Source organism: Streptomyces sp. NPDC058620 (assembly GCF_042717135.1).
Classification (GTDB): Bacteria; Actinomycetota; Actinomycetes; order Streptomycetales; family Streptomycetaceae; genus Streptomyces.
In genome coordinates, this window is sequence record NZ_JBHXQO010000047.1 from 1 (window position 1) to 46,557 (window position 46,557).

The 46,557-nt window shown below is 70.8% G+C and carries 45 protein-coding genes; 17 read left to right on the top strand and 28 right to left on the bottom strand.

The window, feature by feature from the left end:
- Positions 1 to 79: 79 nt before the first annotated feature.
- From ACFWSK_RS29590 to ACFWSK_RS29640, 11 genes are all read right to left on the bottom strand, one after another.
- Positions 80 to 1,357 carry a thymidine phosphorylase gene (locus ACFWSK_RS29590; RefSeq protein ID WP_383792667.1) on the bottom strand — a complete coding sequence of 426 codons (1,278 nt, stop codon included), beginning with the start codon at positions 1,355 to 1,357 and terminating at the stop codon, positions 80 to 82.
- Between the two features lie 123 nt (positions 1,358 to 1,480).
- Positions 1,481 to 1,879 (bottom strand): cytidine deaminase, encoded by a 399-nt coding sequence (locus ACFWSK_RS29595; protein WP_383792671.1) that lies wholly within the window; start codon positions 1,877 to 1,879, stop codon positions 1,481 to 1,483.
- Positions 1,876 to 3,165 (bottom strand): ABC transporter permease, encoded by a 1,290-nt coding sequence (locus ACFWSK_RS29600; protein WP_383792674.1) that lies wholly within the window; start codon positions 3,163 to 3,165, stop codon positions 1,876 to 1,878. Before ACFWSK_RS29600 ends, ACFWSK_RS29595 begins: the two co-directional genes overlap by 4 nt.
- Entirely contained in the window at positions 3,162 to 4,274 is a 1,113-nt protein-coding gene (locus tag ACFWSK_RS29605; protein WP_383792676.1) for an ABC transporter permease, read from the bottom strand. Before ACFWSK_RS29605 ends, ACFWSK_RS29600 begins: the two co-directional genes overlap by 4 nt.
- Positions 4,271 to 5,893 carry an ABC transporter ATP-binding protein gene (locus ACFWSK_RS29610; protein WP_383792776.1) on the bottom strand — a complete coding sequence of 541 codons (1,623 nt, stop codon included), beginning with the start codon at positions 5,891 to 5,893 and terminating at the stop codon, positions 4,271 to 4,273. Before ACFWSK_RS29610 ends, ACFWSK_RS29605 begins: the two co-directional genes overlap by 4 nt.
- A 253-nt stretch (positions 5,894 to 6,146) precedes the next feature.
- Positions 6,147 to 7,187, bottom strand: a complete 1,041-nt coding sequence (locus ACFWSK_RS29615; protein ID WP_383792679.1) for a BMP family protein — start codon at positions 7,185 to 7,187, stop codon at positions 6,147 to 6,149.
- A 138-nt stretch (positions 7,188 to 7,325) separates the two neighbouring features.
- A complete protein-coding gene (locus ACFWSK_RS29620; RefSeq protein WP_383792779.1) occupies positions 7,326 to 8,570 on the bottom strand; it encodes an amidohydrolase in 1,245 nt (414 codons plus the stop codon).
- Positions 8,571 to 8,754: 184 nt separating this feature from the next.
- The gene (locus ACFWSK_RS29625; RefSeq protein ID WP_383792681.1) at positions 8,755 to 9,813 is read right to left on the bottom strand and encodes a hypothetical protein; all 1,059 of its coding nucleotides are present in this window, start codon (positions 9,811 to 9,813) and stop codon (positions 8,755 to 8,757) included.
- A 10-nt stretch (positions 9,814 to 9,823) separates the two neighbouring features.
- Positions 9,824 to 10,753, bottom strand: a complete 930-nt coding sequence (locus tag ACFWSK_RS29630; protein ID WP_383792684.1) for an N-acetylneuraminate synthase family protein — start codon at positions 10,751 to 10,753, stop codon at positions 9,824 to 9,826.
- Positions 10,754 to 10,766: 13 nt separating this feature from the next.
- A complete protein-coding gene (locus tag ACFWSK_RS29635) occupies positions 10,767 to 12,017 on the bottom strand; it encodes a cytidylyltransferase domain-containing protein (RefSeq protein WP_383792688.1) in 1,251 nt (416 codons plus the stop codon).
- A 110-nt stretch (positions 12,018 to 12,127) separates the two neighbouring features.
- A complete protein-coding gene (locus ACFWSK_RS29640) occupies positions 12,128 to 13,516 on the bottom strand; it encodes a DUF6716 putative glycosyltransferase (protein ID WP_383792690.1) in 1,389 nt (462 codons plus the stop codon).
- Between the two features lie 219 nt (positions 13,517 to 13,735).
- Between ACFWSK_RS29640 and ACFWSK_RS29645 the strand changes: the two genes are divergently transcribed.
- Together ACFWSK_RS29645 and ACFWSK_RS29650 are read left to right on the top strand one after the other, a co-directional pair.
- Entirely contained in the window at positions 13,736 to 14,716 is a 981-nt protein-coding gene (locus ACFWSK_RS29645; RefSeq protein WP_383792693.1) for a glycosyltransferase family 2 protein, read from the top strand.
- Entirely contained in the window at positions 14,713 to 16,020 is a 1,308-nt protein-coding gene (locus ACFWSK_RS29650; protein WP_383792696.1) for a polysialyltransferase family glycosyltransferase, read from the top strand. Before ACFWSK_RS29645 ends, ACFWSK_RS29650 begins: the two co-directional genes overlap by 4 nt.
- A gap of 57 nt (positions 16,021 to 16,077) precedes the next feature.
- On the opposite strand, the gene ACFWSK_RS29655 is transcribed toward ACFWSK_RS29650, so the two are convergent.
- Genes ACFWSK_RS29655 through ACFWSK_RS29665 form a run of 3 tightly spaced genes read right to left on the bottom strand, consistent with a single transcriptional unit; the run spans position 16,078 to position 19,481 of the window.
- A complete protein-coding gene (locus ACFWSK_RS29655) occupies positions 16,078 to 17,160 on the bottom strand; it encodes an acyltransferase (protein ID WP_383792699.1) in 1,083 nt (360 codons plus the stop codon).
- Positions 17,161 to 17,168: 8 nt separating this feature from the next.
- Complete coding sequence (locus ACFWSK_RS29660) at positions 17,169 to 18,512, bottom strand: polysialyltransferase family glycosyltransferase (RefSeq protein ID WP_383792702.1); 1,344 nt, start codon at positions 18,510 to 18,512, stop codon at positions 17,169 to 17,171.
- Positions 18,513 to 18,515: 3 nt separating this feature from the next.
- On the bottom strand, positions 18,516 to 19,481 hold the full coding sequence (locus ACFWSK_RS29665; protein ID WP_383792706.1) for a glycosyltransferase family 2 protein: 966 nt from the start codon (positions 19,479 to 19,481) through the stop codon (positions 18,516 to 18,518).
- Between the two features lie 178 nt (positions 19,482 to 19,659).
- Between ACFWSK_RS29665 and ACFWSK_RS29670 the strand changes: the two genes are divergently transcribed.
- On the top strand, positions 19,660 to 20,118 hold the full coding sequence (locus ACFWSK_RS29670; protein WP_383792709.1) for a MarR family winged helix-turn-helix transcriptional regulator: 459 nt from the start codon (positions 19,660 to 19,662) through the stop codon (positions 20,116 to 20,118).
- Between the two features lie 24 nt (positions 20,119 to 20,142).
- Here the strand turns inward: ACFWSK_RS29670 and leuE are convergent, their stop codons facing one another.
- Both leuE and ACFWSK_RS29680 read right to left on the bottom strand, forming a co-directional pair.
- Positions 20,143 to 20,808 (bottom strand): leucine efflux protein LeuE, encoded by a 666-nt coding sequence (leuE, locus tag ACFWSK_RS29675; RefSeq protein ID WP_383792711.1) that lies wholly within the window; start codon positions 20,806 to 20,808, stop codon positions 20,143 to 20,145.
- Between the two features lie 77 nt (positions 20,809 to 20,885).
- Positions 20,886 to 22,466, bottom strand: coding sequence for a methylmalonyl-CoA mutase (locus tag ACFWSK_RS29680; protein WP_383792714.1), 1,581 nt, complete (start codon positions 22,464 to 22,466; stop codon positions 20,886 to 20,888).
- 223 nt (positions 22,467 to 22,689) lie between these two features.
- Between ACFWSK_RS29680 and ACFWSK_RS29685 the strand changes: the two genes are divergently transcribed.
- Positions 22,690 to 23,619, top strand: coding sequence for a L,D-transpeptidase family protein (locus ACFWSK_RS29685; RefSeq protein ID WP_383792716.1), 930 nt, complete (start codon positions 22,690 to 22,692; stop codon positions 23,617 to 23,619).
- A gap of 207 nt (positions 23,620 to 23,826) precedes the next feature.
- On the opposite strand, the gene ACFWSK_RS29690 is transcribed toward ACFWSK_RS29685, so the two are convergent.
- From ACFWSK_RS29690 to ACFWSK_RS29710, 5 genes are all read right to left on the bottom strand, one after another.
- A complete protein-coding gene (locus tag ACFWSK_RS29690) occupies positions 23,827 to 25,023 on the bottom strand; it encodes a hypothetical protein (RefSeq protein WP_383792719.1) in 1,197 nt (398 codons plus the stop codon).
- Positions 25,023 to 25,790, bottom strand: a complete 768-nt coding sequence (locus ACFWSK_RS29695) for an RNA polymerase sigma factor (protein WP_383792782.1) — start codon at positions 25,788 to 25,790, stop codon at positions 25,023 to 25,025. The genes ACFWSK_RS29690 and ACFWSK_RS29695 overlap by 1 nt, the downstream gene beginning before the upstream one ends.
- Before the next feature lie 604 nt (positions 25,791 to 26,394).
- Positions 26,395 to 26,649, bottom strand: coding sequence for a Txe/YoeB family addiction module toxin (locus tag ACFWSK_RS29700; protein WP_383792721.1), 255 nt, complete (start codon positions 26,647 to 26,649; stop codon positions 26,395 to 26,397).
- Positions 26,646 to 26,927 (bottom strand): type II toxin-antitoxin system Phd/YefM family antitoxin, encoded by a 282-nt coding sequence (locus ACFWSK_RS29705; protein ID WP_383792724.1) that lies wholly within the window; start codon positions 26,925 to 26,927, stop codon positions 26,646 to 26,648. Before ACFWSK_RS29705 ends, ACFWSK_RS29700 begins: the two co-directional genes overlap by 4 nt.
- A gap of 464 nt (positions 26,928 to 27,391) precedes the next feature.
- A complete protein-coding gene (locus tag ACFWSK_RS29710) occupies positions 27,392 to 28,810 on the bottom strand; it encodes an ATP-binding protein (RefSeq protein ID WP_383792727.1) in 1,419 nt (472 codons plus the stop codon).
- A 130-nt stretch (positions 28,811 to 28,940) separates the two neighbouring features.
- Here ACFWSK_RS29710 and ACFWSK_RS29715 point away from each other — a divergent pair, with 130 nt between their 5' ends.
- Positions 28,941 to 29,090: a CGNR zinc finger domain-containing protein gene (locus tag ACFWSK_RS29715; RefSeq protein WP_383792785.1), complete on the top strand. Its 150-nt coding sequence runs from the start codon at positions 28,941 to 28,943 to the stop codon at positions 29,088 to 29,090.
- Between the two features lie 122 nt (positions 29,091 to 29,212).
- On the opposite strand, the gene ACFWSK_RS29720 is transcribed toward ACFWSK_RS29715, so the two are convergent.
- From ACFWSK_RS29720 to ACFWSK_RS29730, 3 genes are all read right to left on the bottom strand, one after another.
- On the bottom strand, positions 29,213 to 30,019 hold the full coding sequence (locus tag ACFWSK_RS29720) for a hypothetical protein (protein WP_383792729.1): 807 nt from the start codon (positions 30,017 to 30,019) through the stop codon (positions 29,213 to 29,215).
- Positions 30,016 to 30,642, bottom strand: coding sequence for an RNA polymerase sigma factor (locus ACFWSK_RS29725; RefSeq protein ID WP_383792787.1), 627 nt, complete (start codon positions 30,640 to 30,642; stop codon positions 30,016 to 30,018). The genes ACFWSK_RS29720 and ACFWSK_RS29725 overlap by 4 nt, the downstream gene beginning before the upstream one ends.
- A 131-nt stretch (positions 30,643 to 30,773) precedes the next feature.
- On the bottom strand, positions 30,774 to 31,214 hold the full coding sequence (locus tag ACFWSK_RS29730; RefSeq protein ID WP_383792732.1) for a hypothetical protein: 441 nt from the start codon (positions 31,212 to 31,214) through the stop codon (positions 30,774 to 30,776).
- Between the two features lie 85 nt (positions 31,215 to 31,299).
- Between ACFWSK_RS29730 and ACFWSK_RS29735 the strand changes: the two genes are divergently transcribed.
- On the top strand, positions 31,300 to 31,491 hold the full coding sequence (locus tag ACFWSK_RS29735; RefSeq protein WP_383792735.1) for a hypothetical protein: 192 nt from the start codon (positions 31,300 to 31,302) through the stop codon (positions 31,489 to 31,491).
- Between the two features lie 88 nt (positions 31,492 to 31,579).
- Positions 31,580 to 34,327: an FG-GAP-like repeat-containing protein gene (locus ACFWSK_RS29740; RefSeq protein ID WP_383792738.1), complete on the top strand. Its 2,748-nt coding sequence runs from the start codon at positions 31,580 to 31,582 to the stop codon at positions 34,325 to 34,327.
- A 106-nt stretch (positions 34,328 to 34,433) separates the two neighbouring features.
- Here ACFWSK_RS29740 and ACFWSK_RS29745 read toward each other — a convergent pair whose 3' ends face one another.
- The 3 genes from ACFWSK_RS29745 to ACFWSK_RS29755 all read right to left on the bottom strand — a co-directional run bounded on the left by ACFWSK_RS29745 (position 34,434) and on the right by ACFWSK_RS29755 (position 37,702).
- Complete coding sequence (locus ACFWSK_RS29745) at positions 34,434 to 35,039, bottom strand: hypothetical protein (protein ID WP_383792741.1); 606 nt, start codon at positions 35,037 to 35,039, stop codon at positions 34,434 to 34,436.
- 134 nt (positions 35,040 to 35,173) lie between these two features.
- Positions 35,174 to 35,968 carry a DUF4328 domain-containing protein gene (locus ACFWSK_RS29750; protein ID WP_383792743.1) on the bottom strand — a complete coding sequence of 265 codons (795 nt, stop codon included), beginning with the start codon at positions 35,966 to 35,968 and terminating at the stop codon, positions 35,174 to 35,176.
- A 129-nt stretch (positions 35,969 to 36,097) separates the two neighbouring features.
- A complete protein-coding gene (locus ACFWSK_RS29755) occupies positions 36,098 to 37,702 on the bottom strand; it encodes a glycoside hydrolase family 20 protein (protein WP_383792746.1) in 1,605 nt (534 codons plus the stop codon).
- Between the two features lie 387 nt (positions 37,703 to 38,089).
- Between ACFWSK_RS29755 and ACFWSK_RS29760 the strand changes: the two genes are divergently transcribed.
- The 6 genes from ACFWSK_RS29760 to ACFWSK_RS29785 all read left to right on the top strand — a co-directional run bounded on the left by ACFWSK_RS29760 (position 38,090) and on the right by ACFWSK_RS29785 (position 42,927).
- Positions 38,090 to 38,620, top strand: coding sequence for a 2-oxo-4-hydroxy-4-carboxy-5-ureidoimidazoline decarboxylase (locus tag ACFWSK_RS29760; protein ID WP_383792748.1), 531 nt, complete (start codon positions 38,090 to 38,092; stop codon positions 38,618 to 38,620).
- 166 nt (positions 38,621 to 38,786) lie between these two features.
- Positions 38,787 to 39,167 carry a succinate dehydrogenase, cytochrome b556 subunit gene (gene sdhC / locus ACFWSK_RS29765; protein WP_383792751.1) on the top strand — a complete coding sequence of 127 codons (381 nt, stop codon included), beginning with the start codon at positions 38,787 to 38,789 and terminating at the stop codon, positions 39,165 to 39,167.
- Between the two features lie 5 nt (positions 39,168 to 39,172).
- Positions 39,173 to 39,649, top strand: coding sequence for a succinate dehydrogenase hydrophobic membrane anchor subunit (locus tag ACFWSK_RS29770; protein ID WP_383792754.1), 477 nt, complete (start codon positions 39,173 to 39,175; stop codon positions 39,647 to 39,649).
- A 29-nt stretch (positions 39,650 to 39,678) separates the two neighbouring features.
- Positions 39,679 to 41,433 (top strand): succinate dehydrogenase flavoprotein subunit, encoded by a 1,755-nt coding sequence (gene sdhA, locus ACFWSK_RS29775; RefSeq protein ID WP_383792757.1) that lies wholly within the window; start codon positions 39,679 to 39,681, stop codon positions 41,431 to 41,433.
- Complete coding sequence (locus ACFWSK_RS29780; RefSeq protein WP_383792760.1) at positions 41,433 to 42,209, top strand: succinate dehydrogenase iron-sulfur subunit; 777 nt, start codon at positions 41,433 to 41,435, stop codon at positions 42,207 to 42,209. The genes sdhA and ACFWSK_RS29780 overlap by 1 nt, the downstream gene beginning before the upstream one ends.
- 139 nt (positions 42,210 to 42,348) lie before the next feature.
- Complete coding sequence (locus ACFWSK_RS29785; protein WP_383792763.1) at positions 42,349 to 42,927, top strand: hypothetical protein; 579 nt, start codon at positions 42,349 to 42,351, stop codon at positions 42,925 to 42,927.
- 12 nt (positions 42,928 to 42,939) lie between these two features.
- On the opposite strand, the gene ACFWSK_RS29790 is transcribed toward ACFWSK_RS29785, so the two are convergent.
- Positions 42,940 to 43,434, bottom strand: a complete 495-nt coding sequence (locus ACFWSK_RS29790; RefSeq protein WP_383792766.1) for a MarR family winged helix-turn-helix transcriptional regulator — start codon at positions 43,432 to 43,434, stop codon at positions 42,940 to 42,942.
- Between the two features lie 87 nt (positions 43,435 to 43,521).
- On the opposite strand from ACFWSK_RS29790, the gene ACFWSK_RS29795 reads away from it, so the two are divergent.
- From ACFWSK_RS29795 to ACFWSK_RS29810, 4 genes are all read left to right on the top strand, one after another.
- The gene (locus tag ACFWSK_RS29795) at positions 43,522 to 44,754 is read left to right on the top strand and encodes an MFS transporter (RefSeq protein ID WP_383792768.1); all 1,233 of its coding nucleotides are present in this window, start codon (positions 43,522 to 43,524) and stop codon (positions 44,752 to 44,754) included.
- A gap of 80 nt (positions 44,755 to 44,834) precedes the next feature.
- A complete protein-coding gene (locus ACFWSK_RS29800; RefSeq protein WP_383792771.1) occupies positions 44,835 to 45,269 on the top strand; it encodes a hypothetical protein in 435 nt (144 codons plus the stop codon).
- Positions 45,270 to 45,272: 3 nt separating this feature from the next.
- Positions 45,273 to 45,707, top strand: a complete 435-nt coding sequence (locus ACFWSK_RS29805) for a thiol-disulfide oxidoreductase DCC family protein (RefSeq protein ID WP_383792773.1) — start codon at positions 45,273 to 45,275, stop codon at positions 45,705 to 45,707.
- A gap of 49 nt (positions 45,708 to 45,756) precedes the next feature.
- Positions 45,757 to 46,488, top strand: a complete 732-nt coding sequence (locus ACFWSK_RS29810; RefSeq protein ID WP_383792790.1) for a TetR family transcriptional regulator — start codon at positions 45,757 to 45,759, stop codon at positions 46,486 to 46,488.
- Positions 46,489 to 46,557: the final 69 nt, after the last annotated feature.

Genomic DNA, 46,557 nt, shown 5'->3' on the forward strand with positions numbered 1-46,557 from the left:
AAGTAGGACCGCCCACCGCATGACTGCGGCCCGCCCGGACGATCTCCTCGTCCGGGCGGGCCGTTCGCGTGCTGCGCCGTTACGCGATGCGCTCGCGTACCACCGGGGTCGGAGTGAACTCCGTGCCGGCGGGGGCGATGTCGTAGGAGCCGGGCAGCGCCTTCAGGGCGTACTCGAACTTCTCCGGGGTGTCCGTGTGCAGCGTCAGCAGGGGCTGGCCCGCCGTGACGCTGTCGCCGGGCTTGGCGTGCATCTCGACGCCGGCGCCCGCCTGCACCGGGTCCTCCTTGCGGGCGCGGCCCGCGCCGAGGCGCCAGGCGGCGACGCCGATGTCGTAGGCGTCGAGGCGGGTCAGTACGCCGGAGGAGCGCGCGGTCACCACGTGCTGCTCGCGGGCGACCGGCAGCTTCGCGTCCGGGTCGCCGCCCTGGGCGGAGATCATGCGGCGCCAGACGTCCATCGCGGAGCCGTCGGCGAGGGCCTTCTCCGGGTCGGCGTCCTTGAGGCCCGCGGCGTCGAGCATTTCCCGGGCGAGGGCGAGAGTCAGGTCGATGACGTCCTGGGGGCCGCCGCCCGCCAGGACCTCGACGGATTCCCGTACCTCCATGGCGTTGCCCGCGGTCAGTCCGAGCGGGGTCGCCATGTCGGTGAGCAGGGCGACGGTCCGTACGCCGCTGTCGGTGCCCAGCGCGACCATGGTGGAGGCCAGTTCGCGGGCGTCCTCGATGGTCTTCATGAAGGCGCCGGAGCCGACCTTGACGTCCAGGACCAGCGCGCCGGTGCCCTCGGCGATCTTCTTCGACATGATCGAGCTGGCGATGAGCGGGATCGCCTCGACGGTCCCGGTGACGTCGCGGAGCGCGTACAGCTTCTTGTCGGCGGGGGCGAGACCGTCACCGGCCGCGCAGATCACCGCGCCGGTGCCCTCCAGGACGCTCAGCATCTCCTCGTTGGAGAGGTGCGCGCGCCAGCCGGGGATGGACTCCAGCTTGTCGAGGGTGCCGCCGGTGTGGCCGAGCCCGCGGCCGCTGAGCTGCGGCACGGCCGCGCCGCAGGCCGCGACGAGCGGGGCCAGCGGCAGCGTGATCTTGTCGCCGACACCACCGGTGGAGTGCTTGTCGGTGGTGGGGCGGGAGAGCGCGGCGAAGTTCATCCGCTCGCCGGAGGCGATCATCGCGGCGGTCCAGCGGGCGATCTCGGTGCGGTTCATGCCGTTCAGCAGAATCGCCATGGCCAGCGCGGACATCTGCTCGTCGGCGACCTCGCCGCGGGTGTACGCGTCGATGACCCAGTCGATCTGTTCGGGTGTCAGCTCGCCGCGGTCCCGCTTGGTGCGGATGACGGAGATGGCGTCCATGGGCGGGGAGTCCTTCCGGCCGGATACGTACGCAGGAGTCCGATTGACTCTACGCGCATAGAGGTTTGATCGAACACCGGGCGGACCCGGAACGGGCCCGCCCGGTGCGCAAGAAGTCAGGCTCTAGGCCAGGTGCTGGGGGCCGAACGCCTGCGGCAGCATCTCGTCCAGCGTGCGGAGACCGTCCGGGGTCTCCAGGAGGAGCTCCGGTCCGCCGAACTCGTACAGCAGCTGCCTGCACCTGCCGCACGGGACCAGGATCGCGCCCGTCCCGTCCACGCAGGTGAAGTGGGTCAGCCGGCCGCCACCGGTGGCGTGCAGCTGGGAGACCAGTCCGCACTCGGCGCACAGCCCGATGCCGTACGAGGCGTTCTCGACGTTGCAGCCGACGACCGTACGGCCGTCGTCGACGCGGGCCGCGACGCCGACCGGGTAACCCGAGTACGGCGCGTACGCACGGGACATGGCGTCCCGGGCGGCCGCGCGCAGGGCCTCCCAGTCGACGTCCGCGGCGGCCGTCACTTGCCCTGGCCCTTGCGGTAGCGCATGCCGTCAGCCTTGGGCATGCGCAGCCGCTGCGCGGAGAGCGAGAGCACCAGGAGCGTGACGATGTACGGCGTGGCGCTCACGAACTCGGTCGGCACGGTGTCCGTGGTGAGGTACCAGAGCAGCACGACGGCGGCGATCGCGGCGCTGATCACGCCCGGCACATAGCTCTTGCGGTAGAGCTTCCAGGCCGCGAGGCCCGCCAGCATGACCACCAGGAGCAGCAGCAGTGCGTGGACGGACTCGCCGCCGTTGCGCAGCTGGAGCGCGTCGGCGAAGCCGAACAGGCCGGCACCCATGGCGAGCCCGCCGGGCCGCCAGTTACCGAAGATCATCGCGGCGAGACCGATGTAGCCGCGGCCGCCGGTCTGGCCCTCGTTGTAGATGTGCGAGGTGACCAGCGACAGGAACGCTCCGCCGAGTCCGGCGAGGCCGCCGGAGGCGATCACCGCGACGTACTTGTAGAAGTACACGTTGACGCCGAGCGATTCCGCGGCGATCGGGTTCTCGCCGCAGGAGCGCAGGCGCAGACCGAACGAGGTCTTCCACAGGACGAAGAACGTGGCGATGAACAGCACCACGGCGACCAGCGTCAGCAGCGACACGTTGGTGACCAGGCCGCCGAGGATGCCGGCCACGTCGGAGACGAAGAACCAGTGGTGCGTCTCGACCGAGTGCAGCCAGTCCGAGATGCCCGGGACCGTCACCGTCGTGATCTCCTCGGCCGGAGGCGACTGCTTGGGGCTGCCGCCCTTCGCCGCGGCCTCACCGGAGTTGAACCAGAGCTTGGCGAAGTAGGTGGTGAAACCCAGCGCCAGGATGTTGATGGCGATACCGGAGATGATGTGGTCGACGCCGAAGGTGACGGTGGCGAAGGCGTGCAGCAGCCCGCCGACCATGCCGCCGACGACACCGGCGAGCACACCGAGCCACGGGTCGGTCTGCCATCCGGCCCAGGCACCGAAGAAGGTGCCGAGGATCATCATTCCCTCAAGGCCGATGTTGACCACACCGGCCCGCTCGGACCAGAGGCCGCCGAGACCGGCGAGGCCGATCGGCACGGCCATCGCGAGGGCGGCACTGATCTGGCCCGCCGACGTGACGTCCTGGGCGCCGGTGATGGCACGCACCGCGGACAGCGCGAGCAGCGCGCCCGCGATGATCAGGAGGATGACGGGGAACGAGAAGCGCGTGCGCCCGCCCTTGCCACCGGAAACCTTGGGGGCTGCGGGCGGCGGGGTGGAAGTCGCCGTGGCGGTCACGCCGACACCTCCTGCTGGTCGGAGTTACGGGCCTGTGCGGCGAGTTCCGCGCCGACCTTGCTCTGCTGGCGCTTGAGGCCGTAGCGGCGGACGACTTCGTAGGCGATGACGACGCACAGGACGATGACGCCCTGGATGACGCCGACGATCTCCTTGTCGTACCCCTCGAACTCGAGCTTTCCGGTGCCGCGTTCGAGGAAGGCCCACAGGAGCGCACCGAGGGCGATGCCGACCGGGTTGTTACGGCCGAGCAGTGCGATGGCGATACCGGTGAAGCCGATGCCGACCGGGAAGTCGCCGCTGTACTCGAAACTGTCGTTGAGCAGTGTCGGCATGCCGATCAGGCCGGCCATCGCGCCGGAGATGAGCATCGACGTGACGACCATCTTCTTCACGTCGACACCGCTGGCCTCGGCGGCCGAGCCGGACTGGCCGACGGTACGCAGGTCGAAGCCGAACCGGGTGCGCGAGAGCGCGAACCAGTAGGCGACGCCCGCGACGACCGCGACCACGATGAAGCCCCAGACGGGGGTGGGGGTGGTCGGGAACTCGAAGAAGTGCGAGGACTCCGGGATCGGAGTGGTCGAGATCTTCGTGCCGGCCTCGTCGAGGTGACCGAGCCGGCCCTGCTGGAGCAGATAGCCGATGATCGCCGTCGCGATGGCGTTCAGCATGATCGTCGAGACGACCTCGCTGACACCCCGGGTGACCTTGAGGACACCGGCGATACCGGCCCACATCGCGCCGACGATCATCGCGGTGAGGATGATCAGCGGGATCTGGAGGGCGCCCGGCAGGGTCAGCGCGCCGCCGAGGGCGGCGGCGAAGAAGGCGGCGAGGCGGTACTGGCCGTCGACACCGATGTTGAACAGGTTCATCCGGAATCCGATGGCGACCGCGAGACCCGCGAGGTAGTAGGTCGTGCCCTTGTTCAGGATGTAGACCTGGCTGTCCGCCTTCAGTCCGTACTCGAACATGATGCCGAAGGCGTTGAACGGTTCCTTGCCCGTCGCGGCCAGGACCAGCGCGGTCACCAGGAACGCGACCACGATCGCGAGCAGCGGGGCCGCGATCCCCAGGAGCAGCCGCTCCTTGTCGAACTTCTTCATCGGTCCTCTCCCCCGTCGGGGTCGTTCACGGCGCGGGTGTCGTCCGCACCGGGTGCGGCGGGTGTGCCGTCCCCGGCCGGGGCTTCCAGGTGACCGCTCGCCGCGCCCGTCATGGCGGAGCCGAGCTCCTCGGGGGTGATCGTCGCCGGGTCGGCGTCGGCGACCAGACGGCCGCGGTACATCACGCGCAGGGTGTCGGAGAGCCCGATCAGCTCGTCGAGGTCGGCGGAGATGAGCAGCACCGCCAGGCCCTCACGGCGCGCTTCGCGGATCTGGTCCCAGATCTGCACCTGCGCGCCGACGTCCACACCACGGGTGGGGTGGGCGGCGATCAGCAGCTTGGGGCTGTGGCTCATCTCGCGGCCGACGATCAGCTTCTGCTGGTTGCCGCCGGAGAGGGAGGCCGCGGTGACCTCGATGCCGGGCGTACGGACGTCGTACTCGCGCACGATCCGCTCGGTGTCGGCGCGGGCCGCCTTCAGGTCGAGGAAGGCGCCCTTGCTGTTGGGGCGTTCGGTGACGTGGCCGAGGATGCGGTTCTCCCACAGGGGGGCCTCCAGGAGCAGACCGTGCCGGTGGCGGTCCTCGGGGATGACGGCCATGCCGTCCTCGCGGCGCTTGCGGGTGGGGACGCGGGAGATGTCCGCACCGTCCAGCGTGAGGGCGCCGGTGTCGAGGGTGCGCATGCCCATGATGGCGTCGACCAGTTCGGACTGGCCGTTGCCCTCGACGCCCGCGATGCCCAGCACCTCACCCTTGTGGATGGTGAAGGAGACGCCGTCGAGCACGGCGCGCACCACCCCGTCCGGGTCGGTGGCGGTCAGCCGCAGATCGTCGACGGTCAGCATGGGTACGTCGGTGACCGTGGACTCGCGGGTCTCCGGCGACGGCAGCTCGCTGCCGACCATCAGCTCGGCGAGCTGCTTGGTCGTGGTGTGCGCCGGGTCGGCGGTGCCCACTGTCGTACCGCGCCTGATGACCGTGATCTCGTCGGCCACGGAGAGCACCTCGCCCAGCTTGTGCGAGATGAAGATGACGGTGAGGCCCTCGGCCTTGAGCTCGCGGAGGTTGTCGAACAGGGCGTCGACCTCCTGAGGTACGAGGACGGCGGTCGGCTCGTCGAGGATCAGCGTGCGCGCGCCGCGGTAGAGGACCTTGAGGATCTCCACACGCTGGCGGTCGGCGACCCCGAGGTCCTCGACCATGGCGTCCGGGCGGACCCCGAGGCCGTACGCGTCGGAGATCTCCTTGATCTTGGCGCGGGCCCGGTCCCCGATGCCGTGCAGCTTCTCGGAGCCGAGTACGACGTTCTCGAGGACGGTCAGGTAGTCGGCGAGCATGAAGTGCTGGTGCACCATGCCGATGCCGCGGTCGATGGCGTCACCGGGGTTGCTGAACGAGACCTGCTCGCCGTCCACCGCGATGGTGCCCTCGTCCGGCTTCTGCATGCCGTACAGGATCTTCATGAGGGTCGACTTGCCGGCGCCGTTCTCGCCGACGAGGGCGTGCACGGTGCCGCGGTTCACGGTGATGTCGATGTCGTGGTTGGCCACGACACCGGGGAATCGCTTGGTGATGCCGCGGAGCTCGACGGCATGAGGACTGCTGGACGCTTTGATGGCGCACTCTCCTTGGCAGGAGCGGAGGGCGGAGGCGGTGGATGGGTACGTCGGCGGAATCAGGACGGAGCGGATGCGGGGGCGTGGCGAAAAATACCGTGCTCCCCGCACGCTACGCGCGTAGCGCCACCGAATCGTTGGACACCTGACGGCAGGTGGCGGAGGGGACGCGCGGGGCGCGCCCTCCGCATGCGAATCGGGGCCCGGAGAAACGGCCGAAGCCGCTCCACCGGGCCCCGAATCAGCGGGCAGGTCAGAGGGTGGTCTTGACCTTGATGTCGCCGTCGACGATCTTCTTCTTCGCCTCGTCGAGCTGCGCCTGGATGTCCTTGAGGTGGTCACCCGTGGTGGTCAGGCTGACGCCGTTCTTGGCGAGGGAGTACGTCTGCGTGCCGGTCAGCGGCTCGCCGTCCTTGACGGACTTCGACAGGTCGTAGACACCGGCGTCGACGTTCTTGACGACCGAGGTCATGATCGTGGACGCGTACTTCGACAGGGCCGGGTCCTTGGCCTGGTCGGAGTCGACGCCGATGGACCAGGAGCCGGGCTTGCCCGCGACGGCCTCGATGGAACCGGCGCCGGAGCCGCCCGCGGCGGCGAAGATGACGTCCGCGCCCTTGTCGAGCATGCCCTTGGCAGCGGCCTTGCCCTTGTCGGGGCTGCCGAAGCCGGACAGGTCCGAGCCCGTGGTCAGGTACTGGATCTGCACCTTGGCCTTGGGGTTCGTGTCCAGGACGCCCTGCTGGAAGCCCGCGGCGAACTTCTTGATCAGCGGGAGGTCGACGCCGCCGATGAAGCCGATCTGACCGTCCTTGGACTTGAGCGCCGCCGCGACACCGGCGAGGTAGGAACCCTGCTCCTCGGTGAAGACGATGTTGGCGACGTTCTTCGCCTCGGCGACCGAGTCGACCAGGCCGAAGGTGGTGTCCGGGTACTTGGGCGCGATCTTGTCGACCGCGTCCTTGTACGCGAAGCCCACCGCGATCACCGGGTTGAAGCCGCCCTCGGCGAGAGACTGCAGACGCGTCTCACGGTCGGCAGGGGTCTCACCGCTCTTGGCGGTGAGCTCCTTGGTCTCGGCGTCGAACTCGGCCTTGGCCTTGTCCAGGCCGCGGGCCGCGGAGTCGTTGAACGAGTTGTCGCCACGGCCGCCGACGTCGTAGGCCATGCCGATCTTCATCTGGTCCTTGTCGGAACCAGGGTCATCGGTGGACGAGTCGCCACACGCGGTGGCGGTGAAGGCGAGGGCCGCAGAGACGGTACACGCGGCAGCAAACTTGGATACCCGGCGCAAGGGAAGGCTCCTTCAAACCTGACCGAAGCGCCTCTTCCGGCGCTGGTTTCGCGGCGATCGTAACGCGCGTAGATGTCAGATAAGGACCTGTACGGAAGCCGTTATCGGATCGTCGCGAACAGGAGGTGGCCTGTCCGGTTACGTGTGGTTGCCATCGAGCAACGCGGCGGCCGTGAAAAGCTCCACTCCGACCGTGATCGCTTCCTCGTCCGCGTCGAAGTTCCCGCGGTGCAGGTCGAGGCCGCGCGTGTCGCCCGGCGTGCGCACCCCGAGCCGTGCCATCGCACCCGGAACGTGCTCCAGGTACCAGGAGAAGTCCTCGCCTCCGAGGCTCTGTTCGGTGTCCTCGATCGCATACGAACCGCGCCGTTCCGTCATCGCGGCGCCCAGCAGATCACTCACCGCCGCGTCGTTGACGACGGGCGGCACGCCGCGCACGTACTCGATCACGGTCTTGGCCCCGTACATTCCGGCCACCTCGTCGATCGCCGCGTGCACCAGGTCGGGCGCCGCGCGCCAGGCCGCCAGATCCAGACAGCGAACCGTTCCGGACATCTCGGCGTGTTGCGGGATCACGTTGCAGGCGTGACCGGTCTCCAGCCGTCCCCAGGTGACGGCGAGCCCCGAGCGCGCGTCCGCCCGGCGGGAGAGCAGGGCGGGCACCTCGGTGGCCACCTTGGCGGCGGCGGTGACCAGGTCGGTGGTCAGGTGCGGCCGGGCGGTGTGCCCGCCGGGCCCGTCGAGGGAGACCTCCAGCCGGTCGCAGGCGGAGGTGATCGCCCCGGCCCGGAGCCCGATCATGCCGACGTCGACCCGCGGATCGCAGTGCACCCCGATGATCCGCCCGACGCCTTCCAGCACACCGGCCGCGATCGCGTCGGTCGCGCCGCCGGGCAGCACCTCCTCGGCCGGCTGGAAGATCAGCCGCACGGCGTTCGGCAGCAGCCCCTGGCGGTCGAGCGCGGCCAGCACGAGGCCGGCGCCGAGGACGGTGGCGGTGTGGATGTCGTGCCCGCAGGCGTGCGCCCGGTCGGGCACGGTGGACCGGTAGGGCACGCCCGCCTTGGTGTCCGGGATGGGCAGGGCGTCGATGTCCGCGCGCAGCGCCAGCATGGGCCGTACGCCGTCCCACGTACCGACGTCGCACATCACGCCGGTCCCGGTGTCCAGGACCTGGGGCGCGAGCCCGGCCGCCTCCAGCCTGGCCTTGATGGCCGCGGTGGTACGGAACTCCTGGTTGCCGAGCTCGGGGTGCATGTGCAGATCACGCCGGAACGCGATCAGCTCCAGCCGGAGCTCGTCGGACAGAGCACCGGGCAGGGCACCGGGCTGGGCCGCTCCCCCGGGCAGCTCGGCATCGGAGTGGGACGCGCGTGACTTCAACTGGTTCACCTGTTGAAGGGTAGAGCCCCCGACCCCTCAACTGGCCACAGATCAACAAAACTTCCACCGCATAGAGGAACAAAAGTTGGTGCGGCGGCGTGTGGCGTGAGATGGGGGTGGGTAAGCTCCACCGTTCGCCCGGCGGCCCCCCGGACCGCTTTTCCGGCAGACCCGCCCGATGGTCTCAGGCTTCCCTCACCGCCGTCGACGTGAGGCGCCACGGCGACAGGCGCTGGACGTCGCGGGCCGTTTCCGTGACGCCGCTCAGGAAGCCCTGGGCGCGGGGTGAGGCCGATTCGCGGAGCCATTCCGGGGCGATGTCGCAGACCGCCACCTTCACTCCCGTACCCACCAGGGCCAGGGGCAGGGTGTGGACCACCGTGGACGGGAAGCTCAGGACCGTGTGGCCGATGGGGCCGCGGCGGGCGATGAGTTCCAGGGGGAGGTCCGGGCGGACTATCTCCAGTCCGGTGGCGGCTTCCAGGGCGTGGAGTTTGTCCGCGGATTCGCGGCGGTGCGCGAAGTAGCGGGTGGCGTTGTGGGTGCGGGCCAGGGCGAGGACCGCCTCCTGGTACGGGACCGGGTCGACCACGCCCGTCTCGACCAGGGAGGTGCCGACCAGGTCGGCACCGCGGGTGATCAGGGGCGGCCCGAAGCGCGCCCGGGTCCAGGCGAACTCGTTCGGGGTCACCACGATGCCGGGCGGAGCCTCGACCGGCATCGCGGTGAACACCTCGACCGTGTGGGTCGCCGAAGGGGTGAAGCGGCGGCGGGCGGCGGCCGTGACCGGGGCCAGCACCAGTTCGCGCGGGCCCTTGCTGCCACCCCTGCGGTGCCAGCGCACGAGGCGTTCGCCCCGGGCCAGCTGGGCCACGAACTCCATGGTGGCCGTGCCGTCGTCGACCACCGTGAGGCGCCGGGCGCGGACCATCGTGAGGAGGAGCTGTACGTAGCGGGAGAACGGGTCGCCGATGACGATGTGCTCGGCCCGGCGGACGAGGCCCGCCAGGGCACGGAGCGTCTTCAGGGGTGCGCCGGCGTCGCCGCGCGCCTCCTGCCATCGCACGGTGATGCCCTCGTCGCGGGCCAGCTCTGCCATCCGGCGCAGCTGACCGCGCGACATCGGGTCGACCGGGGGGAGGACGACGACCGTGGTGGTGGTCGCGTCGGGTCCTCCCCTTGCATAGGTCCACTCCAGGACGTTCAGGAGCTGGACCGGGCTCTCGACGAAGGCGAGGTTCACCGGTCGGCGCTCAGACCGCGACCGGCTCGGCGGTCGCGTCGCCCTCGGCGACGACGCCCGCGACGCGGCGGAGCTTCTTCATCGGGCCGAGCTCCGACTCGTACACCTTCTTGACGCCGTCACCGAGGGACGCCTCGATGGTGCGGATGTCGCGGACCAGGCGGGTCAGGCCCTGCGGCTCGACGGAGGCGGCCTGGTCGGAGCCCCACATGGCGCGGTCGAGGGTGATGTGGCGCTCGACGAACGCGGCGCCGAGCGCGACGGCGGCCAGCGTGGTCTGGAGGCCCGTCTCGTGGCCGCTGTAGCCGATCGGGACGTTGGGGTACTCCTGCTGGAGGGTGTTGATCACCCGGAGGTTGAGCTCCTCCGCCTTCGCCGGGTACGTCGAGGTGGCGTGGCAGAGCAGGATGTTGTCCGAGCCCAGGACCTCCACCGCGTGGCGGATCTGGCGCGGGGTCGACATGCCGGTGGAGAGGATGATCGTGCGGCCGGTCGCGCGGAGCGCGCGCAGCAGCTCGTCGTCGGTGAGGGAGGCGGAGGCCACCTTGTGGGCGGGGACGTCGAACTTCTCCAGGAAGGCGACGGCCTCGGTGTCCCACGGGGAGGCGAACCAGTCGATGCCGCGCTTGGCGCAGTGGTCGGAGATCGTGCGGTACTCGTCCTCGCCGAACTCGACGCGGTGGCGGTAGTCGATGTACGTCATCCGGCCCCAGGGGGTGTCCCGCTCGATGTCCCACTGGTCGCGCGGGGTGCAGATCTCCGGGGTGCGCTTCTGGAACTTGACGGCGTCACAGCCGGCTTCGGCGGCCACGTCGATCAGCGCGAGGGCGTTGTCGAGGTCACCGTTGTGGTTGATGCCGATCTCGCCGGTGACGTAGACGGGGCGGCCGGGGCCCGCGGTACGGGTGCCGAGCGTGCGCAGACGGGAGGTGTTGCTCATGGTGGTGCGTTCCTTACTTGGTGGGGGTGGAGACAGGGGTGGTGGAAGGGGTGGTGAGGGTGGGGCCCAGGAGCCAGGCCGCGATCTCGCGGATGGCGCCGTAGCCGCCGGGGGTGGTCGTGACGGCACGCGCGGCGGCGCGTACCGAGTCGTGGGCACTGGCGACGGCGACGGGCCAGCCCGCGAGGCCGAAGCAGGGCAGGTCGTTGACGTCGTTGCCGACGTAGAGGACGCGCTCGGGGGCGATGGACTGCTCCTCGCACCACTGCTTGAGCGCCTCGTCCTTGCGGTCGATGCCGTGCAGGACGGGGATCTGGAGCTTGCGGGCGCGGGCGGCGACGACCGGGTTCTGTTCCGTGGAGAGGATCAGGAGCGGCAGGCCCGCCTTGCGCATGGCCGCGATGCCCAGGCCGTCGCCCCGGTGGACGGCGACCGTTTCGCGTCCGTCGGAGTCGATGAGGACCCGGTCGTCGGTCTGCGTGCCGTCGAAGTCGAGGACGACGGCGTCGATGTCCTCGCGGGTGGGCAGCGGTGAGGGGTCCAGGAGCGGCGCGAGGGCGCGGGCGCGGGCCAGGTCGTGCGGGTCGTCGATCTCCAGCACGCGGGCCGGGTCGGTGCGCACCAGCGCGGTGTGGCCGAAGAAGCGGTGGCGGTGGGTACGGAAGCCCGGCACGGCCATGGCGTAAGCGGCGCCGGTCTCCAGCAGGTCCTGCGGGCGGTCCTGCCGACGGGGGCGTACGGCCTTGTCGTGGTTGACGCCGTAGGTGTCGTCCTCCACCGCGTGGCCGTCGCGCCAGACGAAACCGTGGAACGGAGCGACGGTGACGGCCGTGTCGGCACCCTCGCGGGCGACCGCTGCGGCGACGCCGTCGATGTCCTCGCGGGTGACGAAGGGGCTGGTGCACTGCACCAGGAGCACCACGTCAGCGGTCCGGCCGGGCAGTTCCTCGTAGCTGTCGAGCGCGTGCAGGACGGCGGCCTCGCTGGTCGCGGTGTCCCCGGCGATGGCCTCGGGACGCTGGACGCAGTGCAGCCGGGCGGCTTCGCCGAGCGCGGCGGCCGCGTCCGCGGCCGCTTCCGCGATGGCCGGGTCGTCGGTGGTGACGACGACGTCGGTGACCTCGGTGGAGCCGAGGCAGGCGCGGACGGCACGGGCGACGAGGGGGACGCCGCCGACCTGGGCGAGGTTCTTGGCGGGGACGCCCTTGGAGCCGCCGCGGGCGGGGATCACTGCGAGCACGGTCGGGGTCGTCGTCGGCGTCATGGAAGCTCCTGAAGTGGTGTTCTCGGCGCGGGAGTTCTCGGGTCGCCCGGTGTCGGCGCGGGAGTCCGCGGGTCGCCCGGTGTCGGCGCGGGAGTCCGCGGGTCGCCCGGTCACAGCTCGCCCATCCGGCGGATCACCGGGGCGACGCGCTGGACGCCCTGCCGGTAGGCCCCGCGTGCCGCGTTGCGTACGGTTTCGCGCACCACTCCCCTGACCCGGCCGGTCTCCCTGGGGGTCACGGCGCCCGGCAGCGGGTGGCCGTCGGGGCCCAGGTGGTGGCGGGCGAGGATGCCGGGGAGGTAGCCCGGGGCGGTGGCGGGTGTGTAGTAGGGGGCGAGGGGCGGGAGCTGGTCCCGCTCCAGCAGGGCGGTGACCGTGGCCCGTGCGGTGTCGTACGCCGTGGCGTACGTCCCGTCGGCGGCGACACCCTGGCCGGCCAGCCACTCCTCGTCGGGCCGGGGCCGGAAACCGCCGTCCAGCCGGTCCCAGGACGTGAGGAGTCCGGAGCCGATGAAGTGGTGGTTGCCGAGGGTCTCGCGGACGCCGAGGTCCGAGAGGACGGCGGTCGGTATCCGCCGGTGCAGGGATTCGAGCGCGGCCGTCGAGGAGACGGTGACGAGCAGGTCGGTGCGGTCCAGGACCTCGCCCATGTGCCCGTACACCAGGCGGAAGTTGGGCGGCAGACCGCCCGGGAGCTTCTCCGCGAGCCGCTGGTAGGGCAGTTCCTCGATGTGCGTGGTGTGCTCGCCCGGCTTGGAGCGCAGCTTCAGCAGCACCTCGCGGCGGGGGTGCAGCCTGGCGTGCTCGATGAGCCTGCGCAGCAGGTACGTACGGTCGGCGCGGGATGCCGGTACGGAGGGCTGGGCGGCGAACACGACGGTGTCGCGCCCCTCCTCCGGCCGGTGCGGCGCGCCGCCGAGGAACGGCAGCGCGGCCTCCGTGACGGCCGATGCATCGGCGCCCACCCCCTCGTACACCGCGCGGAAACGCCCGGCGTCGTGGCGGGAGTTGGCGAGGACGACGTCCGCGCCGTGGCGCAGGAGGAGTCCGTCCGCGAGCTTCTCGTAGACGACGCCCACGTAACCGGTGACGATCACAGGCCTGCGGGGCAGCTCCAGCGCGGCGAGTCCGTGCAGCATCGCCTGGACGGCGCCGCCGACGAGGGCGAGGACCACGATGTCGTAGCCCTCGTCCCGCACCGTGTGCAGGAACTCGACCGCCGTCACCTCACGTACGCGTCCGGCCTCGATACCCACTTCGCCGACCTCGGCGAGCTGCCGGGGCGTGGGCGTGGCCCGGCCGCGCAGCAGCAGTCCGCTGACCTCGACGGGGCGTTCGTGTGCGAGCGACGCGTCGGTGCCGGTGGTGAGGCGGCGCGCGGTGAGCGCGCCCCATTTCCACCGGGTGTCGGAGTCGGCGAGCACGGCTACGCGGAGCGCCGTGCTGCCGTCGGAGGCGGTAACGGCCTGATCAGCCGTATTGCTGGTACGTGGGGGCACGTCCTAGAAGTTAGGAAGGCATTCCGAGGAGCGGCCCAACGTGGCGGCAACAAATGGTTAACAGCCCACCGACGGTTGGCGAATCAACCCAGGAATGGGCCGTTCCGGCCCTGAAATTCCTTTGTAATCAACCTGGTTCATCATTCCGACATTCGCCGTTCACTCAGCATCCTTGCTGGGGACAGGGCAAATGCCGGGGTCGGCCCTAGCGTGATGCGGGTGGTTAAGCTCTCCGTCATCGTGCCGTTCTTCAACGTGCAGACATACGCGCCCGACACCCTGAGAAGCCTGCGGGCCAATGCCCGGGAGGACTTCGAGTTCATCCTCGTCGACGACTGTTCGACCGACGGGACGCCGGACCTCCTGCGCCGCGCGCGGGAGGAGATCCCCGGGGTGGTGCTGAGACGCCACGAGCGCAACGAGGGGCTGGCGACGGCCCGCAACACGGGCCTCGACGCGTCGAGGGGCGAGTACGTCACCTTCCTCGACGGTGACGACTGGCTGGCCCCCGGCCACTGCGCCGGCCTGGTCGCCGCGATGGACCGGCTGGACTGCGACTTCCTGCGCACCGACCATGTGCAGTGCAAGGGCAAGTCCCGTGCGGTGCGCCGGGTTCCGCACGGTCTGCGGGACGTCCCGATGAGTCCGCGCGAGGCCATCCTCCCGGCCGGCCGCACCACCTCCGTCGACTATCCGTACGCCTGGGCCGGGGTCTACCACCGCCGGCTGGTCGACCGCGGGCTGATCCACTTCACGCACGGGCTGCGCACCGCGGAGGACCGGCCGTGGATCTGGCGGCTGCACCGGGAGGCGGATTCCTTCGCGGCCGTCGGCCTGCTCGGCGTCTTCTACCGGCGGGGCGTCGCGTCCTCCCTCACCCAGGCCGGGGACATACGGCAGCTCGATTTCATTCGCGCTTTCGATCAGGTCATCGAGGAAACCGCTCAGGACAGGGAGGCGGAAACGCTTCTTCCGAAGGCGGTCCGTACCTACTGCGCCGTCATCTCCCATCATCTGGGCAACATTTCCGCTCTCGAACCCGGCGTGGCCCGCAAGCTCCGCTCGATGAGCGCCGCCGCACTGCGCCGTATGCCGCAGGACATTCTGGAAGAGACGATCGACTCCATGGGCATCGACAGGGCTTCCCGGCTGCGGCGGCTGCGCCGCCGTCCCACCACGGGCACGGGTGCGGCGGCATGACCACTCAGATCTTCTGCGCGTCCACCCTGCACGGTGCGGCGACGCTGGCCGCCGCCATCGACGCGGGCTGCTTCCGTCCCGCCCGCCGACGGGTTCTCCTCGTCAGCAACAGGGCCGCCGAGCCCGAGGTCAGCCCTTCCTTCGACGAGCTGCCGGGCTTCGACGCGCTCCGCGACCGGTTCGACGAGGTGCTCTCCTGGAACGCGGCGATCGCGCCGTTCCACCCGTCGGGCTGGTCGCCCCGGCCCAGTGACGCCCCGCTGTGGGAACGCCATCTGCGCCGGCTGTGGCAACTCGACGACGACGACCTCGAATTGACCGTCGACTCCGTCGAGGCGGGACCGGCCGTCGCCGTCACCGGAATCTTCCTCGGCACACCCGTGCATGTGTACGAGGACGGGCTGGCGGGCTACGGGCCCACCGGGAGCAAGCTCGACCCGCTGCTGGGCACGCGGGTGCGCCGGCTCCTGCACCTCGGGCTGGTCCCGGGTGTGAAGCCGTTGCTGCTCACGGAGTTCGGTGTGGAGGCCGAGGTCATTCCGGACGACGCCGTCCGCGCGGTCTTCCGGAAGGTCGGCGCGGCCTCGCCCGCGCCGGAGGTTCCCTACCGCGCTCCGGCGCTCCTCATCGGAGAACACCTCCCGGGCGTCGGCCCGGAGGAGGAAGAGGAGGTGCGGCTGCGGATGCTGCGCGGCGCCGTCGCGCTCGGGCACCGGAGCCTGGTCCTCAGCCCGCATGCCACCGCGCCGGCCCACCGGCCCGGCCCGCTGGAGTCGGAGGCCGAACGGCTGGGTGCGGAGCTGACCGTGCTCGATCCGTCCCTGCTTCCGGAGACGCTGTTCGAGCAGGTGCGGCCCGCGCTCGTCGTCGGCTGCGTCTCCGCCGCGCTCTTCACCGCACGGCAGTTGTACGGTCTCGACGTGGCGAGCACCGGGACGCGGGAGGTGCTGGAACGGCTCACCCCGTTCGAGCACGGCGACCGGGTCCCCGTGGTCCTCGCCCACACCCTGCTCCCGGAACTGGAGACGCGGCTGACGCGGGCGCCCGCCAACCCCGGGCGGCTCGTCATCGCACTCGGGTTCGTGGCACAGCCCCGCATCCATGCCGAGCTGCGGCCCGCGGCGACCGCGTATCTCGCGGACGGCATCACCCCCGCCGAGCAGGAGCTCTTTCCGCGCCGCAGGCTGACGGTGCTCGGTCTCCCCGGTGGCCTGCCCGGCAGGCTCGCCGCCCTCTCCCGCAGCCCGGCCCTGCGCAGGGCGGCGGGACGGGCGCGCCGGCTGGGACGGACCGTCCGGCGCTGAGCGTGCGGAAGCCGGGCCCGCTTCTCAGCGCGGGCCCGGCTTCCGTGCGTCCGGGTCTCAGCCCAGCAGGCGGGTCAGGCCCAGGCGGCCCCAGAGGAGGGCCGCGCCGAAGGACAGCAGCGTGGTCGCCGCGACGAGTCCGGTGAGAGCGGCCGCCGCCGCGGCCGTCCCGAGGCCGTCGGAGATGAACCACCGCGAGAGCGCGGTCAGCACCAGCAGATGGACGAGATAGGCGCCGAACGAGGCGTTGCCCAGCCGGACCAGGTGCGGGCGCAGCCGCCCGGGAATCCGCAGCCGGTGCAGCGAGAGCAGCACCCCACCCGTGAACAGGGCGACGAACAGGCTGCCGTACGGGATCGCGTAGTGGATGTCGTGCTGGTACCAGACCACTCCCCCGAACCCCGCCACCGCCGGCAGGACCCACAGGGCGCGCCACCGGCCCGCGGCCCCGGCCGGCAGTGCCACCAGCAGCGCACCTGCGGCCGCGTACACGAGCTGGTACGGGGCGAACGTCCAGCCGAGCCGGGGCATGTCCCAGCCGGTGACCCGGCCCACGTCACCGAGCAGCACCGGGGCCAGCGCGAGTCCGAGCAGGGCGGCACCGAGGCCCCACGGCCGCTTCCCCGACTTCACCATCACGACGAAGGCCAGCAGCAGGATCACGGGCACGTAGGCGTACAGGTACCAGAGGTGGAACGCGGGCCGGACGGAGCCGAACAGCGCGTCGCGCGCCAGCCCGGTGACCGGACCGTCGTTCGTGCCGCGCCATCTGCCCCAGGCGAGGTAGATGACCGTCCAGGCGCCGAGCGGCACGAGGATGCGCACGATCCGCTGCCGCAGCCGCCTGCCGTCCTTCGGCGGGGCGCCGACCAGGATCACCCAGCCGGCGATCGCGAAGAACATCGGCACGGCGAACCGGCTGGCGGAGTCGCCGACGATCCCGGCCCAGTACACGCCGGGCCCGCCCGCCTCCGTACGCCCCACGGCGTCCAGGAACGCGGAGCCGGAGTGACAGAGGATCACTCCCACGGAGGCCAGCAGCCTGATCAGGTCGACGTCGTACCGGTGTTCACGCTCGGGCCGGCCGGCCGGAGCGACGGCGTCCGGGGTCACGGTGGTGACGGGGGCGGTGGATGACATCGAAGTCCTCAGAAGCCCAGGCCGGCGCGGGTACGCCGGGCGGTCCGGCGCAGTCGGACCGCGGCGCCCTGGACGCTGCCGCCGGGCAGCGACAGCTTTCCGAGGCGGCGCCGCTTGAAGTAGTGCTGCGTGCTGCTGTCCAGCCGCTCCCGCAGCCACGCCTCGGCCTCTCCGCGCAGCCCGGGATGGAGGCGGGACTGCATGCAGTAGCCGACCGTACGGACCAGCGGGGCGAGGGTGTCCGGGGCGCTGCCGGGCAGCGGGGGCACCCCGTCGGCGGCGTGCTGCTCCAGATCGGGCACGAGGTGGTCGACGATCGTCAGCGGCACGCGGTTGCTGTTCTCGTACGGGGTGAGCCGGTCCAGCAGCGGGCCCGTGCCGACGCGGGCGACGGGGATGCCGTAGTACGCCGCGGCCGTGAGCATCGCGGTGGAGAAGCAGCCGACGACGAGCGTGGGCGCGCACCGCTCGAAGAGCGTCTCGGCCAGCAGCGGGGTGTTCATCGTGGTGAGCCGGACCCCGGCCTCGGCCGCCGCGCCGTCCAGCGCCTCGGAGTAGCGGGCGGGGGCGGTGGGGTGCGGCTTGAAGAGGATCGACGTGTGACCGGCCCGGGCCGCACCCCGCAGCATGCGGATGTGCAGGTCCTCCTCCTCCTCGGCGGTGAGGATGCCGAGCGCGGCGAGGTACTGCCCGAGGAGTACGGCGGTGGGCGCCTGGGCCACCACCTCGGTGAGCTGCCGGTCGCCGTCCGCGGACCCGGCGATCTCACCGAGGACCTTGCGCATGGCGTCGGCGGGTACGAGCTCGGGCTCCACGTCGAACTCGGAGAGCAGCATCGGCCTGAGTCCGGGGACCAGGTCGAGATGCAGGACGCGCCGGATGCGGCAGCCCAGCGCCACCGGCAGCTTGTTGCGGGTCGGCCCGTAGCTCATGAGCCCGTCCGCGTACACGTGCAGGGGGCTCTCGGAGAAGATCGCGGCGAGTGCCCGGGCCGGGTTGACCTGGATGGATTCCAGGGCCAGTTCGACGGGGCCTTCGCCCAGGTCCCAGGCCAGCCGGAAGGCACGCTGCCAGAGCACGGTCTCCTCGGCGCGCGGGCCCCAGCCGTTCGGGTGGTACGGGCGGATCGCCTCGTTCCAGCTGATGACGGTGTCGAAGCGGGCGGCGATGCGGTCGTAACCACGCATCTCGTCCAGGCCGGGACTCGCCTCAGGGACCGCCGCGTTGTTGCACACCAGCAGGATGCGGCGGCTGTCCGACGGTGGTCCGAACTGCCCCGCGTCGAGCGCGGCGGCGAGCGTGGCGGCCCCGTACAGGGTCGACACCTGGAAGATCTGGGTGCGCGTGGGCATGGGTCAGACGGCCTTCTGCTTGTCACGCAGGCGCCGGAGCACTGTGCTGCGCTTGGTGTCCATCGTGTTCAGGGTGTGGTCCAGCACCTGCTGGGGCATGCGGTGCAGAGCGCCGGTCGACGCGAGTCGCAGCCGGCGTGCGGTCGCGGCCTCGTAGTCGGTGGACCGCTCGCCGTGGAAGGCGATCAGCGCGCAGTACGTACGGACCGCCTTGGGCAGCAGGAGGTCCGCGTCCCGGTCCTGTGCGAGCTCCCTGAGCAGGGTGTCGTAGGCGGGGAAGAAGTCCAGCTGACGGGAGTCCTTGATCTGGGTCAGTGACGTGGTCACTCCGCGCCGGTAGAAGATCCCGTAGAGCCCCAGGGCGGCGTAGCTCCGCGCCCGCAGATGCAGTCGCCAGGTCCACAGGCGGTCCTCGGCGGTGCGCAGTTCGGCGTCGAAGCGCATGGCGCCGTCCTCGAAGAGCCGGCGGTGGTAGAGCCCGGCCCACACGAAGGGGTAGTCGACCATCGTCTCCATGTCGGGGTACGCGATCCCGGCCCGCGGGTCGACCGCCTCGTCCCGGACGCGTGCGGGAGCACGGCGGATGACACGGGTGGTGTCCGTCGACTGAACGTGGTCGTTACGGACGAAGTCGACGTCCAGCTCCTCGGCGGCGCGCAGCAGCTGGGACAGGTGGCCCGGGGCGTACCAGTCGTCGCCGTCGAGGAAGGTGAGGTATTCACCGCTCGCGGCCTCGATCCCGCTGTTGCGCGCGGCGGCGATGCCCACGTTCGTGTCGTGTCTGATGACGCGGGCCTGCGGGAGCCGCCCGGCCCAGCGGTCGATGACGGACGGTGTCGCGTCCGTGGAACAGTCGTCGACCAGCACGAACTCGACGTCCGCGTCCGTGTTGCGGGCCAGACTTCCCAGGGTGGTGTCGGCGTACGGGGCGACATTGTGGAGCGGTACGACAACGGACAGTTTTGGCACGCCGGCCCTCGCCTTCGATCATGTAGCCGCCCAAGCTAATGAAAGGCGTCGAGGGCCGAGTGGCCGTTGCTGCGACAGAGGATGAACTCTGGGCGACGCCGGTGTGACACCGGACGCCCGCCCCTCCGTGCGGCAGGGCCTTGACCTCAAGTCCGCTTGAGCTTCTACGGTTGCGGCCATGAACTACTCACACGATGACGCGGGACTCGCACGGCAGCCCATCGGTTACTGGAGCTGGGCCGCCCACGAAGCCACCGTGACCCACATCCGCGCCGCTCTCGCCGAGCACGGCCTCACCCAGCCGCCCTGGTGGGTTCTCAACCAGCTCGTCGACGCGGACGAGGCGGGCAGGCCGCGCGCCGAGGTGGTCGCGATGCTCCGCGGCTACCTGAACGTCGGGGACGCGCTGGAGCCCGAGATCGACACCCTCATCGACCGGGGCCTGGTCACCGAGGACGCCACCACCCGGCTGCGGCTGACCGCCGCGGGCCACGCCCTGCGCGCGGAGGCGGCCGAACGGGTCGGCCGGGCGAGCGCGGAGATCCACGCCGGGATTCCGGACGAGGAGTTCGTCGCCGCCCTCAAGGTCCTGCAGCGCATGATCCACAACGTGGGCGGCAAAGCCTGGCACCACTGACCGCCGGCAGGGTCCGGCGACGGCTCACACGCTGCTGAACGAGAGCTTGGCCGCGAAGCCGAGGAAGAGCACACCCGCCGCCGAAGTGGCCCCGGCCGACAGCCGCTTGCGGCGGCGGAAGACGGCGGCCAGGCGGGTGCCGCCGAATATCAGCATCGAGAGGTAGAGGAAGCTGGCGACCTGGAGCAGCGTGCCCAGGAGCAGGAAGGACAGGGCCGGATAGGCGTAGCCCGGGTCGACGAACTGCACGAAGAAGGAGATCAGGAACAGGATCGCCTTCGGGTTGAAGACGCTGACGACCAGGGCCCGTCGGTAGGGCCGCTCCATCGCACCGGCCGCGGCCGGTGCCCCGGTCTCCGCCGCCAGTTCCTCCAGCTGCCTGCGCCGGTCGCGCCACATGGACACGGCGGCCCGGAGCATCCCGATGGCCAGCCAGGTCAGATAGCCCGCGCCCACGTACTTGACGAGGGCGAAGAGCACCGGCGTCGTCTGGAGCAGGGAGGCGGCGCCCAGCGCGGACAGCGTCATCAGGATGGTGTCCCCTGTCCAGACTCCGGCCGCTGCCACATAGCCGGTCCGTACGCCGCGGCGGGCGGCGACTGACAGCACGTACAGCGAATTGGGCCCCGGCAGCAGAATGATCAACACCAGGCCGGCGAGATAGGTCGGAAGATCGGTGACACCCAGCATGAACGGAGTGTCGCACGCGGGTACGACACTCCGTCCTGGGGTCTCACGACAGGGGCCGCCGAGGCGGTGCGCCCGTCTCAGAACGCGTCCGTGGGGACGTACGTCCCCCAGACCTCCCGCAGCGCGTCGCAGACCTCGCCCACCGTCGCCCGCGCCTTCAGCGCGTCCTTCATCGGGTAGAGGACGTTGTCCGTACCGCCCGCCGCCTTCTTCAGCTCCGCCAGCGCGGCGTCCACCGCGCCCTGGTCGCGTTCGGCGCGCAGCTTCGCCAGCCGGGCCGCCTGCTGGGCCTCGATCGCCGGGTCGACGCGCAGCGGCTCGTACGGCTCCTCCTCGTCGAGCTGGAAGCGGTTGACGCCGACGACCACGCGTTCCGCGCTGTCCGTCTCCAGCGCGACGCGGTAGGCGCTGCGCTCGATCTCGCCCTTCTGGAAGCCGCGCTCGATCGCGTTGACGGCGCCTCCCATGTCCTCGACCCTGAGCATCAGCTCCAGGGCCGCCGCCTCCACGTCGTCGGTCATCTTCTCGACGACGTACGACCCGGCGAACGGGTCGACGGTGGCGGTGACGTCCGTCTCGTACGCCAGGACCTGCTGCGTACGCAGCGCCAGCCGGGCGGACTTGTCGGTGGGGAGCGCGATCGCCTCGTCGAACGAGTTGGTGTGCAGCGACTGCGTGCCGCCGAGGACGGCCGCCAGCCCCTGCACGGCGACGCGCACCAGGTTGACCTCGGGCTGCTGGGCGGTGAGCTGGACGCCCGCCGTCTGGGTGTGGAAGCGCAGCATCAGCGACTTCGGGTTCTCCGCGCCGAACTCCTCCTTCATCACCTTCGCCCAGATCCGGCGGGCGGCACGGAACTTGGCGACCTCTTCGAGGATCGTCGTACGGGCGACGAAGAAGAAGGAGAGCCGGGGCGCGAAGTCGTCGACGTCCATGCCGGCGGCCACGGCCGTACGGACGTACTCGATGCCGTCGGCCAGAGTGAACGCGATCTCCTGCGCGGGCGAGGCGCCGGCCTCCGCCATGTGGTAACCGGAGATGGAGATGGTGTTCCACTTCGGGATCTCGTCCCGGCAGTACTTGAAGATGTCGGCGATCAGCCGCAGGGACGGCTTCGGCGGGAAGATGTAGGTGCCCCGCGCGATGTACTCCTTCAGCACGTCGTTCTGGATCGTGCCGGTGAGCCGCTCCGCCGGGACTCCCTGCTCCTCCGCGACCAGCTGGTACAGGAGCAGCAGCAGGGAGGCGGGGGCGTTGATCGTCATCGACGTCGACACCTTGTCCAGCGGGATCCCGCCGAACAGCACCCGCATGTCGTCGATCGAGTCGATCGCGACCCCGACCTTGCCGACCTCTCCGGACGCGAGGGGCGCGTCGGAGTCGTGGCCCATCTGGGTGGGCAGGTCGAAGGCGACGGAGAGGCCCATCGTGCCGTTGGCGATCAGCTGCTTGTAGCGGGCGTTCGACTCGGTGGCGGTGCCGAAGCCCGCGTACTGCCGCATCGTCCACGGACGGCCGGTGTACATGCTGGGGTAGACACCACGAGTGAAGGGGTACGCGCCCGGCGCGCCCAGCTTCTCGGCCGGGTCCCAGCCGTCGAGGGTGTCCGGTCCGTAGACCGGCTCGATGGGCAGTCCCGACTCGGACTCACGCGTCATGTGCTGTGCCTCCCGTGCATGCCGGCCTGGGGGTGTCGAGGTTCGCGACGGACTTTAGCGGCGGCCGGCCGGGCGGCGGAGAGCCACCGGCTGGGACCTTGCTCACAGGACCTGCCCGGGTCCGGACCGACGCTCCCCATCATGCGCAGGATTCGGCAACCGGGCAGGACGGGAATCCGTCCAGGGAGATACCGGAGCAGTGGACGAGCCCAGGGGGCAGCGGATGACAGGCACCAGCGTGAGCGCGAAGGGCCGCGGACGGCGCACCACCGCGGCGGTCGCCGTCGGGATGCTCGCCGTCACCGCCCTGGCCACGGGCTGTACGCCGGAGACCGTCGGCGGGGCTCAGCGGGTGGCACCCCCGGCGACGACGGACCCCACCGCCGACGCGAAACCGGGCGGCGGGGCGAGCAGTCCGGCCGCGAACCCGGGCGGCGGGGCGAGCAGTCCGGCCGCGAGCCCGTCCGCCACGGCCCCGCCGAAGCCGTCGCCGACGAAGACCACCGAGGCACCTGTGAAACCCAGGACCCTGATATCGACGGGCTCCCAGGGCGCGCAGGTACGGGAGCTCCAGGCCCGCCTCCGCCAGATCGGCCACTTCGACCGCTCCCCCACGGGCTACTACGGGTCCGTCACCGTCAGCGCCGTGCGGTCCTTCCAGGGCAAGCGGGGCCTTCCCCGCACGGGCGGGACCGACACCGTCACCTGGCAGAAGCTCCTCGGGATGACGCGGAAGCCGACGGCCGCCGAGCTGACCCCGCCCACCGGACGCCCCGCGGCCAAGCCCGACGAGCGCTGTATGACGGGCCGCGTGCTGTGCATCAGCAAGAACAGCCGGACGCTGTCGTGGATGATCGACGGCCGGGTCCTCTCGTCGATGGACGTGCGGTTCGGCTCGCAGTACACGCCCACCCGCGAGGGCACGTTCTCCGTGTACTGGAAGTCCCGTCACCACGTCTCGACGCTCTACGACACCCCGATGCCGTACGCGATGTTCTTCAGCGGCGGCCAGGCGGTCCACTACTCGCCTGACTTCGCGGCCCGCGGCTACAGCGGGGCCTCGCACGGCTGCGTGAACGTCCGGGACGAGGGGAAGATCGCCTCGCTCTTCGCCCAGGTGAAGAACGGCGACAAGGTCGTCGTCTACTGGTGAGCCGGGTGGGCGAGGCGGTAGGTAAGGGGCGCGGGCGGGACCGGGGGAACGTGTCCCGCCCGCGCCAGGTGCGCTGAGCCGAAGGTACGGGGGGAACCCCGGCTCATTGCGCGGCCGATGACCAGTCGGCTCACTCAGTACTGCGCCTGACCGCCGAAAAATGTCACACCTGTGGTCCGGGCGGTCGCCCGAGGGAGTGAACGGGACTCAGCGGGAGGAGGCAACGGCGGAGGCGGACGCCGCAGGAGCGGAGCCGGCGCCCGTGCTCGTGCCCGTGCCCGCGCTCGCGTGGGAGGACGGGTCCGGAGACGCGTCGGGGGACGGCGGGGCCGTACGGAAGGAGATCGACGGGAGCGCGCCCGAACCGCCCTCGCCCGGTTCGCCGCCGCTGCCGCTGTCTCCGCTGCCTCGGCCGTCGGAGCCCGGGGCGCTGTCAGGTTCGCTGGAGTCGGAGCCGCTCTCTTCGGTGCCGCCGTTCCTGTTGTCCTTGTCGTCGAGGCGCGCGCAGAACCGGTCCAGGTTGTCCTCGCTCTTGGCCATCTCGACGAGGCGGCGCTTGGTGGCCCGGTCGAGCGTGCCCGCGCGGTAGTCCCGGCACGCCTTGGCGGCCTTCTCGTACACCTCGCGGGAGCCGGCATCGCCGGGTCGCTCCGGCGTGTGGTTCTCGTCGGCCTCGTCCCCGGGGCGCCGCCAGTTCCCGGACTCGTCCGGACCGCCCCCGCCGGCGCCCGGACTCTCCGCGGAGTCGTCGTCGCTGTCGCGGCCGCTTGGGCCGCTTCCCGGTGCGGAGTCCCCGGACGGTTCCGACGTACGCGGGCCGGGGGCCGTGCCGGGCGGGCTGAGGGAGGGGCCCTGGGCCGACGGCAGTTCGGAGGCCAGTGCCTCCGGGGAGGCCGCCGACGATACGGATGCGGCGGGGAGCGGCGAGCCCTGGCCGTCGAACGGTCCGGGGAGCATCCCGGCACCCGAGGCGACCGCCACCCCGCCGAGCGCGCAGCCCGCGAGCGAGAGCACGAAGCCGTAGCGGGTGGGGCGGCTCCAGCGCGGCCTGCGGCCGGCGGGCGGGCGCCCGCCTCCCATCCGTACGGACGGAAGCCTGTCCTGTGCTGCCGTGGACAGCCCCGCCTTGGGCCCCGCCTTGGCGCCCTGCGCCCTCGGGGTGGCCCGCCCCGTGGCCGCGCCGCTCTGCCTGCGGGTGTGCGCCGCCTCGCGGAACGCGGCGAGCGCCGTGGTCTCCCCGGGCAGTTCGCCACCGGCCGGCGGCAGGTTCCTGGCCGCGTCCAGTGCGGCGGCGAGGCGCAGGGCGTCGGTGCGGGCGCGGTCGTCGGCGGGTTCGACCGGCTCGCCGCGGAGCAGTTGCTCCGCCGCGTCCTTGTCGAGCCATTCGTACCGCTCGTCGGCCATCACATGTCCTTCTGCGTCCACGGACGCGAATGCGTCACACCGTGGGTGACACCGGCGGGAGCCGCCACACCGTTGCGGGCCGGGCGCTGCGAGGGTACAGCTCCGAGTTCCGCGGCCTTGCCCGTGGTGGTGCCGTCCTCGTCCGAGGCGCCCGGTCTCGCACCGGCGGGGCCGCCCTCCGGAAGACCGCCGTCCAAATGACTGCCGTCCACGCCGTTGTCCGCGCCGACCAGCTCCGCGAGCCGCTTGAGTCCGCGGTGAGCGGCGGTGCGTACGGCGCCGGGGCGCTTTCCGAGCGTCTGCGCCGCGCTCTTCGCGTCGAGGCCGACGACCACCCGCAGGACGACGGCTTCGGCCTGGTCCTGGGGAAGCTGGGCGATGAGGGACATGGTGCGGCCGGTGGCCAGCGCCTCGATCGCCTCGTCCGCCGTGTCGGATTCGGCTGGTTTGCCGGTCAGTTCGGTCTCGTCGCCGCCGATGGCAGGACGTCTGCTCCGCATCCGCAGGTGATCGAGCGAGCGATTGCGCGCGATCCGTGCCGCCCACCCCCGGAAGCGGTCGGCGTCACCGCTGAACCGGTCGAGGTCCCGGGCTATCTGCAGCCAGGACTCCGACGCCACGTCCTCGGCGTCCGCGTCCCCGACCAGTGTCCGTATGTAGCCCAACAGCCTTGGCTGCACAGCGCGGTACACAGCACGGAAGGCGTCCTCGTCCCCGTCCTGTGCCGCGAGCACCGCGGCAGTCAGCTCCGCGTCGTCCCCCAGCACTCCCTCAACCTGCCCTGCTGTCATGAATCGCAGCTGGTCACCACTGCTGCGCCACTCTGCGCGACTCAGCACGCTACGTGCTCGCCCGGTGCCACGTCCATGACTTGTACAACTCGCAACAGCTTGCCGACATGATGCGGTGTGACAGAAAACGCACCCGCGACGCTGAGATGAGTACGGGGCTGTTACGCGGCCTCGTGGAAGACGGCCGGGGCCTCTCCTGTGGGGGGTGGCGGCCCCGGTCGTCGTCCCATTTCCCCCGCTCTGACCAGGTAATACCCAGGGCGCGGGACCTCTGCATGACCGAGCGTGGCCAACGCGTGGCCAACGCGTCCGGGCGTCGTCCGATCCTCCCCCTGGCCAAAGCGCTGCGCCGTCCTTCTGCGAGCTTCCGGGCCCCGCCCACTCCCCACTCGGCGCTTACCCCACACCGGGCCATCGTGTAGCCCGGCAAGTGGCGCCACACCTCAGCGGCGACATCGGCGGGGCTCTCCGCCGCGCCCAGATCGCTGGCGGCCTCGCCGTGCTCCCGGTCGTGGAAGCGGAACAGGGTGATATCCCAGCACGGGGAGGGGCGCCCCAGCACACACCGCGCACTCAGCGATCAGTAGTGGTACCGGGCAGCGAGGATGACGATCTCCCTGTGCGTAACCAGGTAGACGAGGCGGTGCTCATCGTCGATCCGCCTCGACCAAGCCCCCGGCAAGTGGTATTTCAGCGGCTCGGGCTTGCCGATTCCCGAGAACGGGTCACGCTTGACGTCCTCGATGAGCTTGTTGATCCGGGCGAGCATTTTGCGGTCGTTCTTGAGCCAGGACGTGTAGTCCTCCCAGCCCTGATCCTCGAAGACAAGCCTCACGCGGCACCCGCACCAGCATCCGCCGAGTCCGGATCGATCAGCTCGCGCTCCGACACGTTGGTGTGGGCCAGGGCGTTCTCGTACGCCTTGAGCAGCCGACGCGCGTTCGCCGGAGAGCGCAGCAAGTACGAGCCCTCGCGCAGCGCGGCGTAATCCTCGGCGGAGACGAGCACGGCATTGCCGTGCTTGGAGACGATCTCGATGGCCTCGTGATTGTCGTTGACCTTCTTGATCAGCGGAAAGAGAGCCTTGCGGGCTTCGCTCGCGGTTATGGACACGACCTGGCCCCTCCTATCGAATGGTACCTAATAACGTACCACCCTCGGTGCCGACCAGGAGGGGGAACGACAGATGAACGGGAGCTGCCCCAACAAGGGAACAGGCCAGAAGGGTCCACTACCGAGAACGTGGGCCCTTCAGGCCTCCGTGTTCGCCCAGCGAGCGACGTGGTGCTCAAACGTTGAAGCGGAACTCCACGACGTCGGCGTCCTGCATCACGTACTCCTTGACTCCACGCAGGCTGCCCCATCGGCGAGCCATCGACCGCTGGCGCGACAGCCTTCGGGGGCGACTCGACGGTTGGAGTCCGTGGCCAACGCGTGGCCAACGCGTCCGGGCGTTCCCTCGATCCTCCCCAGGCGATGCGCTTCCTCCCAAGGGGCCGAGGTCTGCGGGACTTCTCCGCCACGTCTCCGGCCTGATCGCGCTCCCCAACTCCCTTGCCTCGCCCGCCACCCGCCACTCACAGCGGCCAGGCGGTCAGCAAATCGCCAGGGCCGTAGGCGGCATCGAGTCCCGGACAGTCGACTCCGCTGCGCGAGACCGCCACGACTGGAACAGGATCGCCAGTGAGCGCGGCTCGGTGTCGATGGAGAGCTGCCAGGTCGCGCCGATCGAAGGGCGACTGCTCCAGCCACTTGATGGAGCCCACGAAGAGCAGTTCCTTGGCGATGGGGGCACGGTCCGCCCCGACGATATCGATCTCGACGTCGTTGGTACGGGTCCAGTAGCCGCCCACTGCGGGGGCCGCGGGCAGCCTGTCATCGGGCAGTATCCGCGCCAGGGCCTCGCGGACAAGGGGCTCGACGGCCCGGCCGCGCCAGCTGGTCCAGTTCTCCCGGATGCGCGCCAAGGTCAGATCGCCCCGCCCTCGCTCGATCTCCTCCATGGACGGGCCGAGCAGGTGCAGCCAAAAACGCAGGTAGGGATCTGACACCCGGTAGCGGCGATCCTTCGACGGACGCAGCGATACGGGCAGCTCCGCGGCGACGATCCGCTTGTTCGTAAGCGGCTCCAGCGCTCGCTGCAGGGGCGTGGCCCCGATTCCGCCGGCTGCACGGGCGATGTTGGTGAAGGTCCGCTCGCCACTGCCGATGGCCGCCAGCACCGTCCGCGCCTGAGCCTGCGGAGGGAATTCGGCAGCCAGCGAGCGCTCGGCCGATACCAGCAGGGCCGAGACCGGGTCGCTCAGCGCCTCACCGAGGAAGTCCCACAGCCCTGCACCTCGCGGCCACTCTGCGCAGATCAGCGGCAGCCCGCCGGTGACCAGCGCGGCGTCGAAGGCTTCCGCCGGTTCCAACCCGAGCATCTGCCCCACTTCGGCGGGGTTCAGTGGTCCTAGCACCATCTCCCGGCCGCGTTGATGGAAGGGGCGTCCGTAGCTGTTCAGGGCCTCCATCATCGACAGATCGGAGCCGATGAGGACCAGCAGCACTGGCTTGGTCTCCAGCGCCCGGTCCCAGGCCCGTTGCAGCATCCCCTCAAAGGCGCCATCGGCATCCATCAAGTACGGCGCCTCGTCGATGATCAGCACGCTCGCCCGGTCGGCGGGCAGCGCCGCAGCCAGCACGTCGAACGCGGCGTCCCAGCTCTCCGGCCGTGCGGCGGCCACCAGCCGCGCCAGCGGCAGCGTCGATGCCTGGGCGTCCCGGGCGAGCCGTGCCAGATCATCTCCAGGGGACGCACCGGTCGCCGCGTAGAACAAGAACGGGGCCCCGGAGCGCTCCGCAAACCGCTCGACCAGTCGCGACTTGCCCACCCGGCGCCGCCCACGCAACATCACGCACCGACCGGGTCGCTCCCCGCCAACCCCTGCCGCCACCTTCTGCAGCTCTCGCTCCAATGTCGCCAGCTCCTGCCGACGACCTACAAAGTCCACCATGTCCGCCGACTTCCACGCATGATACTAACGACAACGTTACTAACATTGACATTAGTAGATAGCTTCCCCGGTTGTCGCCAGGGGTTTCCGGCTCGTGTCGACGGCCGCGACGGACCGGAAGCCGAGGCAGGTGCGCCGCTGCGACGGCCCCGGTCGCGGCTGGTTCTTCCTCGACCGGACCCGCAGCAGCAGTCGCCGCTGGTGCAGCTCCGGTGACTGCGGCAACCGCGATCGCGCTCGCGCTCGCCGCCACTACGCACGCACCAAGCACACGCTTTGACACGGGAAACGCCGCCCCGACTGCCGCCGGCCGCCGGATCGCGCTCCCCCGTCGCGGCCGCATCGCGCATCCGCCGTGGCATCACGGTCACCGAAGCACCGCTCAGGAGGCTCTCCCGCCGGTCAGCCGGCGGCCGGGCCGTCCTTGCTGCCGCTCGCGGCCCCGTTCCGGCCCCCGCCGACGGCTCCGGCGGAAGCTCCGCCGTCCGTCCCTCTCGGCGGCACCGGCCCGTCCTTCTTCGCCCCCTTGCCGTCCGGATGGTCCCGGGCGCCCTTCGAGCCCGGCGCCGGCCGGCCGAGCAGCGCCTCGCAGTAGGCGGTCACCGCCGCATCCGAGGCGTCGCCAGCGGCCGCCTCCAGCCGCCTGAAGGCGGTGGCGTCCGCCGCCTTTCCGCGGTCCCGGACCTTGGCGTACACCCGGCAGAGCGCGGCTTCGTCCCGCGCCCTGTCCGTACCGCCGGAAGGCTGCGGGGAGCCGGGCCCGGTCGGCGCCGCCTTCGCCGTCACGCTCCCGTCGGGCGTCGGCCGGCTCTCGCCGGAGCGGTGTTCACCAGTGGGCGTGGGAGTGCCGTGCGCGGGGCGTACGGGGTCCGGCGCGCTCTTCTCCCGGTCACCGAACGGCGTCGGCAGTGCGCCGGTACCGGCGGCCACCGCGACCCCGCCCAGCATCGCCGCCACCACGAACCCGCCGAGCATCACCCGGACCGAGCCCGCGCCGCGCCACCGCCCGACCGGACGCCAGTCGTCGCGGCGCCGCCACCAGGGCGACCGCACGGCGTGGGCTCCCGCGTCCCGCGCGGCCAGGAAGGCGGCGGTCGCGCGCAGCTCGTCGTCCGCGCCGGGCGCCTCCGCACGCCGGGCCGCCGCGAGCAGCGCGGCGAGTTCGGGTGTGTCCGGCGCCTGCGGCTGCCGCTGCGATTCGTTTCTCATGCTTCATCCCTCAGCGTACGGCGCGTCCTGTTTGTCACAGCGCCCGTCCCGCCCGGGGACAACTGCTCGGCCAGTCTCTTGAGTCCGCGGTACGCGGAGGTGCGGACGGCACCCGAACGCTTGCCGAGCACCCGCGCCGTCGCGGCACCGTCCAGGCCCACGACGACCCGCAGCAGGACGGCCTCGGCCTGTTCGCGCGGCAGCGTGCCGATGATCTCCAGTGCCGCTTCCGTGGAAAGCGTCTCCAGGGCCGCGGCGGCGGTGTCATGTCCGCCGGGCAGCTGGAGGACGTCCTGTTCGATCAGGGTGGTGCGGGGCCGCCGCTTCTGCTTCCTGAGGTGGTCGAGCGCCCGATTGCGGGCGATCATCGCGGTCCAGCCGCGGAACCCGGCCCCGTCACCGCGGAAGCGTCCCAGGTCACGGGCTATCTCCAGCCACGCCTCGGAGGTCACGTCCTCGGCGTCCTCGCCCACCAGCCCACGCACGTAGCCCAGGAGGCCGGGCTGCACCCGCCTGTACGCGACGGCGAATGCTTCCTCGTCCCCCTGCTGCGCCCGCTCGACCGCATCGCCGAGCTCGGCGTCGTACCTCTCGTTGCGGCGCTGTTCCCCGCCCGTGCCCAACACTTCCCTACTCAAAGCCTGTTCCGGCACCTACCGCCGTGCCCGTGCTCCCGTCGGGGCAACGCCCCCTTCCGTTCTGCGCCCGCGGGCGCGGAAACGTCACAGGATTCCTACCGGCGGAATCGAACAGGCTACCCGCAGAAGGCCTTTCGCTGAGCCGAGCGGCCGTGCAGCAGGAGATACAGCCGCTGCACCGACTCCTCCGGCCCCGACTCGAAGCGGTTGACGACCTTGCCGAGCGGATTCCACACCCGCCCGTCGGGCATGCGCACACCCACGGTCTGCCGGAACAACTCCCGTTGCGTGGCGTCGAAGTCCACCCACTCACCACCGGCCCTGCGGACGATCACTTCGCCCGTGTACGCGCCGAGGCCCAGCAGGATTCCGTCCACCTGGGCCCGCCCCGGCTGGTCACGCCGCAAACCGTCGACCACGAGATCGACGAGCCGGAGACTGGCGACGGAGTAGTTCAGGGGCAGCCGGTTGCGCTCCGTGAGCCGGGTGACGAACGCCATCGTGTAGGCGCGCATCGCCGAGGCTGGGGGCACCATCGCCCGATCGTCCCCACTCATGATTCCCCCTGCCCTTCGCCGTGCCGGCGATCGACCGACACTGACCCAGCGACGAGGAGCCCCGAAACATCACGCGGAACCGGCTGTGTTCGTTGTCACGGCCCGGGACGGCAGGAACCACTCACATTCGTACAACCTTTCCCCCGCCTCGTACGTCACCCTCACCGCACCCGAAACAGGCCCACCGGTCGCCGCCGTGATGCGCATCACTTTCGTGGGATTCGGTGTGACGTTCGAGCCCTGGGCCTCGCTGGGTACCCCGGGCCGCCCGGTGTGACGGGTGGGGCTCGATGGACTTCTGGGTACTTGAACTCTCTTGAGGGGTGGGGCATTTGAGCCCGCGCAGTTCGCATGCGTACAGACCGATGAGCTTGAAGCGCCGCGCCTGGCTGACCATTGGTGCGGTCGTGCTCGGCGGCGCGGGGGCGGTCACCGTCGCCATAGCCAACCCCGACGCTCCCGAGGATCAGGGAGCGAAGCCCCGTAAGGCGTCGGTCCACGAGCTGACGCTCAAGGGCACCGGCGACTCGAAGCGGGCCCTCCCGCGCACCGACACCGACCCCTTCTCGATGGTCGGCGTCGTCTGGGCGGACCCGGATGCGACGGTCGACGGCACGGCGGAGGTACGCACCCGCAGCCGTGAGACCGGCCGGTGGAGCAGCTGGCTGGAGGTGCACCTGGAGCAGCACCTCGGCGCGGAGCGTGACGACGACGAGGCGAAGCTGCCCGGAATGTCGGAGCCGCTGTGGGTCGGGCCCTCCGACGCCGTCGAGGCGCGCGTCGTGCGTGCCGACGGCACGGCCGCCGATGGGCTGCCCAAGGGACTCGAACTGTCCCTGGTCGACCCGGGCGTCACCGCCAAGGAGGCCGCGGCGCCGGGCGCCGACGCGCAGAACGCGTCGTTCGCCGTCGAGGAGACCCTGACGCCCACTCCGACGGACAGCGAGACCTCGGCCGAAACGCCGAGCGAAACGCCGAGCGAAACGCCCAGCGAAACGGCGTCGGAGACCGCGACCCCGACGGAGACCGCCACCGAGACGGCCACCGCCACACCGACGGACACCACCTCGCCGACCGCGACACCGACCGACACCCCGTCGCCCACGCCGACCGTCCCGACCGCGCCGCCGTCCACGGTGAACCGGCCCGCGATGACGCTGCGCGCCGGCTGGGGCCCGGACAGGTCGCTCGCGACGAACTACAGCGACCCCGAGTACATCGAGAAGGTCCAGGCCGTCTTCGTCCACCACACGGTGGGCTCGAACGACTACAGCTGCGCCGAGTCCGCCGCGCTCGTCCGCGGTATCTACGCATACCACGTCACCCCGCGCGGCAAGGACACCGCGACGACGGCCGACGACTACGACGGCTGGAAGGACATCGGTTACAACTTCCTCGTCGACAAGTGCGGTCAGATCTTCGAAGGCCGTGAGGGCGGCGCCGACCTGCCCGTCCTCGGCGCGCACACGTACGGCTTCAACTCCTACTCCACCGGCATCGCGCTGCTCGGCAACTTCGAGACGGGCAAGCCCACCACGGCCGCCCTCAACTCGGCCGCCCGGGTGGCCGCGTGGAAGCTCGGCCAGTACGGCGTGAGCCCGAACGGCTCGGTCACCCTGACGGCCGCCGCCGACACCGGTGTGTACAAGAAGGGCCAGCAGGCCACGCTCAAGACCATCTCCGGTCACCGCGACGGCTTCGCGACGGTCTGCCCCGGCCCCACCCTGTACGCCAAGCTGCCCGCGATCCGCACCTTCGCCACCGGAGCGGGCCGCAACTCGGCCATCCCGACCGCCGACTTCAACCGGGACGGCATCAGCGACCTGGTCGTCGGCCTCCCGAAGGCGTCGGGCAACGACGGCCGGGTCACCGTGCTGCCGGGCAGCCAGGTAGGCCCCGACGCGGCCACGAAGCGCACGCTCACCCAGGCCAGCCCGGGGGTACCGGGCGGCTCCGAGGCCGGTGACTACTTCGGGTACTCCGACGCCTGGGGCGACCTGAACGGCGACGGCCACGCGGACCTGGTCATCGGTGCGCCGGGCGAGGACATCTCGCAGTCCGACAACGGCACGGTCGTCGCGATGTACGGCCCCGGCCTCACGACCGGCAAGGGCCACGCGATCACCACCTCGTCCCGCGTGGGCGCGGACAAGCTCGGCTACGCGGTCGCCGCGGGCGACTTCAACGCCGACGGGATGGACGACGTCTTCTCCGTCGCTCCCGGAAAGCCCGGCCGCTGGTGGGCCTGGGACAGCAGGACCGGAACCCCCAAGGCCGGTTACCTCGGCTCCTCCGCCTACAACGGCGCCGTCGGCTACCCGACCTCCGCCACCGGCGACTTCAACAAGGACGGCTACACGGACGTCGCGGTCGGCTTCCGCGACCCGGGCGGCATCGGCCGGCTGCTGTGGCTGAAGGGCTCCGCCACCGGGCTCCAGCGGGTGGGCGTGCTCGCCGCGCCCGGCGGACGCTCGCTCGCCACGGGTGACGTCAACGGCGACGGCGCCACCGACCTCGTGGTCGGCCAGCCGTACAACAGCGAGTCCGGCCACACCGCCAAGGGCGGCGCCGTCACCGTCGTGTACGGCTCCTCGACCGGCCTCACCTCGACCGGCCGCAAGCTGTACCACCAGGACACCTACGGGGTGCCCGGCGGCGGCGAGAGCGGCGACAACATGGGCTGGTCGGTCTCTGTGGGCGACGTCGACCTCGACGGGTACGCCGACATCCTCGCCGGTCTTCCGGGTGAGGACATCACCCGCTCCGGCGCGTCCCGCACCAACGCCGGGGCCGTCCTCCTGGTCCGCGGCACGGCCTCCGGGCCCACCAGCTCCGGGTCCGTCGTGATCAGCCAGGACACCGCGGACATCCCCGGGGTCACGGAGACCGAGGACCGGCTCGGTTCGTCCGTCTCGCTGGCGGACCTCACGGGCGACACCCGGGCGGACATGGCCCTCGGCGCGGACGGCGAGGACGCCAACAACGGCTCCGTGCTCCAGCTCGACAACATCGTCGCCAAGGGCATCCTGCCCTCGACCAGCGTGTACTACGGGACGTACCAGCTGGGCGCCCCCAAGGGCATCCGGATCGGGCTGAACGTCCTGGCGCCGTAACACCCACCCGCAACACCCCGCCGGTCCGCCCCTCGTGGGCGCCCACCGACACCGGAGCCCCTCGGCCTGACCCGAGGGGCTCCGGCCTTTGTCCGGGGCTCCCCGGTCAGGCCCGGCCGCGCGCCCGGCGCGACATCACCGCGCGCAGCACGCGCCGGCCCTCGGTCGACCGGTCGAGCGCTCCGCGCAGTCCGCTCGCGCCGCCCGCCGGGTCCGCGGCCTCCGCGAGGGTCTCCAGGATCTCGGTCTGGCGCCGGAGCTCCCCCGCCACGAGGGGTCCCGCACACCGCGTGTCACCGGAGCTCCAGCGCCTCAGTCGCCCGGCGGGGTCCTCGCCCGCGTCCCCGCCCGCCTCTCCGAGCACGGGCATGTCGAACCGGCGGTGGAACTCCAGCGAGAGCAGCGAGCAGGTCCGCGCCCACTCCCGCAGCGGCTCGGCGGCCCAGTCGGACGGGGCGGCGAGGAGCATCTCCCGTACGGGCGAGGCCGTCTCGTCCACGCCCGTGCCGTCCGTGTCCGTCATCGCCGCACGGGCGGCCGTCAGCCGGGCGGCCCACTCGCGGCCGTCCTCGCAGCTCGCCCAGAGCGGGCGCAGCGGTTCGGATTCGCCGCCGCCGTCGGCGACGGGCGGCAGACAGCGTTCGAGGCAGGCGAGCGCGCTCGCGGCCAGCCCCCGCTCGTCCGCCTCGGCGATCCGTTCCAGCAGGCTCATCGACGTCTCCCTCGTTCGGGGACGTGGCATCCCCCTTGCCCCGTACTGCGCCGAGTGGCTGAAAATCGTCACTGATGCGGGCGCAGCCGCTGTGGGGCAGGGGTATACGTCAGGAGACGGACGGCGAATTCAGGTCATCGCGGGGAGGCGCCGAGCGCGGCCCGCTCCCCCTGCATGCGGGTCAGCGCGCGGACGAAGAGGATCGCCAGCACCGCGGCCACGATGTCGAGCGCGTCGGCCACGAGGACAAGCCCGGCCGCGTCCATGATCTCCTGCGGCAACTCGGCCTGTTCGTACCGCTTGGAGGCGAAGCGGGAGAAGAGCACCGAGAAGACCCACACGCCCCACCAGAGATTCATCGGCGCCTGCGAGACGGTGCGCCGGCTGCCGTCGGCCTTGGCCTGGGCGCTCGCGGTCCAGATGCCGCCCGCGATCCTGCGCGGCAGCCAGAGGTTGGCGATCGGGACGAACCAGGCGCCGATCGTCCAGCCCGGCTTCATCGGCTGCGCGCTCGCGTCGAACACCTCGGCGTTCAGGCGCACCCGGCGGAACCAGATGATGAAGACGACGGCGGTGGCCAGTATCGCCAAGCCCTGGAAGGAGCCCGCGCCGACGTAGAGCCAGTCGGCGCGGTCCGCCGCGGACTCGTCGAAACTCTCGAAGTCGTCCGCGATGGCGGCGCCGAGCAGACTGCGTACGTTCAGCCCGGCGGCGAGGGCGAGCACGTCCGTCACGATGACGAGGGCGAGCAGGATGACGACGGCCTTGGCGAGCCCTTCCGGGGAACGCAGCTGATGCCGCGCCTCGGCCATCGGTACCGGAGCCGCCGCCATGAGGCCGTGCGGCGGGGCGACGGAGGTACCGGCGCAGAGTGTGCAGCGCCCGTCGGCGGTGACGGCCGGTCTGGTGCCGCATGTGGTGCAGAGCATGGTGTGGAAGCCCCCCAGGGCGTGGTGCCGGCGTATGGGCCGGCACCCCTCCCCGGAGCGCACGGCAAGCGGAACCTAGCCCTCGGCACCGGGACCTGTCCATGGGGTTGCGGTGCGCGGGCCCGCCGTTCAGCCCGCCCGGTCGATCTCCTGGGCCAGGTCCTGGAACTGCGCCCAGCTCAGCTCAGGCGTCCGCGGGTCCCACAGCTTCTGGCTGACCGCCCGCAGCGGCATCCGGATGCCCTGCGCCACCTGCTCCGCGGTCTGCGCGTTCGGCAGGTCGCCCCAGACCGCGAACCGGCCACCCAGGATCTGCCCGGAGTAGCGGGAGTTCACCGGCTGCGTGCCGCGCAGGACGAGCGGCGTCCACTGCTCGTAGATCCGCTTCCCCGTCGGATAGACGAACTGGTTGGGCTCGCCGAGCACGTAGTAGAGATACTCGTCGTTGAGGTTGACCAGGCGCCGGCCCTCGCTCAGATACTCCTGCGGCTCCCGGGCACCGATCTCCTTGCCCGTCCAGTACTCGACCTCGATGCCCTTGTCCGCTTCGACGACTCCGTCGCGGAAGAACCCGTCGTTCCATGCCTTCGGCGTCCTGTCGTCACCCCGGACCACCGCCGCGCGGTCGTTGAGCCAGCCTTCGGCGAGGTCCTCGATACCGGCCTGCGCGCCGTACTTCTGCTGGGCGGCGCGCAGCAGCTGCGGGTACGAGGCCGAGGGGTTCTGCACCGTCAGCGCACGGTACTCGTCGGCGCCGAGATGAAAGTACGAGCCGCCGAACAGCTCGGTGTACTCGTCGATCAGTTCGTCGATGATCTTCGCCGCTCCGGGCTTCGAGATGTCGAGGGAGCCGGTGGACGCCACGCCCTGCACGTTGCGCAGCTGGAGATCGGGGTGGGCGCGGAGCACGGCGCCGAGGTGTCCCGGTGAGTCGATCTCGGGGACGATCTGTATGTGCAGGGACGTGGCGAGGGCCACGATCCGCCGCACCTCGGCCCGGGTCAGGTGCTCCGCCGAGACGACCTCGGGGTGCGACTGGGACTCGACGCGGAACGCCTGGTCGTCGGAGAAGTGCAGTCCGAGCTGGTTGAGCTTCAGGTCGGCCATGTCGCGCAGCCGGTCCTCGATCCAGCCCGCGGTGTAGTACTTGCGCGCGATGTCGAGGTTGAGTCCGCGCTGCGGCCGGTCGGGCCTGTCGCGTATCTCCCCCTCGGGCACCACCCCTCCGGTGCGCAGGGCCTGCTTCAGCGTGCGGGTCCCGTAGAAGACCCCCGCCTGGCCGGGGCCGCTGATCGTCACGCGCCGGTCGCGGGTTCTGAGGGTGTACGACTCGGGGTCGCCCTTGCCCGCGGTGCCGAGCGCCAGCTCGACATCGCCCGCACGGGCGGCGACCTCGCCCCGGTAGCGGATCTTCAGCTCCTTGGCGAGCAGCTTGCCCTCGTCCGCGAGCGCGTCACTGCCGTCGGCTATGACGACCGTGCTGCTCCGGCCGGGCTGCCAGCCCGGCCCGCGGGCGGCCTCGTGCTCGCGGACGGCGGGGATGGTCCGGGGCGCGGAGGAGAGCGGGTAGCTGCGCGTGGGAGAGGGGGTAGGGGTGGCGCGGGCCGGTGAGGCCGCCGCGCCGCCCCTGCGCGCGTCGTCGGAGTCCTCCGGCCAGACGACGACGGTGAGGGCGACGGCGGCGGCAGCCGTGACAGCCGCACCGGTCAGGAGAGCACCACGTGAGGGCGACATCGGTCAGAACCTCCGAAATAGGGGACAACAGGTCATATGTGAGGGTAAAGCGGTCCTTCTGTTTCCCGATTGATCCATCAGGTGTCCAGAAGCCGCACATCAGTGGTCCCGAAACTCTGCCGTCCGGGTGATATTCCCGCGTACTTCGCTCGGCCGTTGCCCCCGCTCGCTAGCGTTACGGCACACTCGCCTCTCCCTTCACCTTCTTCACTCTCTCCACCCGTGCAACCTCGTTGCCCTCCGTGCCCTCTTCAGGGGCACAGATGCCGTCCGTTCGAGGAGTCCACGCTGTCCAGGTCCAGCGAGTCCCACGCCGGCCTGCCGAAGCGACCGCGGCAGCGGGCCGGGCGGGCTGCCGTACCGGTCCAGAGCCGCCGCCCCGCACCGGTGCCCGCACCCGCGGGCGACCACTCGGCGGGCCTCGCCCGCTTCAACACCGCGCCGCGCCCCGAGGCCGAGGCCGCCCTCCTGGAGTGCTGCGGCAGCCACCGCTGGGCCCTGCGGATGGCGGCCCACCGCCCGTACCCGGATCTCGACGCCCTGCTCGCCGCCTCCGACGAAGCGGGCTACGACCTGTCTCCCACGGATATCGCCGAGGCGCTCGCCGGAGAGACCGCCCCCTGCCTCCACCACGCCGCGCCGCGCGCCGCGCACCTCGCGCTCCGGGCCGCCCACGCCGCGTACGAGAGCCGGTTCGGACACGTCTTCGTGATCAGCCTGGCCGCCCACCGGCCCTCCCAGCACGTCGATCAGGTGCTCGCCGGGATCAGGGCCAGACTGGCGCACGACCCGGACGAGGAACGGGCTGTCACCGCGGACGAGATGCGGCGGCTGGCCCGCGAGCGCATCATCGAGCTGGTGACGGACGAGGATCCGACGAGGGGCCCGCTTCCGGGTGTGCCATTTGGGATGCTCTAGCCCGTCCGTGCCTGTTTGATTGCCACTTTGATCACACCAGAGGCCCCGGGGCGAACGAACCGACAAAGCGTCGCTACGATGGCCGGGGCCGGTGGACCGTACCCGGCCGGGTCAGACCGACAGTCAAGCCGGCCGACCCTAATCCCCGCTCCCGGAGGGTTCTTCCGTGCCGGCTGGAACGCTGTACCGCGGCCGGGAAGGCATGTGGTCGTGGGTGGCTCATCGAGTCACCGGTGTCCTCATTTTCTTCTTCCTGTTCGTACACGTCCTGGACACCGCTCTTGTCCGCGTCTCGCCCGAGGCATACGACGAAGTCGTGGCCACGTACAAGACGCCGCTTGTCGCGCTCCTCGAATACGGCCTCGTGGCCGCCATTCTCTTCCACGCGCTGAACGGTCTCCGCATCGTTGCCGTGGACTTCTGGGCCAAGGGCCCGCGCTTCCAGAAGCAGATGCTCTGGACCGTGATGGGCATCTGGCTCGTGCTGATGGTCGGGGCGCTGTATCCCGTCCTCGGTCACGCCGTACGCGAAGTCTTCGGGAGCTGATGCCAATGTCCACCGAGAGCACTTCCGCGATCGGCGACGTCGAGGGCGTGAGCCTCTATGACGTCGACCACCCGGCCCCTGTCATCGAGCCCCCGCGCAAGCGGACCGGCAAGACGCCCAAGGGCTCGCGCACCAACTTCGAGATGTACGCCTGGCTCTTCATGCGCCTGTCGGGCATCGTGCTGGTCGTTCTGGTCCTCGGCCACCTGCTGATCCAGCTCGTGCTGGACGGCGGCGTGTCCAAGATCGGCTTCGCCTTCGTGGCGGGCCGCTGGGCCTCGCCGTTCTGGCAGGTCTGGGACCTCACCATGCTGTGGCTCGCCATGCTGCACGGTGCCAACGGCCTCCGTACGGTCATCAACGATTACGCCGAACGGGACAACACCCGCTTCTGGCTGAAGATGCTCCTGTACACCGCCACGGTGTTCACCGTCCTGCTGGGCACGCTGGTGATCTTCACCTTCGACCCGAACATCCGCTAGGCGCCGGGACAGAGGGACCAGAGGAAACCATGCAGATCCACAAGTACGACACCGTCATCGTCGGCGCCGGCGGCGCCGGCATGCGCGCGGCCATCGAGTCGACCAAGCGCAGCCGCACCGCCGTGCTGACGAAGCTCTACCCCACCCGCTCCCACACGGGCGCTGCGCAGGGCGGCATGGCCGCCGCGCTCGCCAACGTGGAAGAGGACAACTGGGAGTGGCACACCTTCGACACGATCAAGGGCGGCGACTACCTGGTCGACCAGGACGCCGCCGAGATCCTGGCGAAGGAGGCCATCGACTCCGTCCTCGACCTGGAGAAGATGGGCCTGCCGTTCAACCGCACGCCCGAGGGCAAGATCGACCAGCGCCGCTTCGGCGGTCACAGCCGTAACCACGGCGAGGCTCCGGTCCGCCGGTCCTGCTACGCCTCGGACCGCACCGGCCACATGATCCTCCAGACGCTGTACCAGAACTGCGTCAAGGAGGGTGTGGAGTTCTTCAACGAGTTCTACGTCCTGGACCTCCTGCTCCAGGAGGTCGACGGCGTCAAGAAGTCCGCGGGCGTCGTGGCGTACGAGCTGGCCACCGGCGAGATCCACGTCTTCCAGGCGAAGTCGATCATCTTCGCCTCCGGCGGCACCGGCAAGTTCTTCAAGGTGACGTCGAACGCGCACACCCTGACCGGTGACGGCCAGGCCGCCGCGTACCGCCGCGGTCTGCCGCTGGAGGACATGGAGTTCTTCCAGTTCCACCCGACGGGCATCTGGCGCATGGGCATCCTGCTGACGGAGGGCGCCCGCGGTGAGGGCGGCATCCTCCGCAACAAGGACGGCGAGCGCTTCATGGAGAAGTACGCGCCCGTCATGAAGGACCTCGCGTCCCGTGACGTCGTGTCCCGCTCCATCTACACGGAGATCCGTGAGGGCCGCGGCTGCGGGCCCGAGGGCGACCACGTCTACCTCGACCTCACGCACCTCCCGCCGGAGCAGCTGGACGCGAAGCTCCCGGACATCACGGAGTTCGCGCGCACGTACCTCGGCATCGAGCCCTACACGGACCCGATCCCGATCCAGCCGACCGCGCACTACGCCATGGGCGGCATCCCGACCAACGTCGAGGGTGAGGTCCTGGCGGACAACACCACCGTCGTCCCGGGCCTGTACGCCGCGGGCGAGGTCGCCTGCGTCTCGGTGCACGGCGCCAACCGCCTGGGCACCAACTCGCTGCTCGACATCAACGTCTTCGGACGCCGGTCGGGCATCGCCGCCGCCGAGTACTCCGCGAAGAACGACTTCGTCGAGCTTCCCGAGAACCCGGCGCAGCTCGTCATCGACCAGGTCGAGCGCCTGCGGAACTCGACGGGCACCGAGCGGGTCGCGACGCTCCGCCTGGAGCTGCAGGAGTGCATGGACGCCAACGTGATGGTGTTCCGCACCGAGCAGACCATCAAGACGGCCGTCGACAAGATCGCCGAGCTGCGGAAGCGCTACCTGAACGTGTCCGTCCAGGACAAGGGCAAGCGGTTCAACACCGACCTCCTGGAGGCCATCGAGCTGGGCAACCTGCTCGACCTGGCCGAGGTCATGGCGACGTCCGCGCTGGCTCGCAAGGAATCCCGCGGCGGTCACTACCGCGAGGACTACCCGAACCGCGACGACGTCAACTTCATGCGCCACACCATGGCGTACCGCGAGGTCGCCGACGACGGCACCGAGTCGATCCGGCTCGACTACAAGCCGGTCGTCCAGACCCGCTACCAGCCGATGGAGCGTAAGTACTGATGGCTACCCCCACCCTGGAGAAGTCCGACAAGGCTCCCGAGCCCGAGGCCGGCTTCGCCGACTCCCCGTACATCACGGCCACCTTCCGGATCCGCCGCTTCAACCCGGAGGTCTCGGAAGAGGCCCAGTGGCAGGACTTCCAGATCTCGATCGACCCGAAGGAGCGTGTCCTCGACGCCCTTCACAAGATCAAGTGGGAGCTGGACGGCACGCTGACCTTCCGCCGCTCGTGCGCGCACGGGATCTGCGGTTCCGACGCGATGCGGATCAACGGCAAGAACAGGCTCGCCTGCAAGACGCTGATCAAGGACCTGAGCCCGGAGAAGCCGATCACGGTCGAGGCCATAAAGGGCCTCACGGTCCTCAAGGACCTCGTGGTCGACATGGACCCGTTCTTCCAGGCGTACCGCGATGTCATGCCCTTCCTCATCACCAAGGGGAACGAGCCGACCCGCGAGCGTCTGCAGTCCTCCGAGGACCGCGAGCGCTTCGACGACACCACCAAGTGCATCCTGTGCGCCGCGTGCACGTCCTCGTGCCCGGTGTTCTGGAACGACGGGCAGTACTTCGGCCCGGCGGCGATCGTCAACGCGCACCGCTTCATCTTCGACTCGCGCGACGAGGGCGGCGAGCAGCGCCTGGAGATCCTCAACGACCGTGACGGTGTGTGGCGTTGCCGCACGACGTTCAACTGCACGGACGCCTGCCCCCGTGGCATCGAGGTCACCAAGGCGATCCAGGAAGTGAAGCGCGCGCTGATCACGCGTCGCTTCTGATCCCCTCCTGGTTCACGCAGTACTCAGAGGCCCCGTTCTCCGCCGCATCCCGGTGGAGAACGGGGCCTCCTGCTGCGCCCGCCGCACCTGGGCGGTACGGTCGTGCGGAGCTTGTGACGAAAAGAGAACGGGGAATGCTGTGAGCGATCCGAATCCGTACGCGGACGACTCATACACGTGGGGGCCGCCGCAGCAGCAGCCCGGCAATCCGCCCACGATGCCCGACGGGCAGGGGTACGGATATCCGGCGGGTGCCACTGCGGGCTATGGCTACCCGCAGCCCCTGCCGGACGACGCGGCCCAGCCCGGGCCCGGTTACGGCTATCCGACGATGCCCGGCCATCACCTTCCGCAGCCGATGGGGATGCAGGGCGGGGTGCCGATGCTGGCGTTCGGCGACATCACCGTCATGAACGACTCGATCGTGACACCGTCCGGGACCATGCCCCTCAAGGGTGCGGTGTGGACGGCCACCGACATGTCGCGCACGGAGGAGAAGATCCCGACCGTCGCGATCGTGCTCGCGATCGTCTTCGCGCTGCTGTGCCTGATCGGCCTGCTCTTCCTCCTGATGAAGGAGAAGAAGACCACCGGCTTCATCCAGGTCACGGTCACCAGCGGCGGCAGGCACCACGCGACGCTGATCCCGGCGATGGGCCCGGAGACCTTCCCGATGGTCATGGCCCAGCTCAACTCGGCCCGCTCGATGAGCGCCTGAGCGGACCGCGTTTCAGTCCCGGCCCTCGGCGGCCACCATGACGCGCCGCAGCATGTCGTTGAGCAGGACCCGTTCGTCCGGGCCGAGCACACCGAGCAGCCGGGACTCCTCGTTCCCGAGGAAGCCCATGGCGCCCAGCCACGTGGAGTGCCCCTCCTCGGTGAGCTCCACGACGACCCGCCGCCGGTCCGTCGTGGACGGTGTCCGCCGCACCAGGCCCCGGCGCTCCAGCACGTCCAGGCGCCCGGTGACCGAGGCCGGCGCGAGGTCCAGGTCGGCGGCGAGTTCGGAGGGGGCGGCCGCGCCGCCCCGCCCGGCGAGCTTGTGCAGGGTGTCGAACTCCTGACGGTCGAGCTCGAAGTCGGCCAGAGCCTGCTCCCGCACGCGGCGCAGATGAACGGAGAGCTTGTTCATCCGGGTGACCGCGCCCTCGATATCGGGATCGAGGCCGGGCAGCACGGGCTGCCAGCGCTCCACGTGTCCGTCGGTCCAGTCGCGTCGCTCCATACCGAAAGCGTACGCCTGCCGGCCAAGATGCTTCGGAACCAAATATTTCGTTGACGAATAGTTCGCCACCGAAATATGTTGCGCGCCATGCCCCATCCCCTGCGCACGCGCGCCTTCCGCCTGCTCTTCGCCGGGCGAACCCTCTCCCTGCTCGGCGACGCCGCCATCCCCACGGCCCTCACCCTGGCCGTCTACGAGGCCACGGGTTCGACCGGAGCCCTCGCCCTGGTCCTGGCCTGCGCGATGATCCCCAAGCTCCTCCTGCTGCCCCTGGGCGGCGTCGTCGGCGACCGCTTCAACGCCCGCACGGTCGCCCTCACCACCGATCTCGTCCGGTGCGTCACCCAGGTGTTCGTCGGCGCCGAACTCCTCGGCGGCGCACCGCAGCTGTGGCAGCTCGCGGTCGCCGAGGCGCTGGGCGGCGCCGCCGGCGCCTTCGCCATGCCGACCGCGGCGCCGCTGATCCGGGGCACCGTGTCACCCCCGGGGCTCCTGCGCGCCAACTCCCTGATGGCCGTGGCCGGCAGCGCGACCCGTCTCGGCGGCCCCGCCGTCGCCGGGACGCTGATCCTCACCGTGGGCCCCGGCTGGGCCTTCGTGCTGGACGGCGCGAGCTTCGCCGTCAGCGCCGCGCTGCTCGCCGCCATCAAGGTCCGGCACGCGCCGATCCCCCGGCGCTCCCTGGTCGCCGACCTCAAGGAGGGCTGGGGCGAGGTGCGCTCCCGCGACTGGTACTGGTCCAGCCTCGTCGCCCATGCCGCCTGGAACGGGGCGGCCGCCGTACTGATGACGCTCGGCCCGGCCCTCGCCCTCCGCGAACCAGGCGGCCGGGAAATCTGGATCACCCTGCTCCAGGCCGGGGCCGTGGGCCTGCTGCTGGGCTCGCTGCTCGCGGGCCGGGCCCGGCCGCGCCGCCCCGTCCTGGCCGCCAACCTCGGCCTCGCCACGTACGCCCTCCCCCTCGCCCTGCTCGCCGCCTCCGCGCCCGTCTGGCTGACGATCACCGCGTACGGGGTCGCGCTGGCCGGGCTGGGCTTCCTCGGCCCGGTCTGGGACACCTCGGTCCAGTCGGCGGTGCCCGCCCACGCGCTGGCCCGGGTGACCTCGTACGACTGGCTGCTCTCGCTCGGCGCGATGCCCCTCGGTTACGCGCTCGCGCCGCTCGCCGCGGCCGCCTGGGGCGCCGAAGTCCCGCTCACCGTCGCGGCGGTGACGGTCGCGGTGGCCTGCCTGGGCACGGCCGCCGTGCCGGGCGTACGGAGGTTCGAGCCGGCGGGGACGACGGCGAAGCCGGAGCACTCCCCGGCAGGCGCACCCTGAACCCCTGTCTTGAACATGTTCAAAGATGGGTCTACAGTCCATGACAACAGCTTTTGAACACGTTCAAGGGAGCTCGGGGCATGGATCTCACAGTTGTCGCCTACGTCATCTACCTGCTGATCAGCGTCGCCCTCACGATCTGGGTCGCCCGCACGCTCAGCCGCAACGGCAAGGTGTTCCTGGCCGACGTCCTGCACGGGAACGAGAAGCTGGCCGACGCCGTGAACCACTTGCTGGTGGTCGGCTTCTACCTGGTGAACCTGGGCTTCGTGACGCTCTACCTGAAGAACGCCGACAGCGTGACCGACGCCAGGCAGCTCTTCGACGCGCTGTCGACGAAGGTCGGCGTCGTACTGCTGGTCCTCGGCGGGATGCACCTCGGCAACGTCTACGTACTCAACAAGATCCGCCGTCGCGGCCTGATGGAGCGCGAGCAGACCCCGCCCGTACCGCCGCAGGGCTGGACCGGCCCCGCGAACCAGGGCCCGTGGGCCGCACCGGCCGCCGGGAAGTGACCGGTGACCACCACCGGACCGCGCACCCCCGTCGCCCGCCTCACCGTGCTGTACGACGCCCAGTGCTCGCTCTGCGTCCATGTGCGCCACTGGCTGCTGAAGCAGCGTCAGCTCGTCCCGCTGGACCTCGTGCCGGCCGCCTCCGAGGAGGCGCGCCGGCGCTTCCCCGGGCTCGACCACGCGAGCACGCTCACCGAGATCACGGTGATCGGCGACCGGGGCCAGATCTACCGCGGGACCTCCGCGTGGATCGTCTGCCTCTGGGCCCTGGCCGAGCACCGGCACCGCGCCCACTGGCTGACCACCCCGGCGGGCCGCCCCTTCGCCCGCGCGACCGTACTGGCCGCCGCGAAGTACCGCTCGGTGACGGCCGCCCCGTGCGGCGGCGAGGGATCGGCCTGCGAGGTCCCGGTCCAGGGCGGCGGGGCGGGCGGATAGCCTTGGGGCCGTGGCGAGCGACGAACGAGATGAGACGGACGAGCCGGGCGTGACGGACGAGCAGGGCGGGAAGGAAGCCAAGCCGGTCAAGGCCCAGAAGAGCGAGCAGACCCGCACCCTCATCCTCGAAACGGCGCTCCGGCTCTTCCAGGAGCGCGGCTTCGACAAGACGACGATGCGGGCCATCGCCAAGGAGGCCGGGGTCTCCGTCGGCAACGCCTACTACTACTTCGCCAGCAAGGAACACCTCGTCCAGGGCTTCTACGACCGGATCGGCGCCGAACACGGGGCGGCGGTCCGTGAGGTCCTGGACAAGGAGACGGACCTGGAGACCCGGCTCGCCGGGGTGCTGACGGCCTGGCTGGACATCGCGGCGCCGTACCACGAGTTCGCGGCCCAGTTCTTCAAGAACGCCGCCGACCCGGAGAGCCCGCTCAGCCCCTTCTCCGCCGAATCGGAGCCCGCCCGCGAGGCGTCCATCGCGATCCACCGCGAGGTACTGACCGGATCCAGGGCGAAGATCCCCGCGGAACTGGCGGACATCCTCCCCGAGCTGATGTGGCTCTCCCAGATGGGACTCGTCCTGTACTGGGTGTTCGACCGCTCACCGGAGCGCGAGCGCAGCCGACGCCTGGCGGCCCGCGGCGCCCGCCTCACGACCCGCGGCGTCGCACTCGCCCGGTTCCGGGTACTGCGGCCGCTGGTCCACGAAGTGCACGAGCTGTTCACGGACTTCCTGCCCGGCATGGCCGAGACGGCCACAGCCCGCAAGAGGTCCTAGAAGGCGCCCCGGGAACGCTCCCGTTCGCACAGCGGCCCCGTACCTTCCCTCAAAGGGAAGGTACGGGGC

What these genes read in the sequence shown, in the direction of transcription:
- ACFWSK_RS29590 (WP_383792667.1), bottom strand. Translation starts at nt 1,357, where the DNA reads ATGGACGCCATCTCCGTCATCCGCACCAAGCGGGACCGCGGCGAGCTG.
- ACFWSK_RS29605 (WP_383792676.1), bottom strand. Translation starts at nt 4,274, where the DNA reads ATGAAGAAGTTCGACAAGGAGCGGCTGCTCCTGGGGATCGCGGCCCCG.
- ACFWSK_RS29630 (WP_383792684.1), bottom strand. Translation starts at nt 10,753, where the DNA reads ATGAGCAACACCTCCCGTCTGCGCACGCTCGGCACCCGTACCGCGGGC.
- ACFWSK_RS29635 (WP_383792688.1), bottom strand. Translation starts at nt 12,017, where the DNA reads ATGACGCCGACGACGACCCCGACCGTGCTCGCAGTGATCCCCGCCCGC.
- ACFWSK_RS29650 (WP_383792696.1), top strand. Translation starts at nt 14,713, where the DNA reads ATGACCACTCAGATCTTCTGCGCGTCCACCCTGCACGGTGCGGCGACG.
- ACFWSK_RS29655 (WP_383792699.1), bottom strand. Translation starts at nt 17,160, where the DNA reads ATGTCATCCACCGCCCCCGTCACCACCGTGACCCCGGACGCCGTCGCT.
- ACFWSK_RS29660 (WP_383792702.1), bottom strand. Translation starts at nt 18,512, where the DNA reads ATGCCCACGCGCACCCAGATCTTCCAGGTGTCGACCCTGTACGGGGCC.
- ACFWSK_RS29670 (WP_383792709.1), top strand. Translation starts at nt 19,660, where the DNA reads ATGAACTACTCACACGATGACGCGGGACTCGCACGGCAGCCCATCGGT.
- leuE (WP_383792711.1), bottom strand. Translation starts at nt 20,808, where the DNA reads ATGCTGGGTGTCACCGATCTTCCGACCTATCTCGCCGGCCTGGTGTTG.
- ACFWSK_RS29680 (WP_383792714.1), bottom strand. Translation starts at nt 22,466, where the DNA reads ATGACGCGTGAGTCCGAGTCGGGACTGCCCATCGAGCCGGTCTACGGA.
- ACFWSK_RS29685 (WP_383792716.1), top strand. Translation starts at nt 22,690, where the DNA reads ATGACAGGCACCAGCGTGAGCGCGAAGGGCCGCGGACGGCGCACCACC.
- ACFWSK_RS29690 (WP_383792719.1), bottom strand. Translation starts at nt 25,023, where the DNA reads ATGGCCGACGAGCGGTACGAATGGCTCGACAAGGACGCGGCGGAGCAA.
- ACFWSK_RS29710 (WP_383792727.1), bottom strand. Translation starts at nt 28,810, where the DNA reads ATGGTGGACTTTGTAGGTCGTCGGCAGGAGCTGGCGACATTGGAGCGA.
- ACFWSK_RS29720 (WP_383792729.1), bottom strand. Translation starts at nt 30,019, where the DNA reads ATGAGAAACGAATCGCAGCGGCAGCCGCAGGCGCCGGACACACCCGAA.
- ACFWSK_RS29730 (WP_383792732.1), bottom strand. Translation starts at nt 31,214, where the DNA reads ATGAGTGGGGACGATCGGGCGATGGTGCCCCCAGCCTCGGCGATGCGC.
- ACFWSK_RS29740 (WP_383792738.1), top strand. Translation starts at nt 31,580, where the DNA reads ATGAGCTTGAAGCGCCGCGCCTGGCTGACCATTGGTGCGGTCGTGCTC.
- ACFWSK_RS29745 (WP_383792741.1), bottom strand. Translation starts at nt 35,039, where the DNA reads ATGAGCCTGCTGGAACGGATCGCCGAGGCGGACGAGCGGGGGCTGGCC.
- ACFWSK_RS29750 (WP_383792743.1), bottom strand. Translation starts at nt 35,968, where the DNA reads ATGCTCTGCACCACATGCGGCACCAGACCGGCCGTCACCGCCGACGGG.
- ACFWSK_RS29755 (WP_383792746.1), bottom strand. Translation starts at nt 37,702, where the DNA reads ATGTCGCCCTCACGTGGTGCTCTCCTGACCGGTGCGGCTGTCACGGCT.
- ACFWSK_RS29770 (WP_383792754.1), top strand. Translation starts at nt 39,173, where the DNA reads ATGTCCACCGAGAGCACTTCCGCGATCGGCGACGTCGAGGGCGTGAGC.
- sdhA (WP_383792757.1), top strand. Translation starts at nt 39,679, where the DNA reads ATGCAGATCCACAAGTACGACACCGTCATCGTCGGCGCCGGCGGCGCC.
- ACFWSK_RS29780 (WP_383792760.1), top strand. Translation starts at nt 41,433, where the DNA reads ATGGCTACCCCCACCCTGGAGAAGTCCGACAAGGCTCCCGAGCCCGAG.
- ACFWSK_RS29790 (WP_383792766.1), bottom strand. Translation starts at nt 43,434, where the DNA reads ATGGAGCGACGCGACTGGACCGACGGACACGTGGAGCGCTGGCAGCCC.
- ACFWSK_RS29795 (WP_383792768.1), top strand. Translation starts at nt 43,522, where the DNA reads ATGCCCCATCCCCTGCGCACGCGCGCCTTCCGCCTGCTCTTCGCCGGG.
- ACFWSK_RS29800 (WP_383792771.1), top strand. Translation starts at nt 44,835, where the DNA reads ATGGATCTCACAGTTGTCGCCTACGTCATCTACCTGCTGATCAGCGTC.